The 57,671-nt window shown below is 41.1% G+C and carries 51 protein-coding genes and 1 riboswitch (1 of these 52 only partly in view); of the genes, 16 read left to right on the forward strand and 35 right to left on the reverse strand.

What is annotated here, in order from left to right; genetic code table 11:
* From ftsQ to leuO, 18 genes are all read right to left on the reverse strand, one after another.
* Window positions 1-722, reverse strand: the 5' portion of a protein-coding gene (gene ftsQ, locus PR761_RS13190; RefSeq protein WP_006815001.1) for a cell division protein FtsQ. The gene continues 85 nt to the left of window position 1, outside the view; only the first 722 of its 807 coding nucleotides appear in the window; the start codon lies at window positions 720-722; the stop codon falls past the left edge of the window.
* Window position 723: 1 nt separating this feature from the next.
* Window positions 724-1,644: a D-alanine--D-alanine ligase gene (locus PR761_RS13195; RefSeq protein ID WP_006815002.1), complete on the reverse strand. Its 921-nt coding sequence runs from the start codon at window positions 1,642-1,644 to the stop codon at window positions 724-726.
* A gap of 2 nt (window positions 1,645-1,646) precedes the next feature.
* Window positions 1,647-3,110 carry a UDP-N-acetylmuramate--L-alanine ligase gene (gene murC, locus PR761_RS13200; RefSeq protein WP_039855135.1) on the reverse strand — a complete coding sequence of 488 codons (1,464 nt, stop codon included), beginning with the start codon at window positions 3,108-3,110 and terminating at the stop codon, window positions 1,647-1,649.
* Window positions 3,111-3,164: 54 nt separating this feature from the next.
* Window positions 3,165-4,241 (reverse strand): undecaprenyldiphospho-muramoylpentapeptide beta-N-acetylglucosaminyltransferase, encoded by a 1,077-nt coding sequence (murG, locus tag PR761_RS13205; RefSeq protein WP_112837220.1) that lies wholly within the window; start codon window positions 4,239-4,241, stop codon window positions 3,165-3,167.
* Window positions 4,238-5,431 carry a cell division protein FtsW gene (gene ftsW / locus PR761_RS13210; protein WP_006815005.1) on the reverse strand — a complete coding sequence of 398 codons (1,194 nt, stop codon included), beginning with the start codon at window positions 5,429-5,431 and terminating at the stop codon, window positions 4,238-4,240. Before ftsW ends, murG begins: the two co-directional genes overlap by 4 nt.
* A complete protein-coding gene (gene murD, locus PR761_RS13215; protein WP_006815006.1) occupies window positions 5,431-6,756 on the reverse strand; it encodes a UDP-N-acetylmuramoyl-L-alanine--D-glutamate ligase in 1,326 nt (441 codons plus the stop codon). The genes ftsW and murD overlap by 1 nt, the downstream gene beginning before the upstream one ends.
* 1 nt (window position 6,757) lies before the next feature.
* On the reverse strand, window positions 6,758-7,840 hold the full coding sequence (gene mraY / locus PR761_RS13220; protein ID WP_006815007.1) for a phospho-N-acetylmuramoyl-pentapeptide-transferase: 1,083 nt from the start codon (window positions 7,838-7,840) through the stop codon (window positions 6,758-6,760).
* Complete coding sequence (gene murF, locus PR761_RS13225; RefSeq protein WP_006815008.1) at window positions 7,834-9,198, reverse strand: UDP-N-acetylmuramoyl-tripeptide--D-alanyl-D-alanine ligase; 1,365 nt, start codon at window positions 9,196-9,198, stop codon at window positions 7,834-7,836. The genes mraY and murF overlap by 7 nt, the downstream gene beginning before the upstream one ends.
* A complete protein-coding gene (gene murE, locus PR761_RS13230) occupies window positions 9,195-10,682 on the reverse strand; it encodes a UDP-N-acetylmuramoyl-L-alanyl-D-glutamate--2,6-diaminopimelate ligase (protein WP_272519365.1) in 1,488 nt (495 codons plus the stop codon). Before murE ends, murF begins: the two co-directional genes overlap by 4 nt.
* Window positions 10,669-12,435, reverse strand: a complete 1,767-nt coding sequence (gene ftsI, locus PR761_RS13235; protein ID WP_154610660.1) for a peptidoglycan glycosyltransferase FtsI — start codon at window positions 12,433-12,435, stop codon at window positions 10,669-10,671. The genes murE and ftsI overlap by 14 nt, the downstream gene beginning before the upstream one ends.
* Window positions 12,436-12,447: 12 nt before the next feature.
* Window positions 12,448-12,768 (reverse strand): cell division protein FtsL, encoded by a 321-nt coding sequence (gene ftsL, locus PR761_RS13240; RefSeq protein WP_006815011.1) that lies wholly within the window; start codon window positions 12,766-12,768, stop codon window positions 12,448-12,450.
* Window positions 12,768-13,721, reverse strand: coding sequence for a 16S rRNA (cytosine(1402)-N(4))-methyltransferase RsmH (gene rsmH, locus PR761_RS13245; protein WP_126437266.1), 954 nt, complete (start codon window positions 13,719-13,721; stop codon window positions 12,768-12,770). Before rsmH ends, ftsL begins: the two co-directional genes overlap by 1 nt.
* 2 nt (window positions 13,722-13,723) lie before the next feature.
* Window positions 13,724-14,182, reverse strand: coding sequence for a division/cell wall cluster transcriptional repressor MraZ (gene mraZ, locus PR761_RS13250; RefSeq protein WP_006815013.1), 459 nt, complete (start codon window positions 14,180-14,182; stop codon window positions 13,724-13,726).
* Window positions 14,183-14,904: 722 nt separating this feature from the next.
* Window positions 14,905-15,915, reverse strand: a complete 1,011-nt coding sequence (gene cra, locus PR761_RS13255) for a catabolite repressor/activator (RefSeq protein WP_039855137.1) — start codon at window positions 15,913-15,915, stop codon at window positions 14,905-14,907.
* Window positions 15,916-15,999: 84 nt separating this feature from the next.
* Complete coding sequence (ilvN, locus tag PR761_RS13260) at window positions 16,000-16,491, reverse strand: acetolactate synthase small subunit (RefSeq protein WP_039855139.1); 492 nt, start codon at window positions 16,489-16,491, stop codon at window positions 16,000-16,002.
* 2 nt (window positions 16,492-16,493) lie between these two features.
* Window positions 16,494-18,221: an acetolactate synthase 3 large subunit gene (gene ilvI / locus PR761_RS13265; RefSeq protein ID WP_006815017.1), complete on the reverse strand. Its 1,728-nt coding sequence runs from the start codon at window positions 18,219-18,221 to the stop codon at window positions 16,494-16,496.
* Window positions 18,222-18,541: 320 nt separating this feature from the next.
* The gene (locus tag PR761_RS13270) at window positions 18,542-20,323 is read right to left on the reverse strand and encodes an AMP-dependent synthetase/ligase (protein ID WP_154610699.1); all 1,782 of its coding nucleotides are present in this window, start codon (window positions 20,321-20,323) and stop codon (window positions 18,542-18,544) included.
* Between the two features lie 277 nt (window positions 20,324-20,600).
* Complete coding sequence (gene leuO / locus PR761_RS13275; protein WP_006815019.1) at window positions 20,601-21,548, reverse strand: transcriptional regulator LeuO; 948 nt, start codon at window positions 21,546-21,548, stop codon at window positions 20,601-20,603.
* A 903-nt stretch (window positions 21,549-22,451) separates the two neighbouring features.
* Between leuO and leuA the strand changes: the two genes are divergently transcribed.
* From leuA to PR761_RS13310, 7 genes are all read left to right on the forward strand, one after another.
* Window positions 22,452-24,032, forward strand: a complete 1,581-nt coding sequence (leuA, locus tag PR761_RS13280; RefSeq protein WP_006815020.1) for a 2-isopropylmalate synthase — start codon at window positions 22,452-22,454, stop codon at window positions 24,030-24,032.
* Window positions 24,033-24,034: 2 nt separating this feature from the next.
* Window positions 24,035-25,126: a 3-isopropylmalate dehydrogenase gene (gene leuB / locus PR761_RS13285; protein ID WP_006815021.1), complete on the forward strand. Its 1,092-nt coding sequence runs from the start codon at window positions 24,035-24,037 to the stop codon at window positions 25,124-25,126.
* A gap of 1 nt (window position 25,127) precedes the next feature.
* Complete coding sequence (gene leuC, locus PR761_RS13290; protein WP_112837224.1) at window positions 25,128-26,531, forward strand: 3-isopropylmalate dehydratase large subunit; 1,404 nt, start codon at window positions 25,128-25,130, stop codon at window positions 26,529-26,531.
* Between the two features lie 11 nt (window positions 26,532-26,542).
* Window positions 26,543-27,145, forward strand: coding sequence for a 3-isopropylmalate dehydratase small subunit (leuD, locus tag PR761_RS13295; protein WP_154610661.1), 603 nt, complete (start codon window positions 26,543-26,545; stop codon window positions 27,143-27,145).
* A gap of 406 nt (window positions 27,146-27,551) precedes the next feature.
* Window positions 27,552-29,228 (forward strand): HTH-type transcriptional regulator SgrR, encoded by a 1,677-nt coding sequence (sgrR, locus tag PR761_RS13300; RefSeq protein ID WP_039855141.1) that lies wholly within the window; start codon window positions 27,552-27,554, stop codon window positions 29,226-29,228.
* Between the two features lie 565 nt (window positions 29,229-29,793).
* Entirely contained in the window at window positions 29,794-30,477 is a 684-nt protein-coding gene (mutH, locus tag PR761_RS13305) for a DNA mismatch repair endonuclease MutH (RefSeq protein ID WP_006815026.1), read from the forward strand.
* 62 nt (window positions 30,478-30,539) lie between these two features.
* Window positions 30,540-31,277: a TerC family protein gene (locus tag PR761_RS13310; RefSeq protein WP_006815027.1), complete on the forward strand. Its 738-nt coding sequence runs from the start codon at window positions 30,540-30,542 to the stop codon at window positions 31,275-31,277.
* 7 nt (window positions 31,278-31,284) lie between these two features.
* Here PR761_RS13310 and PR761_RS13315 read toward each other — a convergent pair whose 3' ends face one another.
* On the reverse strand, window positions 31,285-31,524 hold the full coding sequence (locus PR761_RS13315) for a hypothetical protein (RefSeq protein WP_006815028.1): 240 nt from the start codon (window positions 31,522-31,524) through the stop codon (window positions 31,285-31,287).
* 224 nt (window positions 31,525-31,748) lie between these two features.
* Here PR761_RS13315 and PR761_RS13320 point away from each other — a divergent pair, with 224 nt between their 5' ends.
* Window positions 31,749-32,630 (forward strand): alpha/beta fold hydrolase, encoded by an 882-nt coding sequence (locus PR761_RS13320; protein ID WP_039855143.1) that lies wholly within the window; start codon window positions 31,749-31,751, stop codon window positions 32,628-32,630.
* A 56-nt stretch (window positions 32,631-32,686) separates the two neighbouring features.
* Here the strand turns inward: PR761_RS13320 and speB are convergent, their stop codons facing one another.
* Window positions 32,687-33,607 carry an agmatinase gene (gene speB, locus PR761_RS13325; protein WP_006815030.1) on the reverse strand — a complete coding sequence of 307 codons (921 nt, stop codon included), beginning with the start codon at window positions 33,605-33,607 and terminating at the stop codon, window positions 32,687-32,689.
* A gap of 13 nt (window positions 33,608-33,620) precedes the next feature.
* Window positions 33,621-35,525 carry a biosynthetic arginine decarboxylase gene (gene speA, locus PR761_RS13330; RefSeq protein WP_006815031.1) on the reverse strand — a complete coding sequence of 635 codons (1,905 nt, stop codon included), beginning with the start codon at window positions 35,523-35,525 and terminating at the stop codon, window positions 33,621-33,623.
* Window positions 35,526-36,200: 675 nt separating this feature from the next.
* On the opposite strand from speA, the gene metK reads away from it, so the two are divergent.
* Window positions 36,201-37,352, forward strand: a complete 1,152-nt coding sequence (metK, locus tag PR761_RS13335) for a methionine adenosyltransferase (protein ID WP_006815033.1) — start codon at window positions 36,201-36,203, stop codon at window positions 37,350-37,352.
* Between the two features lie 161 nt (window positions 37,353-37,513).
* Complete coding sequence (locus tag PR761_RS13340) at window positions 37,514-38,632, forward strand: Fic family protein (protein WP_006815034.1); 1,119 nt, start codon at window positions 37,514-37,516, stop codon at window positions 38,630-38,632.
* A 78-nt stretch (window positions 38,633-38,710) separates the two neighbouring features.
* On the opposite strand, the gene PR761_RS13345 is transcribed toward PR761_RS13340, so the two are convergent.
* From PR761_RS13345 to PR761_RS13355, 3 genes are read right to left on the reverse strand one after another with little or no spacing between them, the layout of a single operon-like run.
* Complete coding sequence (locus tag PR761_RS13345) at window positions 38,711-39,127, reverse strand: DUF6691 family protein (protein ID WP_112837227.1); 417 nt, start codon at window positions 39,125-39,127, stop codon at window positions 38,711-38,713.
* A gap of 5 nt (window positions 39,128-39,132) precedes the next feature.
* Entirely contained in the window at window positions 39,133-39,570 is a 438-nt protein-coding gene (locus PR761_RS13350; protein WP_006815036.1) for a YeeE/YedE family protein, read from the reverse strand.
* Window positions 39,560-39,901, reverse strand: a complete 342-nt coding sequence (locus PR761_RS13355; protein ID WP_006815037.1) for an ArsR/SmtB family transcription factor — start codon at window positions 39,899-39,901, stop codon at window positions 39,560-39,562. Before PR761_RS13355 ends, PR761_RS13350 begins: the two co-directional genes overlap by 11 nt.
* A gap of 104 nt (window positions 39,902-40,005) precedes the next feature.
* On the opposite strand from PR761_RS13355, the gene PR761_RS13360 reads away from it, so the two are divergent.
* Window positions 40,006-40,533, forward strand: coding sequence for a SprT family zinc-dependent metalloprotease (locus tag PR761_RS13360; RefSeq protein WP_006815038.1), 528 nt, complete (start codon window positions 40,006-40,008; stop codon window positions 40,531-40,533).
* Between the two features lie 31 nt (window positions 40,534-40,564).
* On the opposite strand, the gene PR761_RS13365 is transcribed toward PR761_RS13360, so the two are convergent.
* The 3 genes from PR761_RS13365 to hcp all read right to left on the reverse strand — a co-directional run bounded on the left by PR761_RS13365 (window position 40,565) and on the right by hcp (window position 44,887).
* The gene (locus PR761_RS13365) at window positions 40,565-41,581 is read right to left on the reverse strand and encodes a magnesium transporter (RefSeq protein WP_223844831.1); all 1,017 of its coding nucleotides are present in this window, start codon (window positions 41,579-41,581) and stop codon (window positions 40,565-40,567) included.
* 128 nt (window positions 41,582-41,709) lie between these two features.
* A riboswitch (M-box (ykoK) riboswitch) is annotated at window positions 41,710-41,882 on the reverse strand.
* A gap of 301 nt (window positions 41,883-42,183) precedes the next feature.
* Window positions 42,184-43,188: an NADH oxidoreductase gene (gene hcr, locus PR761_RS13370; protein ID WP_039855148.1), complete on the reverse strand. Its 1,005-nt coding sequence runs from the start codon at window positions 43,186-43,188 to the stop codon at window positions 42,184-42,186.
* 46 nt (window positions 43,189-43,234) lie between these two features.
* Window positions 43,235-44,887 carry a hydroxylamine reductase gene (hcp, locus tag PR761_RS13375; protein WP_006815041.1) on the reverse strand — a complete coding sequence of 551 codons (1,653 nt, stop codon included), beginning with the start codon at window positions 44,885-44,887 and terminating at the stop codon, window positions 43,235-43,237.
* 257 nt (window positions 44,888-45,144) lie between these two features.
* Between hcp and clcA the strand changes: the two genes are divergently transcribed.
* Window positions 45,145-46,533 carry a H(+)/Cl(-) exchange transporter ClcA gene (gene clcA / locus PR761_RS13380; RefSeq protein WP_112837229.1) on the forward strand — a complete coding sequence of 463 codons (1,389 nt, stop codon included), beginning with the start codon at window positions 45,145-45,147 and terminating at the stop codon, window positions 46,531-46,533.
* Between the two features lie 43 nt (window positions 46,534-46,576).
* Here the strand turns inward: clcA and tehB are convergent, their stop codons facing one another.
* The 5 genes from tehB to PR761_RS13405 form a co-directional block, all read right to left on the reverse strand.
* The gene (gene tehB, locus PR761_RS13385; RefSeq protein WP_006815043.1) at window positions 46,577-47,464 is read right to left on the reverse strand and encodes an SAM-dependent methyltransferase TehB; all 888 of its coding nucleotides are present in this window, start codon (window positions 47,462-47,464) and stop codon (window positions 46,577-46,579) included.
* Window positions 47,465-47,576: 112 nt separating this feature from the next.
* Window positions 47,577-48,656 (reverse strand): linear amide C-N hydrolase, encoded by a 1,080-nt coding sequence (locus tag PR761_RS13390; protein WP_039855150.1) that lies wholly within the window; start codon window positions 48,654-48,656, stop codon window positions 47,577-47,579.
* A 181-nt stretch (window positions 48,657-48,837) separates the two neighbouring features.
* Window positions 48,838-49,611 carry a hypothetical protein gene (locus PR761_RS13395; RefSeq protein WP_039855153.1) on the reverse strand — a complete coding sequence of 258 codons (774 nt, stop codon included), beginning with the start codon at window positions 49,609-49,611 and terminating at the stop codon, window positions 48,838-48,840.
* A 241-nt stretch (window positions 49,612-49,852) separates the two neighbouring features.
* The gene (locus tag PR761_RS13400; RefSeq protein WP_039855154.1) at window positions 49,853-50,431 is read right to left on the reverse strand and encodes a YceI family protein; all 579 of its coding nucleotides are present in this window, start codon (window positions 50,429-50,431) and stop codon (window positions 49,853-49,855) included.
* A gap of 13 nt (window positions 50,432-50,444) precedes the next feature.
* Window positions 50,445-51,002: a cytochrome b gene (locus tag PR761_RS13405; protein ID WP_039855155.1), complete on the reverse strand. Its 558-nt coding sequence runs from the start codon at window positions 51,000-51,002 to the stop codon at window positions 50,445-50,447.
* 440 nt (window positions 51,003-51,442) lie between these two features.
* Here PR761_RS13405 and PR761_RS13410 point away from each other — a divergent pair, with 440 nt between their 5' ends.
* A complete protein-coding gene (locus PR761_RS13410; RefSeq protein ID WP_112837230.1) occupies window positions 51,443-52,072 on the forward strand; it encodes a glutathione S-transferase family protein in 630 nt (209 codons plus the stop codon).
* Window positions 52,073-52,246: 174 nt separating this feature from the next.
* On the opposite strand, the gene PR761_RS13415 is transcribed toward PR761_RS13410, so the two are convergent.
* A complete protein-coding gene (locus tag PR761_RS13415) occupies window positions 52,247-52,867 on the reverse strand; it encodes a malonate decarboxylase holo-ACP synthase (RefSeq protein ID WP_006815049.1) in 621 nt (206 codons plus the stop codon).
* Window positions 52,868-53,093: 226 nt separating this feature from the next.
* On the opposite strand from PR761_RS13415, the gene PR761_RS13420 reads away from it, so the two are divergent.
* Window positions 53,094-54,071, forward strand: coding sequence for an FUSC family protein (locus tag PR761_RS13420; RefSeq protein WP_006815050.1), 978 nt, complete (start codon window positions 53,094-53,096; stop codon window positions 54,069-54,071).
* Window positions 54,072-54,119: 48 nt separating this feature from the next.
* Here PR761_RS13420 and PR761_RS13425 read toward each other — a convergent pair whose 3' ends face one another.
* The gene (locus PR761_RS13425) at window positions 54,120-54,812 is read right to left on the reverse strand and encodes a DAPG hydrolase family protein (protein WP_112837231.1); all 693 of its coding nucleotides are present in this window, start codon (window positions 54,810-54,812) and stop codon (window positions 54,120-54,122) included.
* Window positions 54,813-54,918: 106 nt separating this feature from the next.
* On the opposite strand from PR761_RS13425, the gene PR761_RS13430 reads away from it, so the two are divergent.
* Together PR761_RS13430 and PR761_RS13435 are read left to right on the forward strand one after the other, a co-directional pair.
* Complete coding sequence (locus PR761_RS13430; protein WP_006815053.1) at window positions 54,919-55,554, forward strand: TetR/AcrR family transcriptional regulator; 636 nt, start codon at window positions 54,919-54,921, stop codon at window positions 55,552-55,554.
* Between the two features lie 211 nt (window positions 55,555-55,765).
* The gene (locus tag PR761_RS13435; protein ID WP_006815054.1) at window positions 55,766-56,407 is read left to right on the forward strand and encodes an NAD(P)-dependent oxidoreductase; all 642 of its coding nucleotides are present in this window, start codon (window positions 55,766-55,768) and stop codon (window positions 56,405-56,407) included.
* A gap of 493 nt (window positions 56,408-56,900) precedes the next feature.
* Here the strand turns inward: PR761_RS13435 and PR761_RS13440 are convergent, their stop codons facing one another.
* The gene (locus PR761_RS13440; protein ID WP_006815055.1) at window positions 56,901-57,155 is read right to left on the reverse strand and encodes a helix-turn-helix domain-containing protein; all 255 of its coding nucleotides are present in this window, start codon (window positions 57,153-57,155) and stop codon (window positions 56,901-56,903) included.
* Between the last annotated feature and the right edge of the window lie 516 nt (window positions 57,156-57,671).

The following is a 57,671-nucleotide window of genomic DNA, read 5'->3' on the forward strand; positions in this document are numbered from 1 at the left end:
ACGCGTTTATCCGTTGTTTGCTGTAAAAGCGGATAAAGTTCAAGAAAACGATTTAACCGCTCTAATACATCCTTTTTACCTAGCTCTACTCGTACATCATTATCTAAAATAATCTGCCATGCATGGCGCGCTGTCATAGAAATGGATTTTAGTTTCAAGTTATTTTTCGCCAAAATATCCTTTAAGACAGTAAATTCTTTTAAAACCTCACCCTGACTACCCTGTGGACCATACAGCATCACATAATCGCCTTTTCCATTTTGGCTAGCAGGAAGGCTAAATACCCGACCTTCCTTATCTACCATGCTTTGGTCATTCCATCGGGCAAAAGGCTTATATTCTACAATATGAATTTTCAGTTCATCAGGCCATTGTTTACGTACAGTCACCTGACGGATCCAAGGCATCATACTAATTTGATTCTGGATGGCATTGACGTCTACCGTCATAAATGTTCCTGGTTGCCCAAGGGATAAAATCGCCTTCCGAACATCATCATTAGTGGTATAAGCTCGCTCTCCCGTTAAGACTAACTTTGACATCGGCAGCCTATCGGCATCTTTCATCCAAGTCATCACGGTCCAACCACTCCAAATGATTGTGCCTACAACCATTAGGAAGAAAATCAACCCACCTAAAAACGCACCATTACTCGGTCTAGAGCCTGGATCTTCGTCTTTATCGTCATTATGATGCCTAACGTTTAACGCTGCCTGTGACATATCAACTAGCCAATTCCAAAATACGCGCCACTAATTGTGAAAAATCTAAGCCGGCCTGACGTGCTGCCATCGGAACCAGACTATGACTGGTCATTCCCGGCGAAGTATTCACCTCAAGCAAATAGAATTTACCATCGCTATCTTGCATCACATCTACACGACCCCAGCCACGGCAACCTACGGCTTGATAAGCTTGCATTGCGATATCTGCAAGTTCAGCTTCGCGCTGAGAATCTAATCCGCTAGGGCAAAAATATTGTGTTTCATCCGACAAATATTTCGCTTCATAGTCATAAAACACGCCCGGAGGTTGAATTCGGATTGAAGGCAATACGTTATCGCCCAGCACCGCAACCGTGTATTCAGGACCGCTTAACCACTTTTCAATCAATAATGTATCATCAAAACGAAACGCTAATTCGATAGCTTCTGGTAAAGCATCCAAAGAATCAACTTTACTCATTCCAACACTAGAACCTTCCAAGCTTGGTTTGACGATCAATGGTAGCCCAAGATGCTTAACCTGCTGAGCTAACTGCTCTTTTTTAATATTAGTATATTTCTGCCTATTAAGTGAAATATATGGAGAAACACTTAGCCCTGCACCTTGCCATAATTGTTTTGTTCGCAGTTTATCCATACTCAGTGCGGATGCCATCACCCCACTTCCAGTATAAGGAAGACCAAGAAATTCAAGCATTCCTTGAATTGTCCCATCTTCTCCACCACGACCATGTAATGCGATAAACACTTTATCAAAACCAGCGTCTTTCAACGTCACAACAGGAAAATTTTGAGTATCAATCGGGTGTGCATCAATACCAGCTTGGCGTAACCCAGCCAATACGGCATTTCCTGACTGAAGTGAAACCTCACGTTCAGCAGATGTTCCACCTAATAGAACAGCAACTTTCTCTGTCATACTTATTCCTCAACCATCGGGGGCTGTAACTTAGTTTCAGCAAGGCTTTTGGCTATTTTACCAATATTTCCTGCGCCTTGAACTAAAATTAAGTCGTTACCATCAAGAACTTGTGCCAGCATATGTGAAACTTGCTCTGGTTCAGCCACAAAAATTGGGTCAACTTGCCCACGGCTACGGATAGTTCGACATAATGAGCGGCTATCTGCGCCAGGAACTGGCTTTTCGCCTGCCGAATAAACTTCTAACATGAGCAACACATCAACCTGCCCAAGTACGTTTGCAAAGTCATCATATAAATCACGCGTACGTGTATATCTATGTGGCTGGAAAATCATCACAATGCGCTTGTCGGGCCATCCAGCTCTTGCCGCTTTAATCGTCGCATCGACTTCTGTTGGATGATGACCATAATCATCCACCAACATCACTTCACCCTCTTTACCATTCACGTTGCGTAAAGCGTAATTGCCTAAGAAGTCAAAACGGCGACCAGTGCCTTGAAATTCAACTAGAGCAGATAGAATATGTAAGTCGTCAATTCCTTCTTCCGTTGCCACGGCAACCGCTGCAGTCGCATTCAACGCATTATGGCGGCCAGGTGCATTCAGAACAACGGTTAGCTCAGGCATACCTTCACGTGCAATGGTGAAGAAACCTTGATTACCTTTTTGTGTGTATTTCGTAATACGAACATCAGCATCTTCACTAAAACCATAGGTCGTAATGTAGCGACCAATTTTAGGTAATAATGAACGGATTACTGGATCATCAATACACATTACTGCACGGCCATAAAATGGCAGATTATGTAAGAAGTTGATGAAAGTATCTGTCAGGTTTTCGAAATTTCCCTGATAGGTATCCATATGGTCAGCTTCAATATTCGTAACGACTGCGACTAATGGTTGCAAATGCAAGAATGACGCATCGCTTTCATCTGCTTCTGCAATCAGATAGCGGCTGCTACCTAAACGCGCATGTGTACCCGCCGATTTAACTAATCCACCATTCACAAATGTTGGGTCTAAACCTGCTTGAGCATAGATCCCAGAAATCATTGCCGTTGTCGTCGTTTTCCCATGAGTTCCTGCAACTGCGATACCATGGCGATAACGCATTAACTCAGCCAACATTTCTGCACGACGAATAACCGGAATACGCAATTCTTTCGCAGCTTGAATTTCAGGGTTATCCATAGAAATGGCAGTGGAGACAACCACGACACTAGCATTTTCAACATTTTCAGGGCGATGGTTAAAATAGATTGTCGCCCCAAGCGCAGTAAGCTGTTGAGTAACAGGGTTCGGCGCTAAATCCGAACCACTAATTTCATAACCTTCGTTAGCCAACACTTCAGCGATACCACCCATGCCAGCACCACCGATGCCAACAAAATGAATGTGCCGAACTCTTCTCATTTCTGGCACTGATGTTCTTAATTTCGCTAATTGCTGTGTATTCACTGTATTTCCGCTTCTCTATAAATTCTGTCTAAATTTCACTGCCGAGATTTGCTATTATTTTTTAGCGACTTCGCAGATTACCGCTGCGACACGTTCTGTTGCGTCTGTGATCGCGCAACCATAGGCTTTTTCAGCCATCACTAATAATTCAGCTCTGTCCCACTGGTCGAGTAACTCGGCAACAGCATCAGGGGTAAATTGTGGCTGCTCAATAATCTTTGCAGCCCCAGCTTGTTCTAGTGGTAACGCATTCCAATATTGCTGGCGGTCTTTGTGCTGGAAAGGGACAAAAATCGCAGGTAAGCCAGCAGCAGCGACCTCGCTAACGGTTAATGCACCTGAGCGGCAAACAACAATATCAGCCCATGCGTAAGCTTGCGCCATATCATCAATAAATTCAGTCACTTTAAACTCAGAATTGACTGAATTTTTCAAGCAACCATTATACAGTGCTTCTGTCGATTCCTTACCGCCTTTTCCCGCCTGATGCCAGATATTTAACTGTTTGGTTACTTTTCCAGCAACCACAGGCATGACTTGATTCAAAATACGAGCGCCTTGACTCCCTCCTACAACCAGAACGCGTATAGCGCCTTCTCGCCCTGTAAGGCGAGTTTGCGGTGCAGGAAGAGCTAAGACATCTTCACGTACTGGGTTTCCAACCACGGGCGCATTAGGGAATGCGCCAGGAAATGCTTGTAATACTTTTGTTGCAATTTTGGATAACCATTTATTGGTTAATCCTGCAATCCCATTCTGTTCATGGAGAACAACAGGAACACCGCATTGCCATGCAGCAATTCCTCCTGGTCCGGAAACATAGCCGCCCATACCTAAAACTGCATCAGGTTGATAGTGTTTAATGATCGCTTTCGCTTGGCGGATAGCTTTATAAATACGCCAAGGTGCTCCAATCAATGCACCTAGACCTTTACCTCTTAAACCAGAGATTTGAATAAATTCGATATCGATACCATGTTTAGGGACTAAAGTTGCTTCCATTCGATCCGCAGTTCCCAACCAGCGAATTTCCCAACCTTGAGCCTGCAAATAGTGTGCTACAGCCAAACCAGGGAAAACATGTCCCCCAGTCCCACCAGCCATAACGAGTAATTTTTTTGCCTGACTCATTTGGAACTCCTTACAAACGCCTGAGCTTTCTCAAGACGTGTCTCATAATCGATTCGCAGTAATACCGCAATTGCCGCGGACATGACTAATAAACTGGAACCACCATAACTAATCAATGGGAGGGTTAACCCTTTAGTTGGTAGCATACCTGCTGCGGCACCTACGTTTACTAACGCTTGAAAGGTAAACCAAATACCAATTGAGCAAGCGAGATATCCACCAAAAAGTTGATTTGATAGCAAAGCGCGACGCCCAACCATCATGGCTCTAAATGCCAACATAAAGACCATCAGCAATACCAGTACAACACCAACATAGCCCAGCTCTTCCGCTAATACAGAAAAAATAAAGTCGGTATGAGCCTCTGGTAAATACTCTAATTTTTGTACTGAGTTACCCAGCCCTTGTCCGAGTAACTCACCTCGACCAAATGCCATCAGTGACTGAGTTAACTGATAGCCACTACCGAATGGGTCGTCCCACGGATTTAAGAATGAAGTCACACGACGTAAGCGATAAGGTTCAAAAATGATTAAGGCTAAAACCCCGACTCCACAAGCCGCAATACCAATAATAAATGGTGCTAATCTAGCACCTGCTAAAAATAGCAGCCCAAGAGTCGTGACAACCAATACCACAACAGTCCCTAAGTCAGGCTGTAGTAATAATAAAAGCGCCATGAAAATCAAAATACACATTGGTTTTACAAAACCAAAAAATTTAGTCCGTACTTCATCTGATTTACGAACTAAATAGCTAGAAACATAGCAAAACAGTGCAAATTTCGAAATTTCAGCAGGCTGAATTTTTACGATACCAATATCTATCCAGCGTGATGCCCCGTTAACCGAGCTACCCGCGACCAGCACCACTGCAAGCATAGCTAAGGCAATCATCAATAGGGTAAAACTGTATTTTTCCCATGTCGCCATAGAAATACGCATTACACCTAATACCAGTAGAAAAGCGATGACCAGATAAACCACATCACGCTTTGCAAAATAGAATGGGTCATCCGTTAATTTTTGCCCAACAGGCATGGATGCCGAAGTCACCATGATAAAACCAATTGCTGCCAAACCGAATGCTAGCCAGACCAATGTACGGTCATAGAGTGTCGTGCCTGAAATCACGCCATTCTTTTCACCAATGACCCAATTTTTTATACGCAAAGCACCCGGTATGGTCATTAACCTAACTCCTTAGCTAACTGAGCAAAGATATCGCCACGCTGTTCAAAGCTTTTAAACTGATCCAAACTCGCACAAGCTGGGGATAACAGCACCATATCCCCTGTTTTCAATAAAGGTGCAATTTGGCGCAGACTTTGCTCCATCGTCTCAGTGAGTACTGATTTTTCTGGCGCTAATTCCGCAAGCTGCTTACCATCACGACCAAAGCAGTACAGGCGATAATTATCTGCCGAAATATAGTTTTTCAGTGGTGAAAAATCTGCCGATTTACCATCACCACCCAGCAGTAGATAAATAGTACCATCCACATGTAAACCATTTAATGCAGCTTCAGTGCTACCTACGTTGGTGGCTTTAGAATCGTTAATCCAACGAACTCCATTATTAAATAATACTAATTGGAAGCGATGAACTAAGCCCGCATACTCTTTTAATACTTTGATGCTAGCTTCACGAGGAATACCAACCGTATCCGCTAAAGCTAATGCAGCTAGTGCATTCATATAGTTATGCTGCCCAGTTAAATGCATTTCTGAGGCATCTAACACCGTTTCCCCTTTCGCTATCAAAACTCGCTTTTGAGTATCAAAGTAGTAATCGCCATTATTTAACCCAAAGCTAGTACATTGATTGAGCCGATGGTCAGTAGGGAGCGTTAAGACATCCTGAGCATTAACAATACAATGTTGTGCATTGTCATAAATTCGTAATTTAGCCGCGCGATACTGTTCCAACCCTAGTGGATAGCGATCCATATGATCTTCACTGATATTCAATACTGTCGCAGCAGCTGCTTGTAAACTAGAGGTCGTCTCCAATTGGAAGCTAGACAGCTCTAACACATACAAACTATGACCTTGATTTAACAGTGATAACGCTGGAATACCAATATTTCCGCCAACACCGACAGAAATGCCAGCGGCTTTAGCCATTTCGCCAACTAAAGAGGTCACAGTACTTTTACCATTTGAACCGGTAATCGCTACGATAGGTGCATCTACCTCACGGCAAAACAGTTCAATATCACCAACAATTTCAATGCCTTTATTGGCGGCTAATTGTAGTTGCTTAGTTGCCAGTGCAATACCTGGACTCGCCACAATTAAGTCGGCTTGTAGCAGCCATTCATCATTCAAACTTCCACTATGGCAAATCACATTATCGGGAAGTTTATCAATGCCGGGCGGCACAGCGCGGGTATCCATCACACGAGGAACAACACCACGCGTGAGGAAAAATTGAACACACGATAGGCCAGTTAACCCTAAGCCTATAATGACAACGTTTTTACCCTGATACTGCTGAGCCTGTAAACCAACCATTTTAACGCACCTTCAATGTTGCCAGTCCAATCAGGACTAACATTAAGGAGATAATCCAGAAACGAACGATAACGCGAGGTTCTGGCCAACCTTTCAATTCATAGTGATGGTGAATTGGAGCCATACGGAAAATTCGTTGGCCACGTAATTTAAATGAGCCAACTTGTAAAATCACAGACAACGTTTCAACAACGAATACACCGCCCATAATCACTAATAAGAATTCTTGGCGTAAAAGAACTGCAATCGTTCCTAATGCACCCCCCAGAGCTAGTGAGCCTACATCGCCCATAAAGACTTGCGCTGGATAAGTGTTAAACCATAAGAAACCGAGCCCAGCCCCAACTATAGCCGTGCAGACAATCACTAACTCACCTGCATGAGGTAAGAATGGAATATGTAAGTAACTCGCAAAGTTGACGTTACCCGTTGCCCATGCAATTAGGGCAAATCCAGCAGCAACAAATACGGTAGGCATAATCGCTAAGCCATCTAAACCATCAGTCAGGTTAACCGCATTACTGGTTCCAACGATAACGAAGTAAGCTAATAAAATGTATAGGAGGCCTAATTGAGGCATAACATCTTTAAAGAATGGTACAACTAACTGAGTGGCTGGCGTGTCTTTTCCAATAGCGTACATAGAGAATGCAACGACCAATGCTAAGACTGACTGCCAGAAATATTTCCAACGAGCGATCAGACCCCGAGTATCCTTTCTCACGACTTTGCGGTAATCATCCACAAAGCCCACGATACCGTAGCCGACTAAAACTAATAGTACGCACCATACATATGGGTTTTCTAAGCGCGCCCATAGCAATACGGATACGCAAATAGAGAACAGAATTAAAATTCCCCCCATTGTCGGCGTACCGCGCTTGCTGAAGTGAGATTCAGGACCTTCACTACGAACAACTTGTCCGATTTGCATTTTTTGCAAGTAGGCAATTAAATGCGGTCCCATCCATAAAGCAATAATCAACGCAGTCAGTAAACTGACGATGGCTCTAAACGTCAAATAGGAAAAGACGTTAAAGACCGAGAATTTGTGAACCAATAATTCGGCTAGCCAGACTAACATGCGAAGCACTCCTTCAATGCATTCACAACATCTTCCATCGCGGAGCTGCGTGAACCTTTAACTAAAATAGAAACAACGTCATTCTGCTGGGTTAGCGGAATGAGTCGAGTTAATAAATCTTGTTTAACTGTAAAATGTTCACCACATTCGCTAGATTGGCTGATAATTTCGCTTAGCTGCCCAACACTTAATACTTTATCTAAACCTGCTTGTTTAGCTGCAATCCCAACACGCTGATGACAATCATGGGCATAATGACCAAGCTCACCCATGTCTCCTACCACTAAAATGCGATAACCGGGTAATGTTGCCAGCACATTAATTGCCGCAATCATTGAGCCATCATTCGCATTGTAGGTGTCATCAATAACGACTTTGTTATCACCTAAACGTACGGGATATAAACGTCCCGGAACCGCTTTAGTACTCGCTAAACCTTGACTGATCTCTTCCAGTGTTGCCCCAACAGAAATCGATAATGCACTTGCCGCTAAAACATTAGCAATATTGTGCATACCAGGAAGTGGCAGAGTAATATCCACCTGCCCTACTGGGGTATGTAATGTAAAATCTGTTGTTAATTGCTTGACCTGAATATTTGAAGGGTAAAAATCCGCGTGCTCTTGTTGAGTTAATGAATAACGCCAAACTGTCTGACGTGGCTTGAATTGCCACTTATCCGAATAGCTATCCAAATTGACGATCGCTGTTCCCTCATCAGGTAAACCTTGATAGATTTCACCTTTCGCTTTCGCTACGCCTTCTGGAGATCCGAAGCCCTCTAAGTGAGCCCCAAATAAATTATTCACTAACACCGCTTCTGGTTTTACAATATTGGTGGTGTACTCAATTTCATGAGGATGGTTTGCACCCATCTCAATCACAGCAAATTGGTGATCATGGGTTAAGCGGAATAGTGTTAACGGGACACCAATATCGTTATTGAGATTACCCGCTGTGTACAGTGTTTTTCCACGCTGTACTAAAATCGAGGCGGTCATTTCCTTGACTGAAGTTTTTCCTGAAGAACCCGTTAAACCAACAACGTGAGCTTTAGATTGTTGGCGAACCCAAGCCGCCAATTGCCCCATAGCAATTCGAGTGTCATCCACAATAATCTGCGGGCAATTGATATCGAGTTGATGGTCGACTAATAACGCAGCAGCACCCGCGTCAACCACTTGACTCGCAAAATCATGGGCATCAAAACGCTCGCCTTTTAACGCAATAAATAAGCAACTTTCATCAATTTTTCGGCTATCGGTACTAACATTTTGCAGCAATAATTCTTGATTACCTTCGTTAATAACGCGACCATGAGTGACTTGTAAGAGTTGGCTTAGTGTTACGGGGATCATGCTACCACCCCCAATAATCTCGCCACCGTCAAACGGTCTGAATAATCTAAACGGCGTGAGCCAATAATTTGGTAATCTTCGTGACCTTTGCCTGCGACTAAAATTACGTCATCAGGTTGAGCCTGTAAAATGGTGCTTGTTACTGCTTCTGGGCGGCCAGGGATGGCTAACACACGGCTTGAATCTAAAATACCCGCCATGATGTCATTGATAATATCAAGGGGCTCTTCACTGCGAGGGTTATCATCCGTGATCACGACTTTGTCTGCATACTGTTCCGCAGAGGCCCCCATTAGAGGACGCTTGCCTTTATCTCTATCACCACCACAGCCAAAGACACACCATAATTTGCCTTTGCAGTGTAAACGTGCCGCTAAAAGTGCTTTCTCTAGAGCATCCGGCGTATGGGCGTAGTCAACAACCACTGTTGGCTTACCTTCAGTGCTGAAAACTTCCATACGACCACAAACTGGCATCAAGAAATCTGTTGCCGCTAATAATTTATCTAATGGATAATCCATCATAAGTAAGGTTGCCATTGCCAGCAGTAAATTACTGACATTGAAAGCGCCCATTAGAGGGCTTTCAAAAGAACCTTCTCCCCACGAAGATGCAAAATGAATTGTTGCACCTTTGTCGTGGTAATCCACGTTTGTCGCTTTTAACCACGAACCTTGCCAATTTTTTGGGATACGATTTTCCATCGTAACTGCGCAGGCTTGTGGCAAACGATGCAGCCATTTCAGTCCAACATCATCATCCGCATTAATAATTTGTGTTTTTGTCTGATGAGTAGAAAATAACAACCATTTAGCCGCTTCATAGTTTTCCATATCACCGTGATAATCCAGATGATCACGGCTTAAATTGGTAAATACCGCAGCATCGAAATTTAATGCAGCAACACGACCTTGAATTAACCCATGGGAAGACACTTCCATCGCCGTTAAGGTCGCTTTCTTATCCAATAACTGAGTCAGCTCTAGCTGGATATCAACCGCTGAGCCTGTCGTATTTTCACTTGGCGAAACATTACCTAACAAACCATTTCCCACGGTTCCCATCACCGCAGATGTTTCACCTAAGCCTTTTGCCCACTGAGCAATTAATTGGGTTGTCGTGGTTTTACCATTGGTACCCGTCACACCAACCAATTTCATTTTGGAAGATGGCTGATGATAAAACTCACCCGCTAAAGCAGACAAGCGGTTATTCAAGTCATGGAGATAAATGACGGGTACACCATGCACAACGCAAATTTCGCCTTCTTCAGCTTCACCTTGTGCTTCTGCAATAATGGCAGCAACACCTTGAGCAATAGCTTGAGGAATATAGTGTCTGCCATCCGATTGATGGCCTTTTACTGCAATAAACAGATCACCCGCGGCAGCCTTTCGGCTGTCTAGCGTCATCTCTCGTAGAGAGATATTTGTTGTGCTCACACCAAAAGGTGCGAGGAGCTCACAAAGATTACGATCTGCCACTTTTAACCTCTTTTTGACTGTTCACGATTTCACTTTTATCGTCTGTTGGCAATGCGTCTGGCTCAACATTCATCAGGCGTAATACCCCACCCATAATGGAACCAAAAATAGGTGCAGAGACCGCACCTCCATAATATTTACCCGCTTTAGGATCATTAATCAGAACCACAAGGGCATAGCGAGGGTTGCTGGCTGGCGCAACTCCTGCTGTATAAGCGATATATTCATTAACATAGCGACCTTCAGGACCGACTTTCTTCGCAGTACCTGTTTTAATCGCAATTCGGTAGCCTTTGATTGCCGCACGAGTTCCCCCACCACCAGGCAGAGCAACACTTTCCATCATATGAACGACCGTGCGCATAATAGGCTCAGGAAATACCCGTGTACCCGGAACGGGTGGATCAACTTTAGTGATAGACAGTGGGCGATATACACCAAAACTACCAATTGTTGCATAGGCACGCGCTAGCTGTAATGGAGTCACCATTTGCCCGTACCCGAAAGAAAAGGTGGCCCTTTCTAAATCAGACCACCGTGTTTTTTTACTTGGAAAGATACCACTACTTTCCCCGACTAACCCCAGATTAGTCGGCTTACCAAACCCAAAGCGGCTATACACATCCACCAACTCTGTAGCTGGCATCGCTAACGCTAATTTTGAAACACCAACGTTACTCGACTTCTGTAAAATCCCCGTAATAGTTAACTCCGCATAACGCGCGACATCTTTAATTTCATGACCATTAACACGGTATGGATAGGTATTTAATACGGTATTTTCTTTAACAATTTTATTATTTAGCGCACTCATAACCACCAAGGGTTTTACCGTTGAACCGGGTTCAAAAATATCGGTAATTGCCCGATTACGCATGGTATCCATTGGCGTTCCTGCAAGGTTATTCGGGTTATAAGATGGGCTGTTTGCCATCGCAAGAATTTCACCCGTCTGCACATCCACAAGAATCGCAACACCTGATTCAGCTTTGTTTTCCTGAACGCCTTTAGTGAGTTCACGATAAACAATGGATTGAATTCGCTCGTCAATACTTAACATCAAGTTATGTGCAGCTTGGCTGTCTACTGTAGAAACCGTTTCGATTACACGACCATTACGATCTTTACGTACAGTACGCTCCCCTGGAGCGCCTTTTAACCAACGGTCAAAACTTTTTTCAACCCCTTCAATGCCTTCACCGTCGATGTTAGTGACCCCCAGTAAATGCGCAGTAACAGGTCCTGATGGGTAATAACGGCGAGATTCTTTGCGTAAATAAATACCCGGAATTTTTAATTTGCGGATATATTCACCAATTGAAGGATTGACTTGACGGGCTAAGTAAACAAAGCGCCCTCTTGGATTAGACGAGATTTTAGTGGTGATTTGCTCTAACGGGATTTCTAGAGCGTCAGCAAGAGCTTTCCAATGCTCATCGTTACTAATGCCACCCTTTTCAAAAATTTCTTTTGGGTCAGCCCAAATAGCGTTCACTGGAACACTAACGGCTAACTGACGACCTTCACGGTCACTGATCATTCCACGAGCAGTTGCCACTTCTTGCACGCGTAAAGAGCGCATATCCCCTTCTTTTACCAATTTTTCAGGTGCAATAATTTGAAGATAGGCAACACGGACAAGTAAACCGGCTAACGCTAAAACAATACATCCACACAGCAAAACAAAGCGCCAGCGAACAAAGCTGGTGACTTCTTCTGTTTTCTTATTTTTAGCTGGTTTGGATGCTTTCATTCTGAACCTTTGTTATTGCTTCGAGACAATAATGTTTTCTTGGGACGGTTCTACATGAACCATCTGTAATTTCTCAACCGATAAACGCTCAACACGGCTATGACTCGCTAACGCATTCTCTTCTAAGATCAAATTTCGCCATTCGATATCAAGAGAATCTTTTTCTTCATACAGCTTGTCTTTCGCTGCGGTGAGTAGTCGCGTTTCATGAGCCGTTGTCACCACGAACACGGCACTAATAACAATTGCGGCTAACAAGATCAGCGGAATAATTCCGTAGCGAAATAGGTCGCGACCGATAACTCTAGCTAAACTGTGCCTTTCTGGTGTCATTACTCTGGCACTCTTTCTGCAAAACGTAGCACTGAACTACGAGCCCGTGGGTTTTCATCAATTTCAGAATCTGATGGTTTCATTTTTCCTAATCCACGTAACTTAGCAGCACCTAACTCTTTAATTTGCGCCTCAGTCAAAGGGATCCCCGGAGGAACTGAAGGACCGGAGCTATGCTGACGTATAAAGCGTTTTACTAATCTATCTTCAAGTGAATGGAAACTGATCACCGATAAACGCCCTTCAGGGGCCAAAACTGACATCGCACCATTCAACGCTTTTTCAATCTCTTCCAATTCGCTATTGATATAAATACGAATTGCTTGGAAGCTTCGTGTTGCTGGGTGCTTGTGTCTATCCTTCATTGGACTCACTTTCGCAATCAATTCAGCCAAATGACGAGTACGTGTTAATGGCTCTTCTTCTGGATTATGGTTGCGCTCAACGATGGCTCTTGCGATGCGCTTAGCGAAACGTTCCTCACCAAAAGTCTTTAATACCCATGCGATATCATCGGCTTCGGCCGTCATCAGCCATTGTGCAGCTGATTGCCCATGAGTCGGGTCCATTCGCATATCGAGGGGTCCATCACGCATAAATGAAAATCCACGTTCGGCATCATCTAATTGAGGTGAAGAAACGCCTAAATCCAGTAAAACACCATCAATCTTGCCAACTAAACCTTCTTCTTCGGCATAATCAGCAATCGCTGAAAATGGACCATGCTTAATCATAAAGCGAGGGTCATCGATTTCTTGAGCAGCTTTAATCGCTTCCGGATCACGGTCGATTGCAATTAAACGGCCATTTTCACCAAGCTGACTCAAAATCAAGCGAGAGTGCCCACCGCGACCAAATGTGCCATCGATATAGATGCCGTTTGGTTTTAAATTTAGCCCATTGACTGCTTCATCGAGCAGTACGGTTACGTGTTTAAATTGTTGTTGCGTCATTGTTATAGTGACAAATCCTGTAAACGGGCGGAAAGAGGTTCCTCAGCAAGGCGTTCAGCAGCAATGTCATTTTCCACCTGCTGATACCACATCTGTTCATCCCAAATTTCAAATTTATTTATTTGGCCTACCAACATGACCTCTTTTGTTAGCCCTGCGTGTTGACGCAGCGTGCTAGCTAGCAAAAGACGTCCTGCATTGTCTATCTGACATTCACTGGCATAACCAAGTAAAAGACGTTGTACTCGACGTTCTGCCGGATTCATCGTGGATAACTTAGACAGTTTTTCCTCAATGATTTCCCATTCGGGTAAGGTATAAAGCAACAGACATGGCTGGTGAAGGTCAATGGTACAGACCATTTGCCCTTTCGATTCCTCGCTCAGCATTCCTCGATAACGAGTAGGCACGGTTAGTCGCCCTTTGCTGTCGAGATTAACCAGTGTTGCCCCACGAAACATACCTGATTATTCCCCTTTATTTCCTACTCACCCACTTTACCCCACAATTCTCCACTTATAAAGTTTACGAATGGTATGAAAACGTTGTCAAGCCAGCTGCACGTTGCTTTAGCTATATTTACAGAGCGATTTAGAAAAGAAAAAGTCGGAAAAAATCATACTTAGAAAGAAAAAGAGAAATAACGAGTTGATATAATTCACTTATTTTATAAAGTGCAGATAAAAGAGGTTTAGATCTATTTCATTGCTGCAAAATCATACAAATTTGTATAAATGATATATACGTCTCATTTTTAATCAGTTTATTTCGTGTTTATTTTTCACCCACTAATCATCAATAAACGATGATTATTTATACCGAACTACTTTAAAATATGTATTTAATTATAAAATACATAAATATCAAACAATTAAATAACTGTTATAATTCACAGTGCTTTTCATTTGATGATTATTCATACAAAATTTCCACCTATAATTTTGAAAATTAAAATTAATCATTTCGGAAAATATAAGCTGGATAGAAAATCATCAAAAAAGGTATTAGGATAATTCCTAAAGTTAAATGTTTACGTAAGTTTGCTTCAATTAACAATTTCCAGTCTAATTTCATGAAGCAAAAAAAAGCCCCTAACATGTAGGGGCGAGTATTTTACTCATAATCGTGATTAACATCACTAACTATTCAATTGGTTTTTTCATTATTGGACAAGGTTTATCCACTATTGCTTACGACCAAGGCTTCCTCGGCGACATAAATCTCTGCGAATACGACGAATCCCAGTTTCTGGTTTCTGTTTTTCGTCAAGACTAGCTAATACCAGTTCTAAAATTCGTTCCGCAATATCACGATGGCGTTGAGCAAGTGATAACACAGGACAACCGAGGAAATCGAGTAATTCATTATCCCCGAATGTGCTGATGACCATATCCTCAGGTAAGCGACCGTCGCGTTTTAATGCAACATCCAAAACCCCTTGTAATAGAGAAAATGATGTTGTGAATAATGCATCAGGCATTGCATTCCCACTGTCAAGCCACTGAGAAAAGACTTCAGCAGCAGCGTCACGCTCATAGCTATTAGCATAAAGGTAGTTCACTTGACGTTGATCACCCTCCCATGCTTTACGAAAGCCTTGCTCACGTAGATAACTCACGGATAATTCTGGTAATGCACCAAGATACAATACCGATTCAGCAGGGAATTTACGTAATTCCGAGGAAATCATCTGTGCATCTTCTTGGTCATCCCCTACCACGCTAATAAAGTGCTCTTTTTCTAACGCTCTATCTAAAGCAATTATAGGAAGCGAGCGGTTCGCCCAACGCTGATAAAATGGGTGTTCAGGAGGTAGTGCAGTAGAAACAATAATAGCATCCACTTGACGCTGAAGCAGATGCTCCACGCAACGAATTTCATTGTCAGGTTGGTCTTCTGAACAGGCGATTAAAAGCTGGTAACCGCGCTGACGAGCCTGCCTCTCAAGATAATTTGCTATGCGTGTATAGCTGGTATTTTCAAGATCAGGAATCACCAAACCAATGGAACGAGTTCGGCCAGCACGTAACCCCGCAGCTACTGCATTTGGATGGTAATTGTGCTCTCTGACGACTGCCATCACTTTTTCTACAGTTTTATCGCTGACTCGATACTGCTTGGCTTTGCCGTTGATCACATAACTAGCCGTTGTGCGGGAAACACCCGCTAAACGGGCTATCTCATCCAGTTTCACGTTAACCTCTTTACAATAATGGGGATAGCCCCGAATCATTCGAGGCCTTATATCACTCTATTCTACCTTTGGATGATAAATTTTTCATCGCATAATTTTATCACCACGGGAAACGCCGACGATCCCTGAGCGTGCAACTTCAACAATTTCAGCAACACCACGTACAGCTTCAATGAAAGCGTCCAGTTTATCGCTTGTTCCCGCTAGCTGAACGGTATACAGCGTTGGTGTAACATCGACAATTTGTCCACGAAAAATATCCGCACTTCGTTTGATTTCATCACGCCCATAGCCTGAGGCCTGTAGCTTCACTAACATGATTTCACGTTCGATATGTGCAGATGCAGTCAATTCGTTTACTCGTAAGACATCCACCAGCTTGTGAAGCTGCTTTTCAATCTGCTCCAGAACTTTGGCATCACCTTTAGTCTGGATGGTCATGCGCGACAATGTAGGGTCATCCGTTGGGGCTACGGTCAAGCTTTCAATATTGTAGCCTCGCTGTGAAAACAGCCCAATCACCCGAGAAAGTGCCCCTGATTCGTTTTCTAATAATACTGATAAAATACGACGCATAATCAGGTCCTCTCCGTTTTGCTTAACCACATTTCATCCATTGCTCCGCCACGGATCTGCATTGGGTAAACATGTTCAGTTTCATCAATATTGATATCAACAAATACCAGCCTTTGGTTTTCATTGACTTCAACCAATGCTTGTTTGAGCTTTTCTTCTAGCTCATCAGGAGAAGCGATAGATATCCCTACGTGCCCATAAGCCTCAGCCAACTTGGTAAAATTTGGGAGTGATTGCATATATGATTGAGAGTGGCGACCTTGATAAATCATATCTTGCCACTGTTTTACCATCCCTAAGAAACCATTATTCAGGTTTAGGACTAAGACCGGCAGAGCGTATTGTAATGCAGTAGATAGCTCCTGAATGTTCATTTGAATACTGCCATCACCAGTCACACAAACAACTGTTGCTTTTGGATGGGCCAGTTTTACCCCTAACGCAGCAGGCAAACCAAATCCCATAGTGCCAAGCCCTCCTGAATTAATCCAATGTCGAGGTTTATCAAATGGATAATAAAGTGCAGCAAACATTTGATGCTGCCCTACATCAGAAGTGACATACGCCTCACCGTTGGTTAAACGATAAATCATTTCAATCGCTTGTTGAGGCTTCACTTTGTTTGGGCTTAAGGCATATTTTAGGCATTGCTTTGTGCGCCAGCTTTCAATTTCTTTCCACCACTCTTTCAATGCAGCAAGATTTTGATCCAGCGACGCGTGGTCTAGCTGCGCAATCATTTGTTCCAAAGTTAGTTTGGCATCACCGACAATGGGAATATCGGCCTTTACTGTTTTTGAAATTGAGGTTGGATCCACATCAATTTGGATAACCGTCGCATTAGGGCAATATTTTTCTAAATTATTGGTAGTGCGGTCATCAAAGCGAACACCCACCGCAAAAATCACATCGGAGTTATGCATCACTTTGTTCGCTTCATACGTTCCGTGCATGCCAAGCATGCCAACAGATTGCGAATGCGTTTCAGGAAATGCGCCTAGCCCCATCAGCGTTGAAACGACAGGTAACTGGAGTTTTTCTGCCAGCGTAATTAATTGCGCTGAACAATCTGCATTGATTGCCCCGCCTCCCACATAAAGAACCGGTTTTTTAGCAGAAATTAGTTTCGATAATGCTTTTTTTATCTGCCCTTTATGTCCTTGTAATGTCGGATTATATGAGCGTAACGTAACAGTATCGGGATAACGATATGGGAATTTTAGCGCAGGGTTAACTGTGTCTTTGGGAAAATCAATAACCACAGGACCAGGGCGCCCAGTTGACGCAATATAAAATGCTTTTTTGATCGTTTCAGGGATCTCTTTTGCATGCTTAATCAAAAAACTGTGTTTGACGATAGGGCGAGAGATTCCCACCATGTCACATTCTTGAAAAGCATCATTACCAATTAACGAGCTAGCAACTTGACCCGATAGCACCACCATTGGCACTGAATCCATATACGCAGTGGCTATTCCTGTAATCGCGTTGGTTGCCCCTGGTCCTGAAGTCACAAGGACAACACCAACATCACCGGTAGAACGTGCATAACCATCAGCCATATGTACTGCTGCCTGCTCATGACGTACTAATATGTGCTCTACCCCGCCAACGGTATGCAGTGCATCATAAATATCTAAAACCGCGCCACCTGGGTAGCCAAAAACGTGTTTTACGCCTTGGTCAATCAATGACTTGACGACCATTTCCGCTCCTGACAACATCTCCATGAGTTTGTCCCTCAGACTATTTGCAAGTTAATAGAGAGCCATGTGACCCTCTTTAATTTTTATTAAGTTAGTCATAAATTCAGCTATTAACATATCCCTCAGCCCCTAACGACGCAAATCTCATTTTGCATGAAAATAAATCAGAATTTCGTTTTGTCTTGAACTTCAAATATCGCCAGAAGCATTGACTGTATTTCAACCAAAAAGAAGCAAAAGTAACCATTTCATAAGTAAAAAATAGCAACAACTGAGGGACAAATAAAAATAAAGCCCCGCAGTTATATTTACTGAAGGGCTAACAGAGATTGAGAGAGAGAAAGCTACTCTTTATACATCGATTCAATTTCTAGCTGGTAACGCTCAGATATAATTTTACGACGTAGCTTAAGCGTTGGGGTTAATTCGCCTTTTTCCATTGAAAAGTTAGTTGGTAACAAAGTAAAACGCTTAACTTGGTGAAAATGTTCAAGGTTTTTTTGTAGCTCTTTTAAGCGGCTTTCAAATAACGCTACAATTTTAGAATCTTTTAACAGTTCGAGACGATCTCGATATTTCAAGTTGATAGAATTGGCATATTCTTCAAGACTGTCATAGCAAGGAACAATAAGCGCTGAAACAAATTTACGCGCATCGGCAATCACCGCTATATGCTCAATAAATCGATCTTGTCCCAATACCCCTTCAATCACTTGAGGCGCAATATATTTCCCGTTCGAGGTTTTCATCAGGTCTTTGAGTCTGTCAGTAATATAGAGATTACCGTCAGCATCTATTTTCCCTGCATCCCCTGTACGTAGCCAGCCATCTGCCGTAAAAGTATCCACCGTTTCTTGTGGGCGGTTATAGTAACCTTTCATCACCACTGGACCTTTCACTTGTATTTCATCATTCTCACCAATACGCACCGAAATAGCGGGTAAAGGCGTACCTATCGAACCTAATGGGTATTTGTTGGATTCCCAACAAGAAACGGTTGCGCAGGTTTCACTCATCCCGTAGCCATATTTGATATTGACTCCTGCCGCTAAGAAGAAAGCAATAACATCATCATCTAAGCGTGCTCCTGCCGCTGGCATGAAACGAATTCGCCCACCTAAGCCTTGACGTATTTTGCTTAATACTAATTTATCTGCCAGTGAATATAATTTTCGATTCACTAATGACAGTGATTTACCTTTCGATTGCGCTTTGACTTTCTGCTTACCTAACGCAATTGCCCATTTAAAGATTGCTCGGCGCATAAATGGGGCTTGAGATACTTTACCCTGCACTGCGCTATAAACCTTTTCATAGAAACGCGGCACTGCGCACATCACCGTTGGCTTCACCTCAGCCAATGCTTCTTTAACAAGATTGGTATTGGTTAAATAAACATTGCGCGCCCCGCTATGCATCACATAGAAGCTCCATGCACGTTCAAACACATGGGATAACGGCAGAAAACATAATGAAATATCATCGGAAGAGAGTTCTAAACGGTTATCGTGGAGATATAGCTGAGATGCCATGTTGTAGTAATCCAACATCACACCTTTTGGTTCTCCCGTCGTACCCGAGGTATAAATAATTGTAAATAAATCACTGAGATTCTGTGCGGCAATCCGCGAATCTAGCTCTGATTGATATTGCGGCTGAGCTTGTGACATAAAAGTAGAAAGATGCATACAGCCCGATACTTGGCTATTTAGCTCAACATTATCATTTAATACAATAATTTGCTCTAACTGAGAGCAACGAGATAATAGCTGGCATGCAACTTGGTATTGCTCTTCATCACCAACAAATAGAATTTTAATGTTGGCATCATTGATGATGTAGGCAGCTTGCTCGACACTGCTAGTTGCATATAAAGGAACCGTCACAGCTTTGATCTGTAATACTGCAATATCCACTAAAGACCAGTTCATGCAATTTTGTGCAAAAAGCCCGACATTTTCCTGTGGAGCAATATTCATCGCCAGTAATTGACGGGAGATTGCGGCTGTACGTTCTCCTACTTCCGCCCACGTCAACTCACTTTGATGTCCGTTGTCCCATTGACTGAAAGCTATCCGATTCGCTGACTCGCTCGCATCAACCATCGTGCGGATGCGATTAACCATATGATATGGATATAGATTCTCAGTAATCAAGATGTAATCCCTATAGGTCATGATAAATTTAAGTCACTCGGTTTATACACAAATAACTTAACCTGTTACTTTTTATTATTTTCAGCTTACAACTGTTAGCTGAATAAAATGAGTGTATAGTCTAAACAGAAGGGAGGAAAGGAATTAAATGTAAATTTTATGCAAATGTTATAGCCGCAACAAAACTCACCATAGTTATCACTATGATGAGTTAGTTATATTCACATTTTCAATACGTAAATTGAGCTTACAGTTGTTCGACCAATTGACAGAATTGCGCTTTCATCCACTGATGGCCTTTATCTCTAGCCGTAGATTCATGCCAAGTTAAATAACATGGGCGCGTGCTATCTCCCCAAGGTAACGATAATGTCCGTAATTGCAGTTGACTCCCGTGACGGTCGACCAGCCATTTCGGTGCAATTGCCACTAAGTCTGTTTGAGCAACAATCGTTAATACACTATTAAGGTCAGTTCCTTGATAGCTAATCGTGTGAGACAATTCGGTATTATGATAATATGGCTTACTAAATGAACCAATATTATCCATCGCCATAATAGCGTGTCTTTCATTATTTAGCATTGCTTGATCAATCGTATTTTCAATTCTCGGATGGTTATTCGCCACAACTAAGACTAATTCATCATTAAATAAAATCTGATGTTGATATTCGGGTTTTTCGAATTGATTATAACCCAAGAAAAAGTCTATCTCTTGATACTTTAATTGGTGAGCAATGTTGTTATCTAAAAAAGAATGAATAAAAACATTAATATTAGGTGATACGACTTTGAATTTATCCACAATAATTGCTGCTAAGCGAATATCAAGTGGTGAGCAAATGGAGAGATTAAATGAACGTTCACTTTGCTTAGGCTCAAACCCAGCCCCCGGTAATTCATTATGGACTAATTGTAAAGCTTGCCTAACCGGGCCAAATAATTGTTTAGCACGTGAGGTCGGCTGAATACCACGACCATAACGCACAAACAACTCATCGTTGAACATAGATTTTAGGCGAGATACAGCATTACTTACTGCGGGCTGCGACATACCCAGTACTTGTGCAGCACGCGTGACATTCTGCATTTGCATTACAACATCAAAAACCGTCAATAAGTTCAAATCAACATTACGTAGATGAATATCGCTATTTTCTTTTTTTACTGTTGAGATCGTATCAAAATCAGTCATTTTTAACTCCACTAAATATATTTATCATTTTTAATTAATGAAAATGATCCATCAAAGCGATATTGACGAAAAATATAAAATCATTAAATATTATTCTTAAAACAACTTATCAATCATAAGCTATTTCGCTTTCCCTGCATTTATTAAAACGACGTTTCTATTATTTTCATCCATTAATAAGAATCTAGTTATAGATATCATCATAAAATGCAAATATTCATCAGTGTAATGAGTGCGTGTAACTTATTATAATCACAGCAACTCCGCTAAAAATAATAAAACAAATTCAGGAATAAATCATAATAAATATCTTCTATAGACACTAAAGCGTCCCATTATCAGATTAATTTTTTTATTATTCATTTATTATATAACTAACCATTTTTTAACCATTGATATAGTCAATGCATATAACGAGTATTATCTAGCCCCAGCATAGCTATAAAACAAAAAACAAATAAATATCAATCGGTTAAGTATGCCTTAATCTGGTTTTTGTTTATTATTAGAATTTTAGGCTGATTTTTACCCTTTTCATCAGGTAAAAACATCATGAAATAGACCAATTTTAGCTATAACAACTAAAGTAATACTGCTACCTGTTATCGTAGTATTGATAATTTAAAATTAAATTTGACTTCATTATTGAAATCACGTATCAATAAATGCAGATTATTTGAAATTTTACGAGAGACAGTTAACGATGACATTTTCTATCCGCCTCCTAAGCCTACTACTACTCGCAACCCACTTGCGCGGTATGCTTATGGATAGAAACTAACAAACACTGTCCACAAACATTAAAAACCCGCGCAACCAGCGGGTTTTTTTATGCCTGCGGCTAGATGGGAATTAAATAAACAGAATCAATAACAACAAAATTTAGTCTATGAGGAACGCATTATGAGCAACCAAGTTATCATCTTCGATACAACCTTACGTGACGGTGAACAAGCTTTGCAGGCGAGCTTGTCCGTAAAAGAAAAATTACAAATCGCATTTGCTTTAGAACGTTTAGGCGTTGATATCATTGAAGCTGGCTTTCCTGTCTCCTCTCCAGGCGATTTCGAATCCGTACAAACCATCGCTCGAGAAATTAAAAATAGCCGCATTTGTGCATTGGCACGTTGTGTCGAAAATGACATTGATGTAGCCGCTGAGTCGTTAAAAGTTGCGGAAGCATTTCGTATCCATATTTTCTTAGCGACGTCTAATCTGCATATGCAGAAAAAATTAAATAAAACGTTTGATGGTGTAATGGATATGGCGATTAATTCAATTAAACGCGCCCGCCGTTATACTGACGATGTGGAATTCTCCTGTGAAGATGCGGGTCGTACTGATATCGATAACTTATGCCGCATTGTCGAAGCCGCTATCGGTGCTGGCGCGACAACCATCAATATTCCTGATACCGTCGGCTACACCACGCCATACCAATTTGGCGGAATCATTACTTCTTTATATGAACGCGTCCCCAACATTGATAAAGCAATTATTTCCGTACACTGCCACGACGATTTAGGTATGTCTGTCGCAAACTCGATCAGTGCAGTTCAAGCCGGTGCCCGCCAAGTAGAAGGCACAATGAATGGATTGGGTGAACGCGCAGGGAATACCGCATTAGAAGAAGTGATTATGGCGATTAAATTACGTGAACAGATGTTGGGCGTTCATACCAATATTAATCACAAAGAAATTTATCGTACGAGCCAATTGGTCAGCCAATTATGTAATACCCCAATTCCAGCCAATAAAGCTGTGGTGGGTAGTAATGCATTCGCTCACTCTTCAGGGATCCACCAAGATGGTGTATTAAAGAACCGTGAAACTTACGAAATCATGACCCCAGAGTCCATCGGATTGAAAGGCCAGCAATTGAATTTAACCTCTCGCTCCGGTCGTGCAGCAGTCAAACATCGCATGGAAGAAATGGGCTATCAGGAAGGTAAAGATTTTAATTTGGATGAGTTGTATACCGCATTCTTGAATTTGGCAGATAAAAAAGGTCAAGTATTTGACTATGACTTAGAAGCATTGGCGTTTTTTGCCAAACAACAAGATGAAACCGACCATTTTGTGATGGATTATTTTAGCACTCAATCTGGCTCCAGTATTGTGGCAACGGCTACCGTCAAAATGCAGTGTGGCGATAAAGAAAAATCCGAAGCTGCAACAGGAAATGGTCCCGTCGATGCTATTTATCAGGCTATTAGTAAAATCACCAATTATCCAATGAAATTAGTTTCATACCAATTGTCTGCAAAAGGACAAGGTGAAAATGCCTTAGGCCAAGTAGATATTGTCGTCGAATGTTTTAGTCGTCGTTTTCATGGTATGGGGTTAGCAACAGATATCGTTGAATCATCAGCTAAAGCGATGGTGCATGTATTGAATAGCATCTGGCGAGCAGAGCAAGTAGAAAAAGAAAAACAAAAAATCACTCACCAAGAATCACAATTAAACACAAAGGAAGCGGTGTAAAAATGTCTACGAATTTTAATATTGCAGTATTAGCGGGTGATGGCATTGGTCCGGAAGTTATGGCTCAAGCCCATAAAGTGTTAGATGCCGTGAGCAAACGTTTTAACATTAATATTTCAACGCAAGAATATGATGTTGGTGGCGCAGCCATCGACCGTCATGGTGAGCCATTACCTAAAGCAACGGTAGAAGGTTGTGCAAATGCCGATGCCGTCTTATTTGGCTCAGTGGGTGGTCCTAAATGGGAGCACTTACCACCAGATAACCAGCCAGAGCGTGGAGCATTATTACCATTACGTAAGCACTTTAAATTATTCAGCAACTTACGCCCTGCTCGTTTATATCAAGCCTTAGAAGCTTTTTGCCCATTACGTGCCGACATTGCTGCTCAAGGCTTCGATATTTTATGTGTTCGAGAATTAACTGGCGGGATCTATTTCGGTCAACCGAAAGGACGCAAAGGTGAAGGCGCTGATGAATATGCATTTGATACTGAGGTTTATCATCGCTATGAAATCGAACGCATTGCTCGCATCGCGTTTGAATCTGCACGTAAACGTAGCCATAAAGTCACCTCGATTGATAAAGCTAACGTATTACAAAGCTCCGTTTTATGGCGTGAAGTTGTGAATCAAATTGCCAAAGAATATCCGGATGTCGACGTTACTCATATGTACATCGATAATGCGGCAATGCAGATGATTAAAGCACCATCTCAATTTGATGTCGTTCTGTGCTCAAATTTATTTGGTGACATTATTTCTGATGAGTGCGCGATGATCACTGGCTCAATGGGTATGTTGCCATCCGCTAGCTTGAACGCTGAGGGTTTTGGCTTATATGAACCCGCTGGCGGTTCTGCACCCGATATTGCAGGTAAAAATATCGCTAACCCAATTGCACAAATTTTATCGGCATCCATGTTATTTAGATTTAGCTTAAACCAAGCTGATGCCGCAGATGCAATCGAAAGAGCCGTCAATAAAGCATTAGAAAGTGGCTATCGTACCGCAGATTTAGCCGGTAATGGTCCATCAATCAGTACCAGTGAAATGGGTGACATTATTGCCCGTTATATTGCAGAAGGGGTCTAACATGTCGAAAACTTTATATCAAAAATTATATGATGCCCACGTTGTCCGTGAAGTCGAGAATGAAATCCCGTTGATTTATATCGACCGACATCTGGTACATGAAGTGACCTCACCGCAAGCCTTTGATGGATTGAGAACTAAAAATCGTCCGTTGCATCAACCAAGTAAAACATTTGCAACTATGGATCATAACGTTTCGACGCAAACTAAAGATATTAATGCTTGTGGCGATATGGCTCGAATCCAAATGCAGGAGTTAATCAAAAACTGTGAAGAGTTTGGCGTCACCTTATACGATTTAAACCATCCGTATCAAGGTATTGTGCATGTTATGGGACCGGAGCAAGGGATCACTTTACCGGGAACAACTATCGTATGTGGCGATTCTCATACAGCGACACACGGAGCCTTCGGCGCATTAGCCTTTGGTATCGGAACCTCCGAAGTTGAACATGTAATGGCAACACAAACCTTAAAACAAGCCCGCGCTAAAACCATGAAAATTGAAGTCGTGGGTAAAACGCCAGCAGGGATCACAGCAAAAGATATCGTATTGGCAATCATTGGCACAACGGGTAGCGCTGGTGGTACAGGCTATATTGTTGAATTCTGTGGCGAAGCTATCGAAGCGTTAAGTATGGAAGGTCGAATGACTGTCTGTAATATGGCTATCGAGTTGGGTGCTAAAGCTGGCATCATCGCACCGGATGAAACTACGTTTAACTATATGAAAGGTCGCCAATTTGCCCCTAAAGGTCAAGATTGGGATGACGCTGTTGCTTACTGGAAAACATTGAAAACAGATCCAGATGCGAAATTCGATAAAGTGATTACCATCCAAGCGAACTCAATTGCTCCACAAGTTACTTGGGGAACTAATCCGGGTCAGGTGATCGCCATTAACCAGCCTATCCCAGCCCCAGAATCGTTTTCTGATCCTGTCGAACGCGCCTCTGCAGAAAAAGCATTAGCATATATGGGATTGAAATCAGGTATTAAATTATCCGAAGTGGCGATTGATAAAGTGTTTATTGGCTCCTGTACAAATTCACGTATTGAAGATTTACGTGCTGCAGCTGCAATTGCTAAAGGCAAAAAAGTGGCCTCTGGCGTCCAAGCCATTGTAGTTCCAGGATCGGGGCCGGTTAAAGCCCAAGCTGAGCAAGAAGGTTTAGACAAAATCTTTATCGATGCGGGGTTTGAGTGGCGTTTACCGGGTTGTTCAATGTGTTTAGCAATGAATAATGACCGTTTAAATCCGGGTGAGCGCTGCGCTTCCACCAGTAACCGTAACTTTGAAGGTCGCCAAGGTCGTGCGGGTCGAACTCACTTAGTCAGTCCGGCAATGGCTGCTGCTGCGGCAATCAACGGTCATTTCGCTGATGTTCGCGATATTCAAATCTAAAGGAGATAATTATGGATAAGTTTATTAAGCATGTTGGAATTGTGGCTCCTTTAGATGCAGCGAATGTGGATACGGATGCCATCATTCCAAAGCAATTTTTACAGAAAGTCACTCGTACCGGTTTTGGTCAGCATTTATTCAATGATTGGCGTTTTTTAGATGATCAAGGTCAGCAGCCTAACCCTGATTTTGTTCTGAATAAACCCGTTTTTAAAGGTGCCAGCATCTTGTTAGCGCGTGAAAACTTTGGCTGTGGCTCGTCTCGTGAGCATGCACCATGGGCTTTAACTGATTTCGGTATTCAAGTCGTGATTGCACCAAGCTTTGCGGATATTTTTTATGGTAACTCATTCAATAACCAGTTGTTGCCGATTAAATTAAGCGACCAACAAGTGGATGAGATGTTCAATTATGTGAATAGCCACGAAGGCTGCCAATTTACGGTGGATTTAGAAGCTCAAACCGTCACGGCTGGCGATAAAGTTTATTCTTTTGAGATTGATAGTTTCCGTCGACACTGCATGATGAATGGTTTAGACAGCATTGGCTTAACATTACAGCACGTCGCTCAAATAGAAGAATACGAGCAAAAGCTCCCCGCCTTTATGAATTAATCCCCAAGCCCACTTCGGTGGGCTTTTTCTTGCCTACTTATCGTCATAAAAGTAGAACTCGATTCCTATAAAAAATAACCTTTAATAAATCCTTCCCCATTAATTCCTAATATGCAATTATTCAATTAATTGCCTCTGTATATTTTTCAAAATAGTTCGCGTTGTGGCAAGGCGGCAAAATGAGGATATCTCAGGGAGCATACTTTATCGAGTGAAGCCAATACAGCCACAGCGTGAAATAAGAAGAAAAAAAGCCAGCTAATGCTGGCTGGTAAAAATACCATTACTCAATAAATGGGGGAGTAAACCTGCAATAAACAGGTCAATAGAGCTACTTACTGACTGCTATTATCTACGGAATAAAATATATTAAAATTGATGCATTTTTTGCCGGAGTTCCTCTTTTATGTCTAGTTCTCGGTTACAAACCCAATTTGTCCGCCTATGGCAACATTTTCAGGGAAAAAATAATGAAACCACCTTGCAGCAGCTTTCTGATATTTTGTTTTGCTCACGCCGACATGTCCGCACGTTACTGAATAACATGCAGTCCCACGGTTGGATCAGTTGGCAAGCAGAAGCGGGTCGAGGAAAACGTTCCAATCTGATATTCCATATCAATGGGTTAGAGCTACAGCAGGCCCAAGCAGAACAATTATTAAAAGAAGAAAGTATTGATAAGTTAGTCGCACTGGTTGGGGACAAAGAAACTATTCGCCAAATGGTGCTCTCCGAACTAGAGCGTAGCTATCGGCAGGGTAAAAACCTATTACGTATTATTTATTATCGCGATTTTCCAAATTTATTACCCGGCACCCCAATGCGCCGCTCAGAAATTCATCTCATGAGCCAAATATTTAATGGGCTAACTCATCTAAATGAGGAAAAAGGGGAAGTCGAAAATGGGATAGCCCATCACTGGCAAGCGATTAGTGATCAACATTGGCGGTTCTACCTACGCCCTGCCATCTTTTTTCATCATGGTCGCGAGATGCAAGTTGATGACATTATTCATTCATTAATGCGTTTAAAACAGCATTGGCCATTATTCTCTCATATCCAATCGGTCACATCCTCTCAACCTTATGTGATTGATATAAAACTTAGTCATCCCGATAAACAGTTTCCTTGGTTATTAGGCAGCCCTCATGCAGCAATCCTGCCTAAAGAATGGGAAACGTTGAATAACTTCAGCCAATGCCCTATTGGAACCGGTCCCTATCAAGTGGAAATTAATACCTCGCAAAAGCTGACAATCCAAGCCTTTGACCGTTATTTTGGGTATCGAGCCTTACTGGATGAAGTGACTATTTGGGTGGTACCAGACCTTTCTGAGCAAATGGTTTGTACTACATTGAAAATGGATGGAGATAAACGCCATAATGATTCCTTAGAGAGCAGAATGGAGGAAGGTTGCTATTTTCTCTTGTTCGACCAGCGTTCCGAGCTATCTCAGCGGGAAGATATTCGTAAATGGTTATGCAGCTTTTTAACGCCCGTTAATCTACTCGCCCATTGTGAATCTTTTTATCAACGCCATTGGGCGCCCGCATATGGATTATTGCTCCATTGGCACCACAGTAAAATGTTATCTCAACGCACCAAACCTAAAGATCTGACCGAATTAACCGTCACGTTTTACCGCCATCACCATGAATTTTTTGCTATCAGCCAGATCATGAAACGGGTTCTACAGACCCAAGGTGTCGAACTGAAAATCAATATTGTGGACTATGATGATTGGTTTAATGGAAATGCGCACAGTGATATTTGGTTATCCACCGCCAATTTTTATAAGCCTCTAGAGTTTTCTATCTTTGCCACACTGTATGAAATGCCATTATTGCGCCAGTGTCTCAATCAAAACTTAGAGAATGAATTGCAGCAATGGCGGCAGCAAGCCTTGGATGTCGAGTCTTGGTGTGAAAGCCTGATTGATTCTCAAGTTTTCCACCCTATTTTTCATCATTGGTTGGAGTTACAAGGTCAAAAAACAATGCGTGGTGTACGCATGAATACATTTGGTTGGTTTGACTTTAAGTCCGCTTGGTTTAAACCTTCTGAAGATAATACACAGAATTGATGATAGTTATAAACAGCTAGAGTGAGTGAGATGAATTTTATTCACTTTTTCTGTGGATATCCATGTTAACAACCAGATAGTAATCAGGGCATATCCTAAATGTTATTTTTTAATAAAAAAAGAAAGAATTTAATAAATACAATAAAATCATTAAATTAAACAGGTTTAATGACAATTATCCACTGTGGATTTTTGACCTGTTATTGTTTAGGAGTCTAACTGAACAAAGATCAAGCAACGTCTGATTTATCCACAAGGAATGTACTTAAGTTAGTCTATTTCTGTGATCAGGTTCAACAAATTACGATAGTCAAGGCTGTAAATTCACACAGTAATCCTAATTTCTCACAGTTATCCAGAAACCCTGTGGATAACCTAGTGCAAGATCCTGTGATTATCTTGGGATGAATTTGGATAACCCTAAAAATATTTCATTCCACAGACCATGATTAGTGAATATTAATAAGTATATCAGTTAGTTAAACAAGTCTAATAATCAGTGTTATAATTCACTTACTCAGCGGTTATTTTATTGTCTATTTTTTAAACAAAAATTAAACTTTCTATGTCTTTTACACCACCTTTGCCACCTGAAAATGAAACGGCTCTGCTAGAAAGAGCTCAAGCGCTAGCAGGATACACTCTCGGCGAACTCGCGAATATCGCAGGCATTGCTATACCTCCTAACCTCAAACGGGATAAAGGATGGGTTGGCACACTGCTGGAGTATTTTTTAGGTGCTACCGCAGGAAGCAAGGCTGAACAAGATTTTGCTGATATCGGAATTGAACTGAAAACGATTCCGATAGACCGTCATGGTAATCCCCTAGAAACCACATTTGTCTCCGTCGCTCCACTGACTGGAAATAGTGGGCTTACATGGGAAAACAGCCATGTGCGGCGTAAACTGTCTCGAATATTGTGGTTTCCGATAGAAGGAGAGCGTCAAATTCCTCTCGCCGAGCGGCGAGTTGCTAATCCATTAATCTGGAGCCCTTCTCCCCTTGAAGAGCAATTACTGCGCCAAGATTGGGAGGAATTGATGGATCTCATCGTGCTCGGTAAAGTTGAAACCATCACCGCTCGCCATGGGCAAGTATTACAAATTAGACCCAAAGCGGCGAATAATAGAGCCTTAACTGAAGGTGTTGGTGAATTTGGGCAACCCATTATGACGTTACCCAGAGGTTTTTATTTAAAAAAAGATTTTACAGGTCCATTATTAGCGCGACATTTTAATCTCGGTTAATTCGTCAAGGCATCGCCTGAATCGTAGCAGACGATTATTTACTCAATTTTGAAGGCATAAAGATGTTTGAGTGGTTTTTAGATCCCAATGCTTGGATGGCATTAGCAACCTTAACAATCTTGGAAGTGGTGTTAGGGATCGATAATATTATTTTCTTAAGTATCGTGGTCAGCAAGCTCCCGGCTCATCAGCAAAATAGTGCAAGGCGTATCGGGCTCATCGCCGCAATGGGAATGCGCTTAGCGCTTTTAGCGTCCATCGCGTGGTTAGCTCGTTTAACGACACCATTATTTACCTTTGCAGAGCATGCAATCTCCGCTAGAGATTTAATTTTATTTGCTGGGGGACTTTTCTTGATTTGGAAGTCCAGTCAGGAAATTTTTGATACGATTGAAGGCGAAGATGATGAGAACTTGCTACAGAAAAAAGTGAGTTCATTTTGGGGTGCGATCGTCCAAATTGCCATACTTGATATTATCTTTAGCCTTGACTCAGTGATTACTGCGGTTGGCTTATCTGATCACCTCGTTATCATGATGGCCGCAGTGATCATCGCGGTACTGATTATGATGTTTGCAGCCAAACCAATTGGTGAATTTGTAGATAGATACCCATCGGTAAAAATCCTTGCGCTGTCTTTCCTCATTTTAGTGGGCTTTACCTTGATACTCGAAAGTGTACAAATTCACGTATCTAAAGGTTATATCTACTTTGCCATGTTCTTCTCCATGTCAGTGCAGATGCTCAATATTCTGCGCAGTAAAAAATGGAAAATGAAACAAAAACAGAAACAGCAATAATGTCATCCTAAAGTAAGGCGCTTTTTGCTGCGGCAATCGCGCCTTCAACTGCCTTTTTCGCTTGAGGGCTATTTTTCCAACAACTAGATCCTGTTAATGCCGCTCCGGAAATCAATATTTCCTCATAAGAAGCATCACTGAGTTGTTGTAAAGATGAGAATCCCATTTGCTCAAGTCGACCAATCACTATCGGTCCAACACCTTTAACTGACAATAAAAGCTGTTTTTCTTCTTCGGAAAATGACATATAACTCCCTTTTGTCTGTAAAATCACGGTAATTGAGCGTATATTTTGCAATTAACCTATTTATTAATTTAAAATCCTATTATAGGTCTTATACTTCCTCAAATTGTGCTCCCTACGTGCTCATTATTCGCAATTTGAAATTAGATAATCATAAAAGTCATTGATGACTTTGCGATAAATACCGAAATGTCGCACTAGAAAATACTATCTTGCAGGTATTCATAATGTATAGCAATAAAATCACCAACACGCGCCATATGTCGATGAAATTGTCCGATGGACGCATACTGTGTTGGTATGAAGCAGGTCCTGAGCAGGGCTTTCCTGTAGTATTCTGTACAGGGGCAGGAATGAGCGGCATTCTTGGTTTTGGTATTGACCGTCTTGATGAACTCAATATTCGCTTAATTACCCCAGAGCGCGCGGGCTTGGGTCAATCGACACAAGATGAATTTAAATCCTTATCCCGTTTTGCCCAAGATATTCAGCAGCTGCTCACCGCTCAAAATATTCAAGATTTTTCTGTCATCGGTTTTTCTCAGGGCGCCGTATTTGCAATGGCATTAGCCTACTATTGTTCTCCCATTTCTTTATCATTAGTTTCAGGACAAGATCAGTTTGATTTTCCAGCCATAAAAAAACAACTCAAAAAAGATGTGATTAATATGCAGGAACAAGCAATTAAGACTCCTGATTCATTATCTGATTGGCTAATGCGAAATGTGACGTCCCAATGGCTACTGGCATTTATCCTCAATTGCAGCGCTGAAATCGATCAACAAATTTACAGTGAAGAACATTTTTTAGAAGCTTATAGCGAGTGTATGGAGCGGGCTTTTGTGCAAGGGAATCTTGGCTATGTTCAAGATTTGCTCATCGCCTTACAACCATGGCAATTTACGCCTGAAGTCATCCGCTGCCCAGTAGCCTTATGGTATGGCGAATTAGATGTCAGCGCGGTTCACTCCCCTGATTTTGGTAAAACATTGGCTCAACGCTTCCCAGATAGTGAGCATTTCCTGTTTTCCAATGAAGGAGGTGCAGTGCTGTGGACTCAAGCTTACCCTATCTTGGCACACCTAAAACAACACAGTATTAGAGCATAAAAAAAACGGCGCCTAATCATTAGATTGCGGCGCCATTTTTAATATCAATTTAACGATTATTTTTTAGAAGCTTGGATATACAACAATTCCAATGCAATCGTCGCCGCAGCGAGCGCAGTGATTTCAGACTGGTCATAAGCTGGTGCAACTTCCACCACATCCATCCCTACGATATTCAGGGATTTAATTCCGCGCAGTAGCTTCAATGCTTTATCAGACGTTAAACCACCAATCACTGGCGTACCCGTTCCAGGTGCAAATGCAGGATCCAGACAGTCAATATCAAATGTCAGATAAACAGGCATATCTCCAACGATCTGTTTGATTTGAGCAACCATGTCATCAACACCACGATCGTTCGCTTGAGCCGCATCTAATACGGTGAAACCGTTGTCAGTATCGTGCTCCGTACGGATACCAATTTGTACTGAATGATTTGGGTCAATCAAACCTTCTTTAGGTGCATGATAGAACATAGTTCCATGGTCATACAGGCTGCCATTACCGTAAGTATCGGTATGAGCATCAAAGTGGACAAGCGCCATTTTACCGAAATGTTTAGCGTGAGCGCGCAGCAACGGCAACGTAACAAAGTGATCGCCCCCAAAGGTTAAGCAGCGCTTGCCGGATTCCAGCAGTTTTTCCGTGTGGGCTTGTAGCTTATCGCACATATCTTGCGCATCACCGAAAGCAAAAACTACATCACCGCAATCAACCACATTTAACTTATTTTTGAGTTTGAAATCCCACGGCCAGCGATGGCTTTCCCATGCCAGATTTGTAGAAACTTGGCGAATTGCCGCAGGTCCATGACGGCTACCAGCACGACCTGAAGTCGCCATATCAAATGGAACACCCGTGATCACCCAATCAGCATCAGAGCTGTATGGTTGAAAATTCAATGGAAAACGTAAAAATCCAAATGCGTTTGAAACCAGTGAGTTATCAACCTGATTTCCTAATGTGCTATTAATCATCACTGTTCCTTAATCATTCATCTTCTAAGTAAGTGTAGCCGTACAACCCATTTTCGAACTCAGTTACAAAATCTTTTTGTAATTCTTCACTCAGTCCAGTGCCTTTGACTTGTTCGATAAAGCTCTCTAACAGAACCTCAGGGACCAATTTCACGTATTGCAACATATCTGCAACCGAATCGCCCTCTTCACTCTGTAAGTAACGGGCATTACCTTGGCTATCTATCCATACATCAACCGCGGCAGTATCACCAAATAAGTTATGCATGTTGCCTAAAATTTCTTGGTATGCCCCAATCATAAAGAAGCCAATCATCGGAGGATTTTCTGGATCATATGCAGGCATTGGCATGGTAGTTTCCACGCCATCACCATCAACATAATGATCAATAATACCATCTGAGTCACAGGTAATATCGAGAAGTACCGCACGTCTATCCAGTGGCTTATCTAAGCCCTCAATTGGCAGTACGGGGAAGACTTGGTCAATCCCCCATGCATCAGGTAAAGACTGGAATAATGAGAAATTCACATAGAATTTATCCGCCATGCGCTCTTGCAGTTCATCAATAATTGGACGATGAGCACGGTTGCTAGGGTCTAAGTCTTGCTGAATACGACGACAGATATTTAAGTATAGCTCTTCTGCCCATGCACGCTGAGTCAAGTCAAGAACACCATGAGCGTACTGAGTATGCGCTTCTTGCAAGTCAAACTGGCTATCATGCAGCCATTCACGCAGTGAACGACTGTTGCCTTGATGCTGCATTGATTCCCATGTTTCCCATAAAGAAATCAATGAACGCGGTGCATCTTCACTTGGTGGCGAAGTTTTAGTGAATTCATTACGTTCAACCCCGATAACATTCGAGACTAACACTGTATGATGCGCCGTTAATGCACGACCAGACTCGGTGATCACCGTTGGGTGTGGTAATCCAAATTCTTCACACGCATCACCAATTGCCCAAATCACATTGTTTGCATACTCATTCAACCCATAATTGACGGAGCAATCTGACTGAGAGCGAGTACCTTCATAGTCCACACCTAAACCGCCACCCACGTCAAAGCATTCAATATTCACACCAAGTTGATGTAACTCGACATAAAAACGCGCGGCTTCACGAACACCTGTAGCGATATCACGGATATTCGCCATCTGGGAACCTAAATGGAAATGCAGTAACTGCAAACTGTCTAGACGATTTGCATTACGTAAAATTTCCACTAATTGCAGAACTTGGGTTGCAGCCAATCCAAACTTAGATTTTTCACCGCCACTTGCCTGCCATTTACCTGAGCCTTGAGACGCTAAACGAGCACGAACCCCTAAGCGAGGGGTCACATTCAAACGTTCAGCTTCTTTTAGTACCATCTCAATTTCGGACATTTTTTCGATAACAAGATAAACCTTGTGACCCAATTTTTCGCCGATAAGTGCTAAACGAATATATTCGCGGTCTTTATAGCCATTACAAACAATCACGGTTCGTGTACGACCCGCATTGGCTAAAACCGCCATTAATTCCGCTTTAGAGCCAGCCTCAAGTCCCAGTGGTTCACCGGAATTCACTAAAGATTCAATAACCCGACGCTGCTGGTTAACCTTAATAGGATAAACGAGGAAATAATCCCCTTTATAACCGTATGACTCACGTGCACGTTTAAATGCCGCGTTAATTGACCGCAAACGATGTTGCAAAATTTGAGGAAAACAAAACAATGCCGGCAAGCGTAAATGCTCTTGCTCTTCTTTAACTTGATAGACCAATTCGGCAAGATCGACGACGGTATCTGGATTTTCAGGATTCGGGCAAACACAGACATTTCCGCGCTCATTCACCTGATAGTAACCACCTCCCCAATACGCGATATTGTAAGTTTGGCGTACTTTGCGGGCGATATTATCATTCATAATAAACTCCTAATATGGAGGGGTGAGTGATGCGTTTTCCTTCCAGACAGGCACCAACCAAAGGCATGATGCAACTGGGCAGTAATGTCAGGGAAACAGCGATACTCAGATTGTAAATTAAAAGTGCTTAGATCTTCTAAACGGTGACAATATAAATCCTTCGACTTAGCAGATTACTGACTAAGTATTAAAGATCTATTATAGAGATGACGGTAACTTCGCGATGAAGTAAACAATGACAGGAAAGTAAATGCCAATGTCACGCGGCGATCCGCATATGACGGTTGGGTACTGTTATTCAGCAGATTATGGATCATTGCCCATTAACCCCCAATATAACTGTTTTCCCCTTAAAATTTTAATCGTGTATTAAAATTCAATCGGTTAAAACATTCCTGATAGATAGCAGATGCTTGTTTGACCTGCTGGTATATAACGGGAAACAACGACCATCCGTTACGGTCGCAGTTTATACCCCGAATAGCCCCAAAATGCAAAAGCAAATTATCCAAAATGCTATTTTTATAATAAAACGAACTGAATTAAAGGATTATACCCTTATCATTTTAAGCTTAAAAATTGGTAGAAATTCTCTAATGAAAAGTCTAGAATAGCCGTCTAGATGTTAAAACATCCAATTATAAATGTTCTTCGAATTCTTAAGGTATTAATCTCATGTCTACACACCTCTTTACTTCTGAGTCCGTATCAGAAGGGCATCCTGATAAAATTGCAGACCAAATCTCTGATGCGGTTCTTGATGCTATTCTTGAGCAAGACCCAAAAGCACGCGTAGCCTGCGAAACGTATGTTAAAACAGGCATGGTGATGGTTGGCGGCGAAATAACGACCAGTGCATGGGTCGATATTGAAGAAATCACACGTAAAACCGTGCGTGAAATCGGCTATACCAGTTCAGACATGGGCTTTGATGCCAACTCTTGTGCCGTATTGAGCGCAATTGGTAAACAATCCCCTGACATTAACCAAGGCGTTGACCGTGCAGATCCTTATGAGCAAGGTGCTGGCGACCAAGGCCTGATGTTCGGTTATGCAACTAACGAAACTGACGTATTAATGCCAGCACCGGTGACTTATGCTCACCGTTTAGTGCAACGTCAGGCTGAAGTCCGTAAAAATGGCATGCTGCCATGGCTACGCCCAGATGCAAAAAGCCAAGTGACTTTCCAGTATGATGACAACAAAATCGTGGGTATCGATGCCGTTGTCCTGTCAACTCAACATTCTGAAGATATTCATCAGAAAGAGTTACACGAAGCTGTTATGGAAGAGATCATCAAGCCGGTTCTGCCTGTTGAGTGGTTATCCCCAGCAACTAAATACTTTATCAACCCAACGGGTCGTTTTGTTATCGGTGGACCAATGGGTGACTGTGGTTTAACAGGTCGTAAAATTATCGTTGATACCTACGGCGGCATGGCTCGTCATGGTGGTGGGGCATTCTCTGGTAAAGATCCATCAAAAGTTGACCGTTCAGCAGCTTATGCGGCACGTTATGTAGCAAAAAATATTGTTGCTGCGGGTCTGGCTGACCGTTGTGAAATCCAAGTTTCTTATGCTATCGGTGTTGCGGAGCCAACCTCTATCATGGTTGAAACTTTTGGCACAGGTAAAGTTTCTGAAGACTTATTAGTGAAATTAGTCCGCGAATTCTTTGATTTACGCCCTTATGGCCTGATTCAAATGCTGGATTTATTACACCCAATTTATCAGCAAACTGCATCTTACGGTCACTTTGGTCGTCCACAATTCCCTTGGGAAAAAACTGACAAAGCGGCACAACTGCGCGAAGCTGCAGGTCTGTAATACTCAATGACGTGATCTCGCTTCATCGAATAAAAACCCATCTTACCGATGGGTTTTTTTATGTCTTGAGTTTATCCCATCCCCAATGAATTAATTAATGGTTACATTCGCCTCATTTTTTGGGTAGAATAGATTGAATATTCACTTCATCGGAGTGCGCAATGTGGATCTGGGAACAACCTGACTGGCCTAATTTTACTTATGACTCATCACAATTACAGCCGTTATTGCGAAATGTTGTCTTCCTGCAAGGTAAACTTAATGGGCGATGTGATACGTTTGACATACGCCAACAGGTGTTGGATAAAATTCTCGCGAATATCATTTATTCCAGTGATATTGAAGGCGAAAAACTTGATGCTCGTTCCGTACGCTCTTCACTTGCCAACCATTTAGGTATCTCTGATGAAATGCCCTTTCCAACAGATCAAAAAACAGAGGGATTAGTTGAGTCGGCATTAGATGCCATTAATAACCTCGATGAACCGTTAACTGCTGAACGACTTTGCAAATGGCATAATTTACTATTCCCATCAAATGACAGTCTGTTCCATAAAATTACGGTAGGGTGCTTTAGACATAGCGCTATACAGGTTGTTTCCGGTCGACTAGACAAACCTATTATTCACTTTGAAGCACCTCCAGCAGCCCAAGTTCCACAAGATATTGAGCAATTTTTATCTTGGTTTAATCACAGCAAACATGATTCTTTATTAGATCCCATTATACGTGCAGGAATTGCTCATTTATGGTTTCTAACCATACATCCATTTGACGATGGTAATGGTCGAATTGGGCGTTTGATTATGGATTTAGCTTTAGCCCAAGCGGAAAGAAGCACAGTACGACTGTATGCCATATCTCAAAGTATTAATGAGCGTAAAAAAGAATATTATCAAATACTAGAGCAATCTCAACGCGGGGATACCGACCTAACTCAATGGTTAGTATGGTTTATCAATACGTTACATCAAGCAATCAATGATACGTTACAGCAAATTCAATTAACCATTGAAAAAACTAAATATTGGAATCGCTTTGACCAACGGATATTACGCCCTGAACAGTTAAAAGTACTCAATAGAATGCTTGATGGTGACTTCGCCGAAGGGATCAATAATCGACAATATATGGCGGTCGGAAAAGTGAGCCGCTCCAGTGCCACTCGCCATTTAACTGAGCTTGTTCAGCAAGGTTTTCTAGAGGAAGGCATAGGTGGAGGACGTAGTACCCGCTACCGATTAAGCCAAGAACCTCTATTTACTGGTTCATGGTGTTAGATATAATGAGTCAATTGCCTTCTTATTCGCCTCATATTTTGGGTAGAATAAGTTTATTAATTGACTCATCGAAAGTGATTACTTTTCAGAACGGGGTAATAACTGGAAAATTGTCATCCCTGCGATCATCGCCAAGGTAAACAAAATTCCTTGAGTTAAACCCATTCCTGTCAATAAGATTGCAGGCCCTGGACAAATACCCGCTAATCCCCAACCAAGACCAAACAGCACACTGCCAATCACTAATTTATTGGTGATGACTTTGCTGGTTGGGATCTGTAATGGGCAGTTTAGTAAGCTCGCTGGGCGCTTCTTAACACACTGGTAAGCAATACCGCTAATCACCATCGCCACAGCCATGGTTACCAATAAGGATGGATCCCAGTTACCGGTTACATCTAAAAAGGCGAGAATTTTCGCCGGATTTCCCATACCTGCAAGGAGCAAACCAAATCCAAATAAGAGACCCGATAACAACGCAATAATAATAGGCATCGTGGTTATCCCCTTAAACCAAAATGATTGATCACTGCTACAGTGGCAAATGCTACCAGCATAAAAATCACCACTGCGACAATAGAACGACGGGAAAATCGTGCCATTCCACAGATTCCATGACCACTGGTACATCCCCCTCCCAATCGAGTACCAAAACCAACGAGTAATCCCGCCACAATCAGTAACGGCGTTCCTGTTGTAATAACCACTTCAGGGATATAAACGAACAAAGTGAACAATAGTGGAGATACCATAATTCCGAGGATAAATGCCACCTTCCATGCCGTATCCCCTTTTGCCGGTTTCAGAATACCCGCCAATATTCCACTAATTCCGGCAATGCGACCATTGAAAATAAGCAATATTGCTGCTGCTAATCCAATCAATACACCGCCAATTGCCGCTGACCATGGCGTGAAATTCGCCCAATCAATTGTCATCTGACTTCCCCTTTATAGGACAATAGAGCTGATACAACGTATTGAGCAAAATGAATAATTTCTCATCAGCGATAGAATAGTAAATTCGTTTACCTTCTCGACGAGTGACGACTAGCCCTTCATTACGCAATACTGTTAATTGTTGTGATAACGTTGGCTGCTGGATGCCAAGTGAAATTTCTAAATCACTCACACAGGCTTCTCCTTGAGTCAACTGGCACAGTAATAACAACCGATCTGGATTCCCCAATGTTTTTAATAATGACGCCGTCTGCGTTGCCGCTTGGGTCATTGCTAAAAGCAGTTGTTCTGAAGTTGGTTCCTTCATCATATTCACTTCTAGTATTATTATATTTAAAAACAATATATATTTTGATATATTATATGTCAATTATTGCTTGTTTGAATTACCTGTCATCGCGTATTCTTTAGCTTATGAAAACCATTCGCGTCCCTATTTTGCTACAGCAACGGGTGATGAAAACCCTTAGAGAAAAGCTGGCTTTAGCAGAACAAAAACTGGAACAATCATTTCCAGAGCCAACCATCAACTATAAACAACGGGGAACTACCGCGGGTAGCGCCTACCTAAAAGATTGGGAAATTCGCGTTAATCCCACATTGTTAATTGAGAATCCCGATGATTTTGTGGATGAAGTGATCCCTCATGAACTTGCTCATTTGCTGGTTTATCAGGTTTTTGGCCGCAAAGGGATTGCGCCCCATGGCAACGAATGGAAATGGATGATGCAGCATGTGCTGGAGGTGCCAGCCAAACGTACCCATAACTTTGCAGTGGCGAGTGTAAAAAGCCAAACATTCACTTATTTATGTGGCTGTAATGTCACTCATGAGTTGACTATAAGGCGCCACAATAAAGTACAAAGAGGGGAAAATCAGTATTTATGTCGTCGGTGTGGGGAAATTTTAAGGCGGGAAATTACGTCAACGGCAGAGAGTTAATTCCCTGCCGTATCAGAAGATGGGGCTGAACTTAAGCGAACTCCGTCATCACTAATTTAGCGATTTCAAAGTAAATAATCAGTCCAGTACCATCAATGAAAGTGGCAATAAAAGGTGCAGAAACCACCGCAGGATCCACTTTTAATTTTTGTAATACCATCGGAATAATTGAAGAAACAATCGCACTCCACACTGTAATCGCCACAATCGTCAAGCTCACGACAATGGTAACTTCATAGCCAACGCCCAAGATCCAAGCTCGGATCAAGGCCGCACCACCAATGGTGATAGCCACTAAAAATGATGTAGACACTTCTTTTTTCAGTACCGCACCGATATTACGTAAGCTCACTTCCCCCAGCGCCATTGCTCTCACAAGAGTTGAGGTAATCTGAGTTCCGCTGTTTCCGCCGGTTCCGATGAGTAATGGAATGAAGAATGCCAGAGCAATCGCCGCTTCCAATTGTTCTTCAAATGCTTTTAAAACTGTTCCCGTATACGCTTCTGCGACAAACAACATCAATAACCATACCACGCGCTTGCGCCATAAAGTTACTGGGCTGGTCTCTAAATACGGTTCTTCAAGTGGTGTTGTTGCCCCTTGCAGTTGAGCATCGAGGGTATTTTCATCTTCAATCAGTTCAGCAATATCTTGTGGACGTAAAACACCCATTAATTTGCCAAATTGCACCACAGGGATCATATCCAAGCCGCTATGATTAATTAAATCATAAACATCATGGCGAGATTGCTCTGGGGAAACAGAAAAATAATTGTGTCGCATAATATCCGACACTAATAAATCTTCAGCTGCTGAAAGTAATGATTTAACGGACAGAATTCCATTTAAATAATTGTCGCTATCAACCACAAATAAATACGTTGGAATTTGTTCACCATCGAGATGTTCAATAAGACTTTTCTTCACACATGCCACAGAATCCGCAACTGAAACCGGCAAATATGATTGACTCATATAAGCTTGAACAGTTGAATCATCAATTTTAGTCGGTTGTGTTTGAGGTGATTTTTGACGTGCGTTTTTCATTGCGGACTGAGCAATAGCTACAGTACCCGCTTTGTTCTGGGTAGATAATGTCATTTTTTTGGTCCCTAGTTACTGTTGGTTACTCAAACAGTACTCACATAGGGGCGAAACCAGATGAGAGAATGCGTTCGCTATCTCTTCGTCTCGGTTTTAGCACTATACAACGTATCCTGAATAAATCAGGAAGTTACATGGGGATATACCTTCGGTCGATATATCCTGTCCTGATCTTGGGCGTCTCTAGACGTCGTCAGATCAGTAACCTATGTTTGTATAGGAGCCTCGCCTAACGAGTTACTGCACTTTGGATGCGGCGCGAATTATACCCACTGGCTAATTAATTGCCACCCTCTAAATACTTTGTTTTTTTAATAGCCTCCAGCTCGTTTAGGCTTTGTTTAAGTTAATGTATATTAAAAATTCTCCGTGTAACCAATTGTAACTTTAATAGAAAATTATATTAATCATGATGCTTGAAATATTAGTCACCTAAGTAACTAATTAAATAAAAATAAATAGTTAAAAAAACAATTTATTTTTTATGAATAAAAAAAGCTGCCTTATTTATTTAAAAATAAGGCAGCTTTAAAAATAATTAGTTATTACGCGATTTCAGTATCGCCTTGTAACTGGCAACTGCATGCCAATACATATCCTGAAGCAATTTCTTCAGCCGTTAGTGTCATGGTGCTAGACGTCGTGTAGTTCCCAGAAAGTACTTTGGTTTTACAACTCCCACAGACTCCTGCACGGCAAGCAGCAATAACCGGCTGCTTGTTTTGCTCTAATGCGGACAATAACGAGGTTCCTACTGGGACACTAAAATTCACCAAACGATGGCGAATTTTCAGAGTGAGAACGTCTTCACTCACCGCCTCATCCCCACCGACAGAGAAACGCTCCATAAAGAAATGATCTGAAGGTACACCCAGCTCAGTTGCAAACTGTTGAACATTCTTCATGTACGGTATCGGACCACAGGTCATAACAACCCGAGAAGCCACATCTGGAACTAATTCTTGCAATTTTTCTTTGCTAAGACGCCCTTGAGCCACTCCGCCATTATCTGGCGTTTCAGCCATAATGCACAGTTGTAGACGTTGCGGATAACGTTGAGCTAGCTGCTGCCACTCTTCAGCAAAAATCACTTGCTTGTCATCACGAACATTAAACAACACTTTGACATGGGTTTCGGGGCGGTTTGCCATCAACCAGCGAGTCATCGACATAATCGGGGTCACTCCGCAACCTGCGGCAAGCATCAGATACTGGCTACTTTTTACATTGGCACAGGTGAACTCCCCTTGCGCCTCAGACAGCCACAAATAGTCCCCCGGTTTAACCTCTTGGGTTAACCAACTTGAACCCGTTCCATCTTCCAACCGTCTCACGGTAATAGAAATAAAACGGCTTTGTCCTGGTGAAGAAGACAAGGTATAGGCTCGCATCACTTCATCACTATTTTTAATACTCACCAATGCATACTGCCCCGGAGAATAAGAATAAAAATCGTGGTTGATGAGGTTGATTGTCCAAACATCCGAGGTTTCTTGTACGATAGAATGGATTTGCATTCTGTTTGGGCACAAGCTCGTTGGCATCGTCATGGCTTTACTCCTTTCTAGGGGGAAAGTACTCCCCCTGTCCTTATCATTAAGCAGGTAAGATTTCTGCCAAATCTTGTTCAACAGTCGTGATACTGCGCATACCAAACTTCTCATTCAGAACATTTAATAAGTTCTCAGTTAAGAAACCAGGCGCAGTTGGTCCGGTGTAAATATTTTTGACACCCAAAGCCAACAACGTTAGCAAGATCACAATCGCTTTTTGTTCGAACCAAGAAAGGATCAAACTCAATGGTAAATCATTAATGCCACAGCCTAATTTCTCAGATAAGTTCACGGCTAACATAATGGCAGAGTAAGCATCGTTACACTGGCCTACATCCAATAAGCGTGGTAAACCTTCTAAAGTACCGAAGTCCAATTTATTGAAACGGTATTTACCGCAAGCTAAAGTCAGGATCAGGCAATCTTCTGGCACGCTACGCGCGAAATCAGTGTAGTAACTGCGTTCGCCACGGCTACCATCACAACCCCCGACTAAGAAAACATGGCGCAATTTTTTCTGTGCCACTAAATCAATCACGGCATCCGCTGCACCTAATAAAGTTTGGCGACCAAAACCAACCGTGATTTTGTGTTCAATTTCAGTGTATGGGAAACCGGACATTTCCTGTGCTTGAGCAATCATCTCAGAGAAATCATCTTCTTCTAAGTGTTTAACCCCCGGCCAGCCAACAATGCTACGAGTCCAAATTCTAGCTTTATACTCGCCAACATCTGGGTCAATGATGCAGTTAGAGGTCATTAAAACAGGCCCAGGGAATTTAGCGAATTCTACTTGCTGGTTTTGCCAGCCACTACCGTAGTTACCCACTAAATGTGCATATTTTTTCAATTCTGGGTAACCATGTGCTGGCAGCATTTCACCATGGGTATAGATATTGATGCCTGTACCTTCGGTCTGCTCTAACAACATTTTTAAATCTTGTAAATCATGACCTGAAATTAGGATACATTTGCCCGCAACTGGGCGAACGTTCACTTCAGTAGGGACGGGATGACCAAACTCGCCTGTTTCACCCGCATCAAGGATTTCCATGATCTTAAAATTCATTAAGCCAATGGCCATCGCATTGTCGAGCAGCTCATTCATATCAGCGGGTAATGTACCTAGCCACGCCATGATTTCATGGTATTGGCCATAAACATCATTGTCATACTGACCAAGAACATGGGCATGTTCCATATAGGCCGCTGCACCTTTTAAGCCATACAGGCACAGCATGCGTAAGCCGTGAATATCTTCGCCAATTTCAGCTTTATCAATATTTAACGCAAATTTTTCTGCTTGTTTTTGCAGCGTAGGGATATCTTTCCCTTCTAGCTGAAGATTGATCAGTGGGTGATTAAATGCCACTGCACTATTCACAGATAGGCAATGTTTAACTAATTTATCACGCAGGTAAATGGCTTCACGGGCATAACCAATAATGCGTTCTGAATCGAAGTTAACGTTAGTTAATGTAGAGAAGAAAGCGCGCGGGGCAAAACTATCAACATCATGGTCAATAATACCTAATTCACGAGCAACTACGGCACTTGCTGATAAGCTTTGTAGCACCGCAACTAATAAATCTTGTAAGTCTGATGTTTCCGCTGTTTTACCGCACATACCTTGCGCGTATGCGCAGCCATTAGCCGCTGGAGTTTTTATTGTTTGTTCACATTGCACACAATACATGGGAAAACCTCTTTAAGTTGCATTTCATATACAACATTAAGATTACCCCTTTTATAGGAATAGAAAAGCATCTTAAATCGCTATCTGATGGTTTGTTGATCTACATTAACTTTCACTATAAATAAGAATTATTCAATATTGTAAAATAGCTATATCTACCTACTAAGCACAAATTTTAACTAGGGTTTCAATGCAGTATTGATATACTGTCTAGATAAGTTATTGTTATAAAATCACTTAAAGAGAATCGAAAAGCGATGACCCAAGATAATTCCAATCATCAATCCAATAATCACCGTCTCTTCCAGCTTCTTCGTAAGCTGAAAGAGTCTGATAAAACCCCTGTTAAAGTTCTTTTCTTAGCGGCCATTATCGGAGCTGTCGTCGGGTTGATTGGCTCGTTGTTTATGCTTGGTACCGAATGGGTGAGCAGTCTGCGGATCTCTTCCGTTAACCAGTATGTCACCAATAAATGGTTAATTATTGCCGCCATGTTCGTGGTTTCTGCACTGTTAGCCATGATGGGGTATTACTTAGTAAAACGCTTTTCCCCTGAAGCGGGAGGTTCCGGGATACCCGAAATTGAAGGTGCTTTACAGGATTTACGCCCTGTACGCTGGTGGCGAGTGATCCCGGTGAAATTTATTGGCGGATTAGGCACATTAGGCTCTGGAATGGTGCTTGGGCGCGAAGGTCCAACCGTACAGCTGGGGGCAAATATTAGCCAAATGTTTTACGATCTCTTTCGCCTTAAAGATAATGAATCTCGCCATACCTTACTGGCGACAGGTGCAGCTGCGGGTCTCTCGACAGCCTTTAACGCCCCTCTCGCCGGAATTTTATTTATCATCGAAGAGATGCGCCCCCAATTTAAATACAGCTTAATTTCTATCAAAGCGGTATTTATTGGCGCCGTTACTGCCACCATTGTATTTCGCTTAATCAATGGGGAAGGCGTAGTATTAAATATTGGGCAGTTTTCATCTGCCCCAATGGATACACTTTGGCTCTATTTAATTTTAGGGATGCTATTTGGTGTGGTCGGGATCGGCTTTAACCGTTTTTTACTTTACCTACAAAGCTTATTTCTCGCGTTCTATCAAAACAAAGTTTCTCGCTTTGTTCTGATGGGAGGGTTGATTGGTGGTAGTTGTGGAGCCATTGGTGTATTCGCGCCAGAAATTGTCGGTGGCGGTTATTCCGTTATTCATCAGATGATGGCGAATAGCTTCACAATCACCATGTTAATGGTATTTTTTGCCCTGCGTTTTTTAACCACCACCATCAGTTTTAGTTCTGGCGCACCGGGGGGGATCTTCTCGCCATTACTGGCATTAGGCACGCTATTTGGTGGAATTTATGGTTATGGGGTTCTTGAGCTATTTCCACAATACCAAATTGAAATTGGAACCTTTGCGATTGCAGGAATGGGAGCGTTATTTGCCGCTACCGTTCGTGCACCACTGACCGGGATCGTTCTAGTCCTTGAGATGACGGATAATTACCAATTAATCCTACCGATGATTATAACCTGTATTGGCGCGACAATAGTGGCACAGCTCTTAGGGGGAAGACCGCTGTATTCCGTATTATTAGAAAAGTCCTTAGAGCGCAGCCAGAAACAGGCTGAAAACACAAATCAATAGCAAAAAAATGGGTTGCTTTTGCAACCCATTAATCAAAACTTATCTATTTCTTCTTAGCAATCAATGTCGCAAAGTTGAGTTTGATTCGATTACCTTGGGCGTCCGTTCTATGTAAATGTCCCGGATTTTCATTGTATTTAAGAATTTCCCAATCATGGTAATACTGCTTCAACTCGTCTGGCTTCAAGAAGCACTTGAATGGCACCATATCTAACGGAGCATCTGGTGTTTCTACCGCACAAACCACAACATTAATCCCACCGCTTAACGTATGTGCTTGCATATCAGTGATGATATCGCTAATTTTTTCTCGCTGTAAGAACATCAATACAACGGTAGAAATGATCAAATCATAGTCACCTTGAATCTGGTGGCTATTGATGTCATAGAGCGCAGTATGAATATTTTCAATACCTGAATCTTTTTTCACTGTCTCAATGGCTTGAATATGATTCTGATTAATATCCACCGCAGTAACGTCATAGCCTTGCTGAGCAAGATAAAAACTATTGCGACCACGACCAGAACCTAGATCTAATGTTTTACAGGGTTTTGCGAGATTATTTTCACAGAGGTAACGCACTTCAGAGTGCGGCATACTGAGGTCATATTTTTTATAGAACGCCAGTTCTGGACGGCATAAAAATGACAACTGACAGCGCATGTCATCGCTGCAACCTGCAATACGATGCCAAACTTGAGGTTCAATCACCGGTGGTTGATTTTCAGTATCAAAAGTAAACTTTTGTTCGCTACCATCGTCGCCAAAAATAATAAAATCTAACGAACCTTCAAGTACATTCAATTGTGCAAAAGTATCTTCTTTGGTGTTGTGGCGGTCTTGGAACATCAATGGAACAGAAGCTTTGTCCCATACTGGCATTGTTTTATAGCACACTAATTCAGTCATACAGTCACCATTAAGTTGCATTTTAAATACATCTTATAACTTACTTACTCAGAGTGCAAAGCTTTCATGAATTGGTTACAGAGTGATTGATATTAATCAACCTCCCGGCTAACGGGAGGCTAAATAAGAAAGATTAATAACCGAGTTGTTTGGCGCTAAGCCCTAGAAACTCAAAAGGTTTTGAATCAACATACTGGGCTGTTGCATCCCCAGAATAGATGTGGCTTTGCTCTTCACCTAAATCAAGTTTTTTCACTTTTCCTGTTTCACTAGAAAAATCTATTTTCTTTAAATCTGTCCAGAAAACATTTGGTGTTAGTGCTGATTCAAAGAAATAGAGCTGACGTTTATGGTCAACTAATGTACGCCAACGGGTAGAGGAAATTTCAGGAGATTCTTCAGATGTCAGACCATAAGGGACAGAGACATTACGGATTACACCAAAAACACTGGCGACCGCTTTATTCGGTGTCGTACTTTGGGGAATGGCATTCACATAAAATTGTGCCCGCGCAAATCGATCTGCTGAGCGGTTAGTCCCCGGTAACATGACCGTGCCACCAATTCCTTGCCAATATTCTTGCATTGCTAACTGCTTTTCATAGGCTGGCGAATTGGTCATCACTTGATATTTACGGCTGTGGTGGATGACTTGTTTGCCATCAATATATTCAACTATTGCGCTATCACCACTCGGGTCAGAAAGGGATAAATGCAATGCCGCTAAACGGTTTTGGCCGGGTACATTATCTGTCGCGACAATAAATGGATGTTGTTCTAATGCAGTCACAGCCTCAGCAACACTGGCATAATTATCCAGCATATATTGCGCCCATAATGAGAGCGAAATAGCAGGCTGCTTATCATCCAGCTCTGGGTATTTGGATTCAGCAAGCCATAATAAATTCGCCACTAAACCTTTTTCATTGATACCATCAGTCGTTGAAATATCGTAGCCAGATGCAATCACACTACCATATTTAGATTTCCATTTGAGGGAGTTAGCGCCAGCTACACCGTCTCTATCCATCCCGCGAGGGAAGATCCATAAGTTAGTGCCAATATCATATTTCCAATCCATCGTTCTGCCGGTCATAATTTGATTATTTTCACCGAGATAAACAACACGGGTACAAGCCTGAGAAACCATGGTAGGAACATAAATAGCAGCGATAGTTAACAGTGTGACAATGCTTTTCTTCACAAATCGCATCTTGCCTCCAAAAGGTGTGGAATTGATAGCGTAGCTAAACGACATGAATGAACAACCGAACCTTATATTCAGTATAAGATGTTCGGTTTGTTATGTGTGTGTGTAGACCATGAAATAAAACGCAATGAGGATTAACAAAACCGGCTAATCCTCTCAATTCGCATAATACGGCAATTAATCGCTAATTATTTGCAGAAGAGAACCAAGTGCGCAATAAGGCAGCTTTTTTAGCGTTATCAGGTATCCCAAGCGCTTCATCATATAGACTAATCGATATCTGGCATACCGTGGCAGGTGATTTTTTACCCGCTTCTAAGTTTGTCAATATGCTAACGTCATTACCATATTTTGTCACTAACTGCGTTCTTAAGTCGGAGAGTATCTGTTGATATTCAGCCTTAGAGAGTACTGGCTGCTTAACACCTGCTTCTCCTGAAATTAACAGTGCATTAATAGCACTGATTTGTTTTAGTAGTACATTTTGACTTTTTTGTGGCGGAATAATATCAGCGGAATCCCTTAATTGAGGGAACAACGCGTTAAAACAGACTTTTCCTGTTGGATCTTCGGCTAACAAGGCTTTCAAGTTGTCATTTACTTTTGCCGTAAAATTAACCACAGTCTCATCAGAAGCATAAGGCATGCGCTCAACCACTAACTTCATCGATTGGCTAATAATCAAATCTAATAACTGACGACGTAATTCTTCATTAGCGGGGTCATATTGTGACATTAAGCTTTCAAAATTTTGATAGGTCACTGGGCTTATTTTCTTAATCGTCACAAGGATCGGCAGTTCCTTCTCAACTTGAGCAATCGCTTCTGAATGAATCGCACTATTGCTTTCCGTTGATAGCACATTGTTGTCTTTGCTTAACCAATAGAAACCAAGGGCAAAGCCAATAAAAATGATGCTAATCACCAATGCGGTTTTACGTGGACTGTTTGTATTCAAAATGACCCTGCCTTTTAACGATAAAACAAATACTGAAACTCAGGTATAAATAATCTTAGTCTATTTTGCCTGCTTGAGGGAATGGCATAATATAAACAATGCGTTCTGCACAATTATTCTATCGTCGAGTGGGGTTCTAGCGCTATAGGAATAAGGTTAAAATGGCGAGAATTTAGTGAAATAAATTGAACAAAAAAACCTCAATACCTGAATCAGCATTGAGGTTCTAGTAAAATAAAGATTACTTAGCTTGTACACCTTCAACAGATAGCATTAATTCAACTTCTTGGGATTTAGGACCTAAATCAGATTTAATATTAAACTCTTTCAGCTTAATATTTCCTTTAGCTTCGAAACCAGCACGGTAGCCGCCCCAAGGATCCTTACCTTCGCCTGTTAATTTTGCATCTAAAGTAATTGGTTTTGTTACACCGTTTAACGTGAAATCACCTGTGATTAGGTATTTATCACCTTCTTTCTTAACTGCGGTAGAAACAAATTTTGCTTCTGGGAATTTTGCTGCATTTAAGAAATCTGGGCTACGTAAGTGTTTATCACGTTCTGCATGGTTAGTATCGATACTGCCTGTTTTAATGGTGACTTCAACCTTATCTTTAGCAGGGTCTTTTGCATCATAGGTAAAATTACCATCAAAATCTTTAAAACTACCGTATAACCAGCTATAACCTAGATGTTGAATACGAAATTCAATAAACGCATGTTGGCCTTGTTTATCGAATGTATAATTTTCTGCAAAAGCAGAGCCAGCTGTTAATAATAAAGCACCAGATGCAAGACCTAAAATAGATTTCTTTAACATAACTTTCTCCACGTTATTTATCGGGGTTAAAACCCAGCATTCTTTTTAAAGTAATATCGCCATCATAAAAATGGTGTTTTAGTGCAGCAAATGCATGTAAAACGGATAACAAAACAACAGCCCAAGCTAAATAAAGATGAATTTCACCCGCACTGTCAGCTTGAGTTGCGGCACCAGTAAATAAGGCTGGAACATTAAACCAACCAAATACACTAATTGGTTGTCCATCTGCAGTTGAAATCAAATAACCACTAATTAAAATACTGAACAAAATAATGTAAATCAGAATTTGTGCAGAGATAGAGGCTACTTTGGTTAATTTGCTATAACTTGGTAATGGTTTTGGTGGTGGTGAAATAAATCGCCAAACCACGCGAAAAAGCATAATAAAAAACAATAACATTCCTATGCTTTTATGTATTTCTGGGGCCTGATGATACCAGACATCATAGTAGCCTAAGCTTACCATCCAAAGGCCTAATGCGAACATTCCATAAACGACAATTGCAACTAACCAATGAATGAGCAATGATATATGCCCGTAACGTGTGGTACTATTTTTCCATTGCATATTAAAAGCCATATAGTTTTAAATTAATAACCTAGATAACCAGGCTGTAATAATCATAAGGTGAAATTACTTTTATTCCTACCCTAAAGTTAAACAAATATTTTGTTGAAGACATTCAAATAGTATCATCATAAATACAAATATATCCCTTATATACTTAAACAATAAGAAAAGGTTTAATTTTAATCGAATTATATAAAGATATTTATTTTTATGTAAATAAATTAAAATAAACAAGAATTTAAAATAAGTAAATTAACTTAAATTCAATGCTTATTCTAATTTTTCATATGGTATACGGAATATTTATAAACATAGTTTATTTATCTTAAAAAGGCTAGCCACTATTTTATAAAATAAATTCCTCAAAAATCTTTCATATCAGATTTTAATTGATAATCTAGCTCTTGCCACTCCTCCACCTACTTAAAGGTTAATGTATGTATACACTCTGGATAGCCAACAAAAATTATTCGTCATGGTCTCTTCGTCCTTGGATTTTATTGAAAACATTGCAAATCCCTTTTGAAGAAAATCTCTGTTACTTTGAAAATGGAAAAAGTAGCCACGAAAAATTTCAGCGTTTCTCCCCTAGTGGTCAAGTACCTTGCTTAATTGATGGCAATCTAACGATATGGGATTCATTAGCCATCTGTGAATATGTCGCAGAGGATTTTCCTCAAGCATGGCCAAAAGAAAAACAAGCAAGAGCATGGGCGCGTTGTGCTAGCGCAGAAATGCACTCTGGATTTACTGCATTACGCCAACAATGCCCGATGAATATCACAAGATGTGAAGCGTTACCTGAAATTTCCCATGAGTTACAAGCCAACCTCAATCGACTCCAACAATTATGGCAAGAAGGATTTGATAGATTTGGTGGTCCATGGCTGTCTGGCAAAGAATTTACGACCGTAGACGCATTTTTCGTCCCCGTAGCTTCCCGAATTCATAGCTATCAACTTCCAGTTAATACTCAAGCTAAACAGTGGGTTGAAAATATTCTCGCTTTACCCGCAATGCAAGAATGGCAAAACTCAGCCTCCCAAGAACCTCAGATTGAGCACTAAATCAGAGTAAATCAGATTGAGCACTAAATCAGAGTAAATAGGGTTAGGGCTAGAGCTAACCCTATTTAATGTCTATTTTGATTACTAAAAAAACATCTGTACGAGCATCAAAATTACGTTTTAATCAATTTGGTTTCAAAATGTGCTATGAGCGCCTATTTTGAAACCGTACCGCTATAAGTTTTCATCCCATGGGTCTGCTGTCAGTACATTCCCTGTTGGCGTGTGCAATGTCACAAGATCATTTTTAAACCACTCCGCCAATGAAAAACCACCTTTTGGCGTTTCTACATAGATGTCAATTGGGCAATAGGGTGTATTGGCTTTAATGGCAAACTGTGCAAAGTCTTCTTTTTGTTGGCGAGTTGGACAGCGGATCACCACATCGAGATCGCCATCAGCCAACATACTTTGAATATCGGTAGCAAGTGTATATGCACAACTCCCTGTTACGCCCCATTTCCATGGCCAATTATGTTGCGAAATCAGTAATAGAACTTGAATCGGAGGAAGGGCAATAAACATTGACCGCTGTAGTTCAATCGAATTCGTCACCAATGATTCCACATTCATAATATGAGTTATTGCGGATTTATTAATCTGGGTCGTTACGCGTTGGTGAGGTTTGATCCCACGAATGGCAACCGTCAATTTATTGTCTTCGGCTTTGTCGCGGTATACGGTCAGAGGAAGCTTATGATTCCACTGGGATCGAACCCACTCAGGCAGTGATTCCACAGGCACATCATTATTGCTACCCACCCAAACAAAATCATGGGGATTAATTATTTGCATTTATTCTTCCTTTCACATGACAACATATTGCTTTTACGCTGGGGGTATTATGCATTTTTTATCTCAGATAAATACAGCGCCAATCTCAAGCCATAGTTATTCTGCCTTGTATTTCACTCTATCAATAACTAAAATCGATGCTAAATGTATATTCATACTGTCATATGATATCATTCAAAACTCTTAGTAATGAATGAGTTAGATTACATTTTATGAGCGTCATATTATGAAGAAAATCCCCGCTATTCATGACGGCATTATATTCAGTAGTTGCCTAATTCTCAGTGCCTTGGCCGCATTGGCCCTCATTGATGTTCAAGCCGCCATGTGGGCAGCCTTTTCGACGCTATACTCATTCAACCTATTCAGTGCAGCGAAAGAATATAAAAATTACTTCTATACTGCCTGCTGTCTCGCCATGATCTTAGTCGCTATTTTGATTGGAGATACTTTACGCTTAGGCACTGAATTTTATATTTACTTAGCCGTTTTTTCATTTATCTATTATCAGTTATACGGGACAGATCCGATGATGGATTTAACCATGAAATTCATGATTATCATGTCCACCATTGGTACAATACTTCCCGCAATTTCGAAAAGCCTGACTCTTGGATTTTTAATTGGTAGTGGTGTCACCCTACTGGTCTATTCAGCACTTAGCCAAAAAATGACGCGCCATTCAATTATTACGCCGTTACTTGTTGAAAAGAATTTAGTCACGCTTCGAAAGAATATTATTCCTCGCTCAATGACATATGCGATTGGCTTACTACTCACGTTGGCAATCCCAAGAATGATCGATCTCGGGCACTTTTATTGGACATTGCTGACTTTTGTCTTCGTACTCCACCCTAAATCACAGAGCATTGTGAAGATAACCTTACAAAGAGTTGCGGGTAGTTTAATTTCTGTGTTATTCCTCTTTTTACTGTTCAATACCCCATTGATGCCTTATATCGGGCTAGCTGCTATCCTTGTTTTTGCTTTTTTACTGCCAATGAGCTTCCACCATGGCTATACCTTTATGACATTCGTTGTCACTAGCTTGATATTATCGGTTCTAGAGCAAGTTGTTTATTGGCGACATCCCGCCTACACCCTATTGTTTGATCGAGTATTAGAAACCGCGCTGGGTGGAGCTATCGCAATTATTACCAGTATTGTGTTGAAATTATTTCGAGAAAAGGCAAAACAAAATTAGCACTACCATTCGCGCCATAGGGCTAATTTTATTTTTATTATCCATTGATTACCACGGTAAAGGGGCTTTTTCTCCATTCGCATGTTCACCATAATACAATGAAGGAAGAAAGCGTGATAAATAGGTAAATTCATTATAGCAATGGCGCATTAACTCTAAACCAATCTCGTCAGATAACTCAGTACGTGGGTCACTAAGAGACGCACCTAGAACAAATCGACTACGAAGTACACATCCAAAATCAGTATCTCTGGTTAAATGCACCATTTTCCCATCTATAGGATATCCCTGCTCATCCATTAGCACATGGTCACCAAAGCCGATTGAAGCACAGACTGCACCTGAAATAGTTTTATTCTCAATCGCTTGAGCGAATAATTGTTTATCGAAAAAGTCTGAAGCTTCTCTAAACTTGAGCTTAGCTGCAACAGGAGGAATCGAACCTAAAGACTCAACCGCATGAATTGAAGCACCGATAAAACGCTCCCCTTTTTTCCAATGCTCATCCCAACCATGGTGAGCGACATGATCATGAGGATGCCACCAACGAATATGCTGAGTCGTTTCAAAAAAAGTAAACCACCACTCCAACATTCGCCCTTTGCAACCATGCAAATCCGTTCGTACTGCGACGGTTAATAATCCATTTTCATCACGTTCAATTCCCATCTCCATACGTAGAGGCTTTGAAAGCAATAGCTCATTGACATCATCAACGGCCCAAATTTTATGTGTTGTCATAGTCATCATCCTGAATAATATTAATTAGGAAACTAAATTTGTTTCCCAATTAATTTCAGGGTAAAATCCTTTTATGTCAAGATAACAACATTAAGGATCGCCATTTATGTCAAAGCGTGAAGACATCAAGCCCGCTAGAGGACGCCCTAGTATTTCTGAGGATATTCTAAAAATGAAAATGATTCAGGCAACTAGCGAATCACTCATTAAGGATGGCTACCAACTAACGACCATTGATAATGTTGCAAAGCGAGCTGGTGTCGCGAAAAAAACAATCTATCGTTTTGTCGATAACCGTGACGACCTGATTGAGCAGGTTGTACTCAGCTGGACAGATAGCTTTGTACCTTTATTTGACTCAAAAGCTCACTCTACTGATACTTTTTTCGAATTATTGCAGGTCAATTTAGAAACGGTCGCTAACACGGTACTTTCTGAAGAGGCAGTTGGCTTATATCGATTACTCCAGACTGATTTTAAACAAAAAAAGATCCTGCTCGATAAATATCAAAAAAGTGGAATTGAAAGAAGTCGTCGATTATTAGCAGATTGGCTAACTTTCCATTGGGAGCAAAAAATAATAAAGCAAAATGACTATGTCGTTATGAGTGACTTAATTTTATCTATGGCAATTGCAGAACCATTGAGGCAAATTTCTCTCGGATTGGCACCCGCAGGGATATCTACCGAACTAAAAAATAGGATCCAACAGATTATTATTCTCTGCCGTTCAGTGATGTAGATAAAATCACCTAATAGACTTTCGTGCTCTATACTCTAAATACTTAAAGATGTCGTTAAGTGGTCCATGAGAATGCTACTGGAAATCTACATAAATTAATGATTAGCACCATATTAGTATCAATAACACAGCAATGTGAAGCATGACGAAGATATATTTTAGAAAGAATGGAAAACTTAAATAGACCATCGAAAGTTAACTGGAGCTAAGAATGAAAATATCTATTATTGGTGCAACGGGCTTTGTTGGTAAGGCACTCGTCTCAGAAGCATTAATGCGTCACCACCAAGTCACCGCAATTTCTCGACACAGTAACCAACTTCCTCAACATGCCCATTTGATCACCGAGTCTGGTGATATTATGGATACTTCTTGGCTAACATCACGACTAAAAGGTCAGGATGTGGTGATCAGTGCTTTTAATGGTGGCTGGGATAACCCTAATTTGTATCAAGACACTATAGCTGGCAACCAAGCAATTTTACATGCTGTACAAAAATCCCTTGTACAACGATTTATCGTAGTAGGAGGTGCTGGTAGTCTTGAAATTTCACCCGGCGTATTACTATTAGATTCTCCTGAATTTCCAGATAAGATTCGTCCAGGCGCTCAAGCTGTGAAAGAATTTAAATTAGTTCTACAATCAATTAACTCTCTCGATTGGACATTTGTTTCTCCCGCAGCAATTCTTGAGCCAGGAGAAAGAACTGAAACTTTTCGGCTCGGTAACAATCAATTACTTATGAATGGAAATACACCTGCAAAGATATCTGTACAGGATTTATCTGTCGCCATTTTAGATGAAGTCGAGCACCCTCAATTTATTCGTCAGCAATTTACTGCGGCCTACTAGTGCCGCTTTATTTTTATGACAATCCCAAAGAGAGTGATTTTTACTTATATGATTATTAATTTAATCATATAAAATTAAAGTCATCTAAAAATAATAAGAACATTTACTTAAAAATAATCCCTAAATGACTATATTTACCACTAACTCTTTCCATTAATTATCTTTTATCAATATAAAGTTAATTTTTTTAAATATCCGGATTAGTCTTATATCGATTAATAATGAGACTCTCATGTTATTAATTAGCGTTTTAAATACACACTAAATTAGTACCTCATATAACATAAAAATACTTTTTCATCTAAAAAGGCATTATCCACGGAGAAGTGAATCTATAATTACTTAATTAGATTACCTTTGCAGTTAAGTATTTTTATTTATAGCATTTCATTTATACAGATGATTTCATACGAAACAGTTTCATTATTGATTTATTAATACATTGATTTTAAAGGTTATATCATCTAGGTGGAATCATTATCTTATAATACTTTTAGTGTAATGTACTACGAGCTCCACTATTAACATTCACTACACCATACAAAAATGAGGCAGGTTCTAGATTAAACAAATAGGCGAATTGAAACAAGGAATCCACATCGATACAGCTCTCGCCATTTTCAAAGCGATTCATCTCATCCACTGAAACTCCAATTAATTTAGCTGCTTGCTGAAGACTCATTTTATGACTCTCCCTTTGCAGTCGGATCTTAACCCCTAGCTTTTTAGCAATTTCATTTTTATTCATAAATACTCCTTTTACTCTTTAGCTGAATATTAATTATGAGGCGGCTAAATTATCACCGCGCTTAGATCAATTAATTGATTTAAGTTAAAAAAACATGACATACATCACATTTTTAGTAGTACTCATATAAAGATAATTTTCAACGAAAAATTCAGTTGATTGATTCAATTCACTTTTTCAATCAAAATTCCATGTAATATAAAAATAAAAACGTGATATTAATCACAATGATAAACAACATATCAAAGGTGTATATCTTAATCCCCTTCATATCATATGAAGGAATACTACTAAGAACTATCATTTATTGACGATCTATTCTCCGCTTTCTATATTACAAAATCACGAAAACATTGATCAAGGATTATCTGAAAATTTTACAATAAATGATAGATTACGTTCATATACTTAAATTTATTCTTATATTCTAAATTATCAATTAATGACATATTCACTTAAACAATTCTAGGTATATTAATAATAACTGACTCCCCCCTCTATCACTATCAGAATCGT

Origin of the sequence: Providencia sp. PROV210 (assembly GCF_028479445.1) — a bacterium.
Classification (GTDB): domain Bacteria; phylum Pseudomonadota; class Gammaproteobacteria; order Enterobacterales; family Enterobacteriaceae; genus Providencia; species Providencia rustigianii.

Bases quoted from the DNA above. Each gene is read 5' to 3' on its own strand.
- PR761_RS13435 (WP_006815054.1), top strand. From the start codon at position 55,766: ATGAAAATATCTATTATTGGTGCAACGGGCTTTGTTGGTAAGGCACTC.
- PR761_RS13390 (WP_039855150.1), bottom strand. From the start codon at position 48,656: ATGCGATTTGTGAAGAAAAGCATTGTCACACTGTTAACTATCGCTGCT.
- PR761_RS13425 (WP_112837231.1), bottom strand. From the start codon at position 54,812: ATGACAACACATAAAATTTGGGCCGTTGATGATGTCAATGAGCTATTG.
- ftsI (WP_154610660.1), bottom strand. From the start codon at position 12,435: ATGAAAGCATCCAAACCAGCTAAAAATAAGAAAACAGAAGAAGTCACC.
- leuC (WP_112837224.1), top strand. From the start codon at position 25,128: ATGTCGAAAACTTTATATCAAAAATTATATGATGCCCACGTTGTCCGT.
- leuD (WP_154610661.1), top strand. From the start codon at position 26,543: ATGGATAAGTTTATTAAGCATGTTGGAATTGTGGCTCCTTTAGATGCA.
- metK (WP_006815033.1), top strand. From the start codon at position 36,201: ATGTCTACACACCTCTTTACTTCTGAGTCCGTATCAGAAGGGCATCCT.
- ftsL (WP_006815011.1), bottom strand. From the start codon at position 12,768: ATGACACCAGAAAGGCACAGTTTAGCTAGAGTTATCGGTCGCGACCTA.
- mraZ (WP_006815013.1), bottom strand. From the start codon at position 14,182: ATGTTTCGTGGGGCAACACTGGTTAATCTCGACAGCAAAGGGCGACTA.
- murF (WP_006815008.1), bottom strand. From the start codon at position 9,198: ATGATCCCCGTAACACTAAGCCAACTCTTACAAGTCACTCATGGTCGC.
- PR761_RS13195 (WP_006815002.1), bottom strand. From the start codon at position 1,644: ATGACAGAGAAAGTTGCTGTTCTATTAGGTGGAACATCTGCTGAACGT.
- PR761_RS13315 (WP_006815028.1), bottom strand. From the start codon at position 31,524: ATGTCATTTTCCGAAGAAGAAAAACAGCTTTTATTGTCAGTTAAAGGT.
- PR761_RS13420 (WP_006815050.1), top strand. From the start codon at position 53,094: ATGAAGAAAATCCCCGCTATTCATGACGGCATTATATTCAGTAGTTGC.
- ftsW (WP_006815005.1), bottom strand. From the start codon at position 5,431: ATGACCATACCGGGTGCTTTGCGTATAAAAAATTGGGTCATTGGTGAA.
- rsmH (WP_126437266.1), bottom strand. From the start codon at position 13,721: ATGACGCAACAACAATTTAAACACGTAACCGTACTGCTCGATGAAGCA.
- PR761_RS13440 (WP_006815055.1), bottom strand. From the start codon at position 57,155: ATGAATAAAAATGAAATTGCTAAAAAGCTAGGGGTTAAGATCCGACTG.
- PR761_RS13400 (WP_039855154.1), bottom strand. From the start codon at position 50,431: ATGTTAAAGAAATCTATTTTAGGTCTTGCATCTGGTGCTTTATTATTA.
- PR761_RS13405 (WP_039855155.1), bottom strand. From the start codon at position 51,002: ATGCAATGGAAAAATAGTACCACACGTTACGGGCATATATCATTGCTC.
- murG (WP_112837220.1), bottom strand. From the start codon at position 4,241: ATGAGTCAGGCAAAAAAATTACTCGTTATGGCTGGTGGGACTGGGGGA.
- hcp (WP_006815041.1), bottom strand. From the start codon at position 44,887: ATGTATTGTGTGCAATGTGAACAAACAATAAAAACTCCAGCGGCTAAT.
- mraY (WP_006815007.1), bottom strand. From the start codon at position 7,840: ATGTTAGTCTGGCTAGCCGAATTATTGGTTCACAAATTCTCGGTCTTT.
- speA (WP_006815031.1), bottom strand. From the start codon at position 35,525: ATGAATGATAATATCGCCCGCAAAGTACGCCAAACTTACAATATCGCG.
- murD (WP_006815006.1), bottom strand. From the start codon at position 6,756: ATGGTTGGTTTACAGGCTCAGCAGTATCAGGGTAAAAACGTTGTCATT.
- leuB (WP_006815021.1), top strand. From the start codon at position 24,035: ATGTCTACGAATTTTAATATTGCAGTATTAGCGGGTGATGGCATTGGT.
- PR761_RS13350 (WP_006815036.1), bottom strand. From the start codon at position 39,570: ATGACAATTGATTGGGCGAATTTCACGCCATGGTCAGCGGCAATTGGC.
- PR761_RS13430 (WP_006815053.1), top strand. From the start codon at position 54,919: ATGTCAAAGCGTGAAGACATCAAGCCCGCTAGAGGACGCCCTAGTATT.
- tehB (WP_006815043.1), bottom strand. From the start codon at position 47,464: ATGCAACTTAATGGTGACTGTATGACTGAATTAGTGTGCTATAAAACA.
- PR761_RS13320 (WP_039855143.1), top strand. From the start codon at position 31,749: ATGTATAGCAATAAAATCACCAACACGCGCCATATGTCGATGAAATTG.
- PR761_RS13410 (WP_112837230.1), top strand. From the start codon at position 51,443: ATGTATACACTCTGGATAGCCAACAAAAATTATTCGTCATGGTCTCTT.
- PR761_RS13345 (WP_112837227.1), bottom strand. From the start codon at position 39,127: ATGCCTATTATTATTGCGTTGTTATCGGGTCTCTTATTTGGATTTGGT.
- clcA (WP_112837229.1), top strand. From the start codon at position 45,145: ATGACCCAAGATAATTCCAATCATCAATCCAATAATCACCGTCTCTTC.
- PR761_RS13310 (WP_006815027.1), top strand. From the start codon at position 30,540: ATGTTTGAGTGGTTTTTAGATCCCAATGCTTGGATGGCATTAGCAACC.
- sgrR (WP_039855141.1), top strand. From the start codon at position 27,552: ATGTCTAGTTCTCGGTTACAAACCCAATTTGTCCGCCTATGGCAACAT.
- ilvI (WP_006815017.1), bottom strand. From the start codon at position 18,221: ATGGAGATGTTGTCAGGAGCGGAAATGGTCGTCAAGTCATTGATTGAC.
- PR761_RS13355 (WP_006815037.1), bottom strand. From the start codon at position 39,901: ATGATGAAGGAACCAACTTCAGAACAACTGCTTTTAGCAATGACCCAA.
- PR761_RS13365 (WP_223844831.1), bottom strand. From the start codon at position 41,581: ATGAAAAACGCACGTCAAAAATCACCTCAAACACAACCGACTAAAATT.
- ilvN (WP_039855139.1), bottom strand. From the start codon at position 16,491: ATGCGTCGTATTTTATCAGTATTATTAGAAAACGAATCAGGGGCACTT.
- PR761_RS13360 (WP_006815038.1), top strand. From the start codon at position 40,006: ATGAAAACCATTCGCGTCCCTATTTTGCTACAGCAACGGGTGATGAAA.
- PR761_RS13340 (WP_006815034.1), top strand. From the start codon at position 37,514: ATGTGGATCTGGGAACAACCTGACTGGCCTAATTTTACTTATGACTCA.
- PR761_RS13415 (WP_006815049.1), bottom strand. From the start codon at position 52,867: ATGCAAATAATTAATCCCCATGATTTTGTTTGGGTGGGTAGCAATAAT.
- hcr (WP_039855148.1), bottom strand. From the start codon at position 43,188: ATGACGATGCCAACGAGCTTGTGCCCAAACAGAATGCAAATCCATTCT.
- leuA (WP_006815020.1), top strand. From the start codon at position 22,452: ATGAGCAACCAAGTTATCATCTTCGATACAACCTTACGTGACGGTGAA.
- mutH (WP_006815026.1), top strand. From the start codon at position 29,794: ATGTCTTTTACACCACCTTTGCCACCTGAAAATGAAACGGCTCTGCTA.
- leuO (WP_006815019.1), bottom strand. From the start codon at position 21,548: ATGACTGATTTTGATACGATCTCAACAGTAAAAAAAGAAAATAGCGAT.
- speB (WP_006815030.1), bottom strand. From the start codon at position 33,607: ATGATTAATAGCACATTAGGAAATCAGGTTGATAACTCACTGGTTTCA.
- PR761_RS13270 (WP_154610699.1), bottom strand. From the start codon at position 20,323: ATGGTTAATCGCATCCGCACGATGGTTGATGCGAGCGAGTCAGCGAAT.